Annotated in this window: 42 protein-coding genes and 3 tRNA genes (1 of these 45 running past the window's edge); 25 read left to right on the top strand and 20 right to left on the bottom strand. The window is 74.3% G+C overall.

Translation table 11 applies throughout. The annotated features are described in order from the left end of the window. Nucleotides 1–1051 carry the 5' portion of a toxic anion resistance protein gene (locus CCE02nite_RS15845; RefSeq protein WP_087471651.1) on the bottom strand. It extends 167 nt beyond the left edge of the window, so the window shows 1051 of its 1218 coding nt (coding positions 1–1051); the start codon lies at nucleotides 1049–1051; its stop codon lies off the left edge, out of view. Between the two features lie 252 nt (nucleotides 1052–1303). Between CCE02nite_RS15845 and CCE02nite_RS15840 the strand changes: the two genes are divergently transcribed. The 3 genes from CCE02nite_RS15840 (at nucleotide 1304) to CCE02nite_RS15830 (ending at nucleotide 2599) form a co-directional block, all read left to right on the top strand. Beyond that, a complete protein-coding gene (locus tag CCE02nite_RS15840) occupies nucleotides 1304–1735 on the top strand; it encodes a PPOX class F420-dependent oxidoreductase (protein WP_141390597.1) in 432 nt (143 codons plus the stop codon). A gap of 108 nt (nucleotides 1736–1843) precedes the next feature. After that, the gene (locus tag CCE02nite_RS15835; protein ID WP_141390596.1) at nucleotides 1844–2146 is read left to right on the top strand and encodes a DUF6221 family protein; all 303 of its coding nucleotides are present in this window, start codon (nucleotides 1844–1846) and stop codon (nucleotides 2144–2146) included. Nucleotides 2147–2383: 237 nt separating this feature from the next. Beyond that, nucleotides 2384–2599: a hypothetical protein gene (locus CCE02nite_RS15830; protein ID WP_141390595.1), complete on the top strand. Its 216-nt coding sequence runs from the start codon at nucleotides 2384–2386 to the stop codon at nucleotides 2597–2599. Between the two features lie 468 nt (nucleotides 2600–3067). Here the strand turns inward: CCE02nite_RS15830 and CCE02nite_RS15825 are convergent. Then, nucleotides 3068–3143 (bottom strand) — tRNA-Arg (locus CCE02nite_RS15825). 133 nt (nucleotides 3144–3276) lie between these two features. Between CCE02nite_RS15825 and CCE02nite_RS15820 the strand changes: the two genes are divergently transcribed. The 7 genes from CCE02nite_RS15820 (at nucleotide 3277) to CCE02nite_RS15790 (ending at nucleotide 13794) form a co-directional block, all read left to right on the top strand. Next, entirely contained in the window at nucleotides 3277–4959 is a 1683-nt protein-coding gene (locus CCE02nite_RS15820) for a GTPase (RefSeq protein ID WP_141390594.1), read from the top strand. After that, the gene (locus tag CCE02nite_RS15815; protein WP_174774924.1) at nucleotides 4956–6542 is read left to right on the top strand and encodes a P-loop NTPase family protein; all 1587 of its coding nucleotides are present in this window, start codon (nucleotides 4956–4958) and stop codon (nucleotides 6540–6542) included. The genes CCE02nite_RS15820 and CCE02nite_RS15815 overlap by 4 nt, the downstream gene beginning before the upstream one ends. Before the next feature lie 44 nt (nucleotides 6543–6586). Beyond that, on the top strand, nucleotides 6587–7252 hold the full coding sequence (locus CCE02nite_RS15810; protein WP_141390593.1) for a single-stranded DNA-binding protein: 666 nt from the start codon (nucleotides 6587–6589) through the stop codon (nucleotides 7250–7252). Nucleotides 7253–7387: 135 nt separating this feature from the next. Further along, the gene (ettA, locus tag CCE02nite_RS15805) at nucleotides 7388–9070 is read left to right on the top strand and encodes an energy-dependent translational throttle protein EttA (RefSeq protein WP_141390592.1); all 1683 of its coding nucleotides are present in this window, start codon (nucleotides 7388–7390) and stop codon (nucleotides 9068–9070) included. Nucleotides 9071–9316: 246 nt separating this feature from the next. Continuing rightward, the gene (locus tag CCE02nite_RS15800; RefSeq protein ID WP_141390591.1) at nucleotides 9317–11341 is read left to right on the top strand and encodes a dynamin family protein; all 2025 of its coding nucleotides are present in this window, start codon (nucleotides 9317–9319) and stop codon (nucleotides 11339–11341) included. Beyond that, on the top strand, nucleotides 11338–13125 hold the full coding sequence (locus tag CCE02nite_RS15795; protein WP_141390590.1) for a dynamin family protein: 1788 nt from the start codon (nucleotides 11338–11340) through the stop codon (nucleotides 13123–13125). The genes CCE02nite_RS15800 and CCE02nite_RS15795 overlap by 4 nt, the downstream gene beginning before the upstream one ends. A gap of 171 nt (nucleotides 13126–13296) precedes the next feature. Further along, on the top strand, nucleotides 13297–13794 hold the full coding sequence (locus CCE02nite_RS15790; RefSeq protein ID WP_141390589.1) for an acyl-CoA thioesterase: 498 nt from the start codon (nucleotides 13297–13299) through the stop codon (nucleotides 13792–13794). Nucleotides 13795–13860: 66 nt separating this feature from the next. On the opposite strand, the gene CCE02nite_RS15785 is transcribed toward CCE02nite_RS15790, so the two are convergent. From CCE02nite_RS15785 to CCE02nite_RS15765, 5 genes are all read right to left on the bottom strand, one after another. After that, nucleotides 13861–16473, bottom strand: a complete 2613-nt coding sequence (locus CCE02nite_RS15785) for a glycoside hydrolase family 9 protein (protein ID WP_141390588.1) — start codon at nucleotides 16471–16473, stop codon at nucleotides 13861–13863. Nucleotides 16474–16573: 100 nt separating this feature from the next. Next, nucleotides 16574–18112, bottom strand: coding sequence for an SDR family oxidoreductase (locus tag CCE02nite_RS15780; RefSeq protein WP_141390587.1), 1539 nt, complete (start codon nucleotides 18110–18112; stop codon nucleotides 16574–16576). Continuing rightward, on the bottom strand, nucleotides 18109–19095 hold the full coding sequence (locus CCE02nite_RS15775) for a DNA topoisomerase IB (protein ID WP_141390586.1): 987 nt from the start codon (nucleotides 19093–19095) through the stop codon (nucleotides 18109–18111). Before CCE02nite_RS15775 ends, CCE02nite_RS15780 begins: the two co-directional genes overlap by 4 nt. A gap of 112 nt (nucleotides 19096–19207) precedes the next feature. After that, nucleotides 19208–21511, bottom strand: a complete 2304-nt coding sequence (locus CCE02nite_RS15770; protein WP_141390585.1) for a glycoside hydrolase family 6 protein — start codon at nucleotides 21509–21511, stop codon at nucleotides 19208–19210. 109 nt (nucleotides 21512–21620) lie between these two features. Next, a complete protein-coding gene (locus tag CCE02nite_RS15765) occupies nucleotides 21621–22727 on the bottom strand; it encodes a LacI family DNA-binding transcriptional regulator (protein WP_170227340.1) in 1107 nt (368 codons plus the stop codon). Between the two features lie 80 nt (nucleotides 22728–22807). Between CCE02nite_RS15765 and CCE02nite_RS15760 the strand changes: the two genes are divergently transcribed. Continuing rightward, nucleotides 22808–25576 carry a substrate-binding domain-containing protein gene (locus CCE02nite_RS15760; protein WP_141390583.1) on the top strand — a complete coding sequence of 923 codons (2769 nt, stop codon included), beginning with the start codon at nucleotides 22808–22810 and terminating at the stop codon, nucleotides 25574–25576. Between the two features lie 106 nt (nucleotides 25577–25682). Next, the gene (locus CCE02nite_RS15755) at nucleotides 25683–28397 is read left to right on the top strand and encodes a glycoside hydrolase family 48 protein (protein ID WP_141390582.1); all 2715 of its coding nucleotides are present in this window, start codon (nucleotides 25683–25685) and stop codon (nucleotides 28395–28397) included. A 77-nt stretch (nucleotides 28398–28474) separates the two neighbouring features. On the opposite strand, the gene CCE02nite_RS15750 is transcribed toward CCE02nite_RS15755, so the two are convergent. The 3 genes from CCE02nite_RS15750 to ptsP all read right to left on the bottom strand — a co-directional run bounded on the left by CCE02nite_RS15750 (nucleotide 28475) and on the right by ptsP (nucleotide 31751). After that, the gene (locus CCE02nite_RS15750) at nucleotides 28475–29323 is read right to left on the bottom strand and encodes an acyl-CoA thioesterase (protein ID WP_255318907.1); all 849 of its coding nucleotides are present in this window, start codon (nucleotides 29321–29323) and stop codon (nucleotides 28475–28477) included. A gap of 136 nt (nucleotides 29324–29459) precedes the next feature. Next, entirely contained in the window at nucleotides 29460–29846 is a 387-nt protein-coding gene (locus CCE02nite_RS15745) for a globin (RefSeq protein WP_141390610.1), read from the bottom strand. 201 nt (nucleotides 29847–30047) lie between these two features. Continuing rightward, nucleotides 30048–31751, bottom strand: a complete 1704-nt coding sequence (gene ptsP, locus CCE02nite_RS15740; RefSeq protein WP_141390580.1) for a phosphoenolpyruvate--protein phosphotransferase — start codon at nucleotides 31749–31751, stop codon at nucleotides 30048–30050. A 171-nt stretch (nucleotides 31752–31922) separates the two neighbouring features. Between ptsP and CCE02nite_RS15735 the strand changes: the two genes are divergently transcribed. Next, a complete protein-coding gene (locus tag CCE02nite_RS15735) occupies nucleotides 31923–32240 on the top strand; it encodes a PTS sugar transporter subunit IIB (RefSeq protein WP_255318904.1) in 318 nt (105 codons plus the stop codon). 66 nt (nucleotides 32241–32306) lie between these two features. Here CCE02nite_RS15735 and CCE02nite_RS15730 read toward each other — a convergent pair whose 3' ends face one another. Further along, the gene (locus CCE02nite_RS15730; RefSeq protein ID WP_141390579.1) at nucleotides 32307–33434 is read right to left on the bottom strand and encodes a mechanosensitive ion channel family protein; all 1128 of its coding nucleotides are present in this window, start codon (nucleotides 33432–33434) and stop codon (nucleotides 32307–32309) included. 90 nt (nucleotides 33435–33524) lie between these two features. Here CCE02nite_RS15730 and malQ point away from each other — a divergent pair, with 90 nt between their 5' ends. Continuing rightward, nucleotides 33525–35708 (top strand): 4-alpha-glucanotransferase, encoded by a 2184-nt coding sequence (malQ, locus tag CCE02nite_RS15725; RefSeq protein ID WP_141390578.1) that lies wholly within the window; start codon nucleotides 33525–33527, stop codon nucleotides 35706–35708. A 490-nt stretch (nucleotides 35709–36198) separates the two neighbouring features. Here the strand turns inward: malQ and pepN are convergent, their stop codons facing one another. Then, nucleotides 36199–38778 carry an aminopeptidase N gene (gene pepN, locus CCE02nite_RS15720; RefSeq protein WP_141390577.1) on the bottom strand — a complete coding sequence of 860 codons (2580 nt, stop codon included), beginning with the start codon at nucleotides 38776–38778 and terminating at the stop codon, nucleotides 36199–36201. A gap of 233 nt (nucleotides 38779–39011) precedes the next feature. Between pepN and CCE02nite_RS15715 the strand changes: the two genes are divergently transcribed. Next, on the top strand, nucleotides 39012–39656 hold the full coding sequence (locus CCE02nite_RS15715; RefSeq protein ID WP_304363336.1) for a mycothiol-dependent nitroreductase Rv2466c family protein: 645 nt from the start codon (nucleotides 39012–39014) through the stop codon (nucleotides 39654–39656). A gap of 165 nt (nucleotides 39657–39821) precedes the next feature. After that, a complete protein-coding gene (locus CCE02nite_RS15710; RefSeq protein ID WP_141390576.1) occupies nucleotides 39822–41009 on the top strand; it encodes a hypothetical protein in 1188 nt (395 codons plus the stop codon). An 88-nt stretch (nucleotides 41010–41097) separates the two neighbouring features. On the opposite strand, the gene CCE02nite_RS15705 is transcribed toward CCE02nite_RS15710, so the two are convergent. Beyond that, nucleotides 41098–43161: a M13 family metallopeptidase gene (locus CCE02nite_RS15705; RefSeq protein ID WP_141390575.1), complete on the bottom strand. Its 2064-nt coding sequence runs from the start codon at nucleotides 43159–43161 to the stop codon at nucleotides 41098–41100. A 60-nt stretch (nucleotides 43162–43221) separates the two neighbouring features. Between CCE02nite_RS15705 and CCE02nite_RS15700 the strand changes: the two genes are divergently transcribed. Together CCE02nite_RS15700 and CCE02nite_RS15695 are read left to right on the top strand one after the other, a co-directional pair. Continuing rightward, nucleotides 43222–43683, top strand: coding sequence for a ribose-5-phosphate isomerase (locus CCE02nite_RS15700; protein ID WP_047234459.1), 462 nt, complete (start codon nucleotides 43222–43224; stop codon nucleotides 43681–43683). Between the two features lies 1 nt (nucleotide 43684). Next, complete coding sequence (locus CCE02nite_RS15695) at nucleotides 43685–44710, top strand: Fpg/Nei family DNA glycosylase (RefSeq protein ID WP_141390574.1); 1026 nt, start codon at nucleotides 43685–43687, stop codon at nucleotides 44708–44710. A 3-nt stretch (nucleotides 44711–44713) separates the two neighbouring features. On the opposite strand, the gene CCE02nite_RS15690 is transcribed toward CCE02nite_RS15695, so the two are convergent. Then, nucleotides 44714–46054, bottom strand: a complete 1341-nt coding sequence (locus tag CCE02nite_RS15690; RefSeq protein WP_141390573.1) for a GNAT family N-acetyltransferase — start codon at nucleotides 46052–46054, stop codon at nucleotides 44714–44716. Nucleotides 46055–46120: 66 nt separating this feature from the next. Here CCE02nite_RS15690 and CCE02nite_RS15685 point away from each other — a divergent pair, with 66 nt between their 5' ends. Then, nucleotides 46121–46537 carry an MGMT family protein gene (locus CCE02nite_RS15685; protein WP_141390572.1) on the top strand — a complete coding sequence of 139 codons (417 nt, stop codon included), beginning with the start codon at nucleotides 46121–46123 and terminating at the stop codon, nucleotides 46535–46537. Nucleotides 46538–46588: 51 nt separating this feature from the next. Here CCE02nite_RS15685 and CCE02nite_RS15680 read toward each other — a convergent pair whose 3' ends face one another. The 6 genes from CCE02nite_RS15680 to CCE02nite_RS15655 form a co-directional block, all read right to left on the bottom strand. Next, nucleotides 46589–47632 carry an LLM class F420-dependent oxidoreductase gene (locus CCE02nite_RS15680; RefSeq protein ID WP_141390571.1) on the bottom strand — a complete coding sequence of 348 codons (1044 nt, stop codon included), beginning with the start codon at nucleotides 47630–47632 and terminating at the stop codon, nucleotides 46589–46591. Between the two features lie 272 nt (nucleotides 47633–47904). Continuing rightward, on the bottom strand, nucleotides 47905–48918 hold the full coding sequence (locus tag CCE02nite_RS15675; RefSeq protein WP_141390570.1) for a DUF1648 domain-containing protein: 1014 nt from the start codon (nucleotides 48916–48918) through the stop codon (nucleotides 47905–47907). Next, nucleotides 48915–49268, bottom strand: coding sequence for a GntR family transcriptional regulator (locus tag CCE02nite_RS15670; protein ID WP_141390569.1), 354 nt, complete (start codon nucleotides 49266–49268; stop codon nucleotides 48915–48917). The genes CCE02nite_RS15675 and CCE02nite_RS15670 overlap by 4 nt, the downstream gene beginning before the upstream one ends. 92 nt (nucleotides 49269–49360) lie before the next feature. After that, nucleotides 49361–49990 carry a serine O-acetyltransferase EpsC gene (epsC, locus tag CCE02nite_RS15665; protein ID WP_255318903.1) on the bottom strand — a complete coding sequence of 210 codons (630 nt, stop codon included), beginning with the start codon at nucleotides 49988–49990 and terminating at the stop codon, nucleotides 49361–49363. A 1-nt stretch (nucleotide 49991) separates the two neighbouring features. Further along, nucleotides 49992–50927 (bottom strand): cysteine synthase A, encoded by a 936-nt coding sequence (gene cysK, locus CCE02nite_RS15660; protein ID WP_141390568.1) that lies wholly within the window; start codon nucleotides 50925–50927, stop codon nucleotides 49992–49994. A 523-nt stretch (nucleotides 50928–51450) separates the two neighbouring features. Beyond that, nucleotides 51451–51521: transfer RNA gene (locus tag CCE02nite_RS15655), tRNA-Gly, on the bottom strand. Nucleotides 51522–51710: 189 nt separating this feature from the next. Between CCE02nite_RS15655 and CCE02nite_RS15650 the strand changes: the two genes are divergently transcribed. The 6 genes from CCE02nite_RS15650 (at nucleotide 51711) to clpX (ending at nucleotide 57503) form a co-directional block, all read left to right on the top strand. Then, nucleotides 51711–51784, top strand: a tRNA-Pro gene (locus tag CCE02nite_RS15650). An 85-nt stretch (nucleotides 51785–51869) separates the two neighbouring features. Next, a complete protein-coding gene (locus CCE02nite_RS15645) occupies nucleotides 51870–52823 on the top strand; it encodes a DMT family transporter (RefSeq protein ID WP_170227339.1) in 954 nt (317 codons plus the stop codon). A gap of 110 nt (nucleotides 52824–52933) precedes the next feature. Continuing rightward, nucleotides 52934–54343: a trigger factor gene (gene tig / locus CCE02nite_RS15640; RefSeq protein WP_141390567.1), complete on the top strand. Its 1410-nt coding sequence runs from the start codon at nucleotides 52934–52936 to the stop codon at nucleotides 54341–54343. Between the two features lie 259 nt (nucleotides 54344–54602). Beyond that, nucleotides 54603–55250, top strand: a complete 648-nt coding sequence (locus tag CCE02nite_RS15635; RefSeq protein ID WP_047232614.1) for an ATP-dependent Clp protease proteolytic subunit — start codon at nucleotides 54603–54605, stop codon at nucleotides 55248–55250. 37 nt (nucleotides 55251–55287) lie between these two features. Further along, nucleotides 55288–56004 carry an ATP-dependent Clp protease proteolytic subunit gene (locus CCE02nite_RS15630; protein ID WP_047232615.1) on the top strand — a complete coding sequence of 239 codons (717 nt, stop codon included), beginning with the start codon at nucleotides 55288–55290 and terminating at the stop codon, nucleotides 56002–56004. A gap of 212 nt (nucleotides 56005–56216) precedes the next feature. Beyond that, on the top strand, nucleotides 56217–57503 hold the full coding sequence (clpX, locus tag CCE02nite_RS15625) for an ATP-dependent Clp protease ATP-binding subunit ClpX (protein ID WP_047232616.1): 1287 nt from the start codon (nucleotides 56217–56219) through the stop codon (nucleotides 57501–57503). The last annotated feature ends 168 nt before the right edge of the window (nucleotides 57504–57671 follow it).

Genomic DNA, 57671 nt, shown 5'->3' with positions numbered 1-57671 from the left:
TCGCGTAGATGTTGGCGAACGCCTGCTGGAGCTGCGGGAGCCCGACCGTCGCGCTCGCGGCCTGCTGCTGGATGCTCGCCGACTGGTCGGCCAGCATCTTCGAGGTCGAGGCGATCATGTTCGACGTCGTCGTGTTGAGCGCCGTGATCTGGTCCAGCACGAGCTTCTGGTTCGCGAGCGCCTGCGCCACGATGACGGCCGTGCGCAGCGCCGAGACGGTCGTCGTCGTCGCGCGGTCGACGCCCTTGATGAGCTCGACGTTGTTCTTCATGATGATGTCCATCGCGAGGTAGCCCTGGATGGACACCGCGAGCTGCGTGAGCAGGTCCTGGTGCTTCTGGCGGACGTAGAACAGCACGTCCTCGCGCAAGGCCTGGGCACGCTCCGGGTCGCTCGCCTCGAGCTCGGCGATCTTCGTGGAGAGCTCGGTGTCGAGGCGCTCGGCGATGAAGATGTACTGGTTGAGGCGCGCCATCGAGTCCCAGAGGTTCTGCTTCTCGAGGTTGAGCGCGGCGTTGTCCTTGCGGAGCTCGTCCTGGCCGTTGTAGAGCGACTGGACGATCGCGTTGAGCTGCTTCTGCGAGCTCTCGTAGCGGCGGAAGTAGTCCTGGAGCTTCCCGCCGAACGGGATGAGACCCAGGAACTTCTTGCCCATGCTCGCCTCGCTGGGGTCGAGGTCCTCGACCGTGCGGCGCAGCTCGAGCAGCGACTTGCTCACCTTGGAGCTCTCGGAGACGCCGCCCTCGCGCAGCTCCCGGACCGGCATCTCGAGCATGCGGTTCGAGACGTCGGAGGCCGCGCGGATGTCCTTGTCGCCCATCTTGCGGATGTCGTCGGCCTTCGCCGCGAACTCGGGCGAGCGCGTGTCCGTCGCGAGGAGCTGGTCGAGGTAGGAGGAGACCTTCGACTGGAGGCCCGGGATCGCGGCCTCGTCGACGCGCGGCGCGAGCGACGGCGCCTGCGTGGTGGCGACGGGCTTGACGGGCTCCGGGGCGCTGAGCGTGAGCGTCTCCGTCGGGGCGGGGGGCTGGAGCGGTGCTGCCTCGGTCATGTCTGTCCTTCGCTCGTGCGTGCCGTCGGACGCCGTCGGTGGCGGGTGGGGCGCCCTCGCGAGCTCCCCCTCGACCCGGGCGAACCGGGCGGAACCGGCCTGCGCCGGTCGGGCGAGTATATCTACGGCGGGTGGCTCGATCTTTACCCTTTCCGGGGATCGAGAGGGTGAGAACTCCCCATGCCTGACTCGACGTCCGGAGACGCCGTCGAGTTCCGATGAGTCGACGCCCGACCGAGGGTCGGTACCGCCATGAGCCCCGACACCGGCGCACCCCGACCTCCCTCCGGACCCGCCCACGTGCCCGAGGCGGCCCGCGCGCTCGTCGCCGGTCCGCACGTCGCGCACCTCGCGACCGTCCTGCCCGACGGCGGCCCGCACGTCGTGCCGCTCTGGGTCGGCTGGGAGGGGGACCGGCTCGCGTTCCTCACCGGTCCCGGCTCGCGCAAGGCCCGCAACCTCGCGCGCGACCCGCGCGTCGCGGTGTCCGTGACCCGGACCGGGAACCCGTACGTCATGGCGACCCTGCGCGGGCGCGTCGTCGAGGTGCTCGACGGCGACGCGGGCTGGGCCGTCGTCGACCGCCTCTCACTCCTCTACACGGGCGGCCCGTACCCACGTGGGGAGGAGCGGCACGCGTACCTGGTCGAGATCGACCACGCGACGGCGCCGTCGTTCGGCTGAGCGCGGGCGGCCGGGCCGTGCCGTGGGCGCCGTCGACTCGACACCTGCGAGGGTTGCTCGCTGCGACCGCGCACGGAGCGCGGGGACGTCGGGTGAGAAGATGGGGAGATGACGCTGACCGAGTTCCTGCTCGCCAGGATCGGCGAGGACGAAGCGGCCTCGGAGGCTCACGAGGGCGTGGGTTCGGGAGGTTCGTGGACCAGGTCACGGGTGCTGGACGAGTGCGCGGTGAAACGGCGCATCATCACCCTCGCCTACGAGGCCACCGGGTACGACATGACAGTCGACCTGGAGCGGGACACGGACGAGCGCGGCGAGAGCGGTGTCGCCTTCGTCGGGGATCGCATCCTCAGGGCGCTCGCGACCCCCTACGCCGAGCACCCGGACTACGACCCCGTCTGGGGTGAGTGATCGCGGGCGGAACCGACCCCGTCGAGCCTCTGTCGCAGCAGCACGTCGACGTTGTCGGCCCAGTCACCGCCATGGTGCGTCGCCTCACCGACCACGGTGCACGCGAGGTCGTGGGCACCGGGCTCCACACCCGACTACGCGCGACGTCCGAGCCGAACGACTCGGCGAGCTTCTGAGTCCGCTCGCCCGAACGACCGGGACACGGGTGTGAGCGTAGTGTCGAACGATGGACTCCGCATGAGTGTCATCGAGAAGTGGGTCAGCGTCGAGTGCCCCGGCTGCGGCGCACCCGCCCGCGCCCGCGTCCTCCACATCATCGCCTGGGGCGCGATCCCCGGCTCCGTCACCCCGCACCAGGTCAGCATCGTGTGCGAGCACCTGTGCGTCATCTCGGGGTTCGGTGCGAAGGAATCCGTGCGGGTGTGCCCGCACTGCAGGGTGTTCATGAGCTGACGACGGACGCGCCAGATCCGGTATGCCGACCGCTGCCACCCGGCGATCCGCGGAGACGCCGGACCGGCTGCAGCCAGCCCAGCGCCTCTACGGGCTCACGTCTGAGCCCCGGCAAGGGGCCCGAAGCCTCTTCTTGACGACGAGACCGTCACCACGACGATCCTTGCACGGCATGCAGTGCCACACCCGGCAGGGCGACGACCGTCGAGCTCCGCCCTCGGGGCCGGCGGGAGCTCGGTCTCCTCTCTCCGGACGACGGATCGCCTGTCGCGCCCATGCGGTCGCAGCGGGCTCTTCGATCGTCCCGCAGTCCCGCCTCCCACCGCGGTCGTCTGCCTGCTCGCGCGCCGCCCGCAGCTCGGTGCGAGGTGCGTCGCAGAGAGTGGGCTGATCCACCGTGCCGCCCAGCATCTTCCGCAGCAGGTCAGCCGCTCAGGCGCTGCTGCCGCGCGTTCGCGCAGACAGGCGTGGTGCCCCGAGCAGGACTCGAACCTGCAACCTACGGATTAGAAGGCCGTTGCTCTATCCATTGAGCTATCGAGGCGCGCGCCCATCGTAGTGGGCGCGGGGCGTGCTCGGGAGGCGGAGGCCGTGGTGACGGACGTGCAGGTGGGGTGGTCGCGCGTCGTGCGGCGCGTGCGTTTGGCGGGGCTCCCGGCAGCCGTCACTATGAACCAGTGAGAACCCCAGACGCCGCCACGAGCGACGCGAGCCCCACCGCGCCCGGCCGGTCGCCGGGCTCGTGGCGGCCCGCGCAGGCGACCGAGGAGCTCGGTGTCACGGTCTTCGACGTCGCTCGCGACCTGCGCCGCGACGTGGCGGACGTGCGCCTCCCGCTCGCGATCGACGGCGCGTCGGAGTCGGACGCCTCGCGGCGCCGGCTGCTCACGCAGCTCGACGAGCACCTTCTGCCGCGCCTGCGCGAGCTGTCGTCGCCGGCGATCGTCGTGATCGCGGGGTCGACGGGTGCGGGCAAGTCGACGCTGTACAACTCGTTGCTCGGCGAGGAGGTGTCGCAGGCCGGCGTGCTGCGGCCCACGACGCGCGAACCGGTCCTCGCGTTCAACCCGCTCGACGCGGACGTGATCGTCGAGGGTCCGGTGACACGCGTGGCGCGCGTCGTCGACCACGACGGCGTCCCGCGCGGCACGGGCCTGCTCGACGCCCCGGACCTCGATTCGCTGCTGTCGGAGAACCGGGACACCGCGGGCCTGCTGCTCGAGGCGGCCGACCTGTGGCTGTTCGTCACGACGGCCTCGCGGTACGGGGACGCGCTGCCGTGGCAGGCGTTGTCGCGCGCGAAGGAGCGCGGGGCGAGCGTCGCGATGGTGCTCAACCGCGTCCCGCGCGAGACGCTCACGACGATCCGCGGCGACCTGCTGCAGCGCCTGCGCGACCACGGCATGGACGGCACGCCTTTGTTCGTCGTGCCCGACGTCGGGCCGCACGAGGGGCTGCTCGACCGCTCGGTCGTGGCGCCGGTCGCGCGCTGGCTGACGATGCTCGCGGGCCCGGACCGGTCGCGCGCGGTGATCGTGCGCACGCTCAAGGGCGCGCTCGGTGCGCTGCCCGCGTGGGTCACGGGCGTCTCGGACGCGGTGGAGCAGCAGGTGGAGGCCGCGGCCGACCTGCGCTCGGCGGCGGAGAAGGCGGTCCCGACCGTGCGCGACGCCGCGCGGCAGGCCGCGCTGGACGGTGCCGTCGCGCACGGGTCGCTCGAGGCGCGGTGGGCCCAGGTGACGAGCGCGGAGCGCGTGGACCGCGTCAAGGTGCGCGGGGGCGTGGTCCGGTCCTCCAAGCGGCGCGGACGCGCGCGCGACCTCGTGCTCGCGCCGCTCCTCGACGAGACGCGCGACGCCGCCCACCGCACGCTCGCCGCGAACGGCGTCCTGGCCCACGACGCGCTGCGTGCCGCGCTCGACGGGGACCGGCCGCTGCCGGGAGCCTCCGACGTCCTGCCGACGGAGGAGGACGCCGCGGCGCGGCGCGAGGCCTCGGCCACGACCCAGGTGCTCCAGTGGTCCCGCCGCGCGGAGCAGGTCGTGACCGAGCTCGCCGCTCCGACGGCGAGCGAGCCCGCCCGCGCGGCGGTGAAGGCGTTCGGCGAGACCGGCCTGGCCGCCCTGCTGCTCGCGGGCGCCGCCGGGAGCGAGGACGCGGCGCGCCTCGTGCGCACCGTCCTCGCGGACACGGGCGACGACGCGATCGCGGCGCTGCGCGACGACCTGGCCGACCGGGCCGCCACGATGGTCGAGCGCGAGGTCGAGCCCGTCCTCACCGCGCTCGCCGATCCCGCGCTCGCCGCGGACGCGGCCGTCGGGCTGCGCCTACGACTCGCCGAGCTGAGGAGGCTCATGTGACGTCCCACGACGCCCAGCTGCGCGCCCGGGTCGACGACCTCGCGCGTGCGGTGGACCTCGCGGGGGACCGCCTCGACCCCGCGGTCGCGGCCCAGGTGCGCGACGCGATCGGGGGCGTGCGCGAGCGCCTCGCGCTCGGCGTCGACCACACGGTCGTCGCGCTCGCGGGCGGCACCGGGTCGGGCAAGTCGAGCCTGTTCAACCGCGTGTCACGGCTCGACTTCGCGGACGTCGGCGTGAAGCGCCCGACGACCGCGCGCGTCACGGCGTGCTCGTGGAGCGGCGCGGCGACGGCCCTGCTCGACTGGCTCGCCGTGGACCCGGAGCGCCGGATCACGCGCGACGGCGAGCTCGACGCCGAGGACGAGGCGGCGCTCGGCGGCCTCGTCCTGCTCGACCTGCCCGACCACGACTCGATCGAGCCCGCGCACCGCGACGTCGTCGACCGGGTGCTCCCGCTCGTCGACCTGCTCGTGTGGGTCGTGGACCCGCAGAAGTACGCCGACGACGCGCTGCACTCCGGGTACCTCCAGAAGTCCACGGGGCTCGAGGGGTCGATGGTCGTCGCGCTCAACCAGATCGACACCGTCCCCGAGGCGCGCCGCGCGGCGCTCGTCGAGGACATGGGGCGGCTGCTCGAGGAGGACGGGCTCGACGGCGTCTACGTCACGACCGTCTCCGCGCGTACGGGCGAGGGGCTCGACGAGCTGCGCTCGCTGCTCGAGCAGGCCGTCGCGCGGCGCAGCGTCGCCGCGAGCCGCGTCGCGGGCGAGCTCGACCGGGCCGGCGCGCTCCTGCTGGAGCAGCTCCCGGGGGACGTCCCGTGGACCATGAGCACGGCCGTCGAGGAGGAGGTCGACGCGCTCGCCGACGCGACGGGCCTCGCCGCCGTCGCCGGCCAGGTCGGCGCGGCGGTGCGCAACGGCTACGGCCGTCCCGAGTTCTCGCCCCCGCAGCCCGACGCCGTCGCGCTCTCGCGCTCGCGCTGGCTCGCGCGCGCCGGACGGTCGCTGCGACCGGGGTGGCAGAGGGCGCTCGACGACGCCGTCGCGCCGTCGGGGAAGGTCGCGGAGGCGACGCGGTCGGCGCTCGCGAAGATCCCCCTCGACACGCGCGGGCCGTCGTCCTCGCGCCCGACGCGGCGCGCGGCATGGGTCGCGCTCGCGGTCGGGGTCGTCGCGGGCGTGCTCGCCGTGCTGGGTTCGTTGCGCGTGCTCGACCTCGGGCGGACGCTCGTCACCGTGTGTGCGATCGTCGCGGCGGTCGCGGTGCTGGGTGCGGTGGTCGCGTTCCTCGTCGCGCTCCAGGTGCGCCGCACCCTCGCGAGACGCCGCGAGCAGCAGGTGCTGGCGTCCGGCCGCGGAGCGATCGAGCGGGTCGTGCAGGACGCGATGGGCAAGCCGACCCAGGCGCTCCTCGACACCCACCGCCAGGTCCGCGAGCTGGCGCAGTCCGCCCGGGACAAGGCGCCGGCGGCACCGCTCACCGGGGCGCTACGGCTACCCACAGACCCGGAGACCACGGGCCCGTCCACAGGCGAGGGCACGACGACGGACGGCGCCACCGCTCCGACAGCACCCTGAGCCGGTGGCCGGGACCAGCCCGGCCGCCGACCTCAGGAGGAACCATGCCCGGTGACGTCACGGTCACGCTGTCCGGCTTCGTCGCGACCACGCCCACGCTGTTCCGCTCGCAGTCGGGCAACGACTTCACGAGCTTCCGCATCGCCCAGACGCGCCGCTACCTCGACCGCGAGCGCGGCGAGTGGGTCGACGGCCGCACGCTGTGGTTCACCGTCAAGGCGTGGAAGCACGTCGCGCGCAACGTCGCGCTGTCCCTGCACAAGGGCGACCCCGTGGTGGTCACGGGACGCCTCTCGCTCGACGAGTGGGACGGTCCCGACGGCCCGCGCACCAGTCTCGTCGTGGAGGCCACGGCGCTCGGCCCCGACCTGACCCTCGGCGAGGCCCGGTTCGCGCGCACGGTCCACCGGCGCGAGGACGACGGCGCGCGCCGGGGCGGGGCGACCGGCGTCGCCGCGTCCGGGACCGCCGGTGGCGAGGGCGGGGCGGACCGGTCGTCCGCCGGACCGGGCGCCACGGCGCACGACGGCACCGCGTTCGAGGGCGGGCCGCTCGACGGGCGCGCGCTCGACGACCCGTGGACCCTCGCGGACGTCGGCGCGGCGCTCGCGGGTGAGCCCCACGGTGCGTCCGAGGACGGTCCCGCGGCCGACTCCGAGACGAGGGAGGACGCCGGGGCCGCCGAGACCGGCGCGCCGGCGTCGGCCTGAGCGGCTCCGTGCGGGCGGCGCCGCGGCCCGCGGGGGTCGCGGCGCCGTCGGGCGCGCCCCGGCGGCCCGACCGCGTAGGCTGAGTGGTCGACGAATCCCGTACCTCTCCCGACCGAAACGGTGGAACGACAGGCTGTGGCTGAGTTCATCTACTCCATGTACAAGGCGCGCAAGGCGCACGGAGACAAGGTCATCCTCGACGACGTCTCCCTGAACTTCCTGCCCGGCGCCAAGATCGGCGTCGTGGGCCCCAACGGCGCCGGGAAGTCCACGATCCTCAAGATCATGGCCGGCCTGGACACGCCGTCGAACGGCGAGGCGCGGCTCTCCCCGGGCTACAGCGTCGGCATCCTGCTCCAGGAGCCGCCGCTCAACGAGGAGAAGACGGTCCTGGGCAACGTCCAGGAGGCCGTCGCGGACATCCTCGCCAAGAAGCAGCGCTTCGACGAGATCTCGGCGCTCATGGCGGAGCCCGACGCCGACTTCGACGCGCTCCTCGCCGAGATGGGCACGCTCCAGGAGGCCATCGACGCCGCGGACGCGTGGGACCTCGACTCCCAGCTCGAGCAGGCGATGGACGCGCTGCGCTGCCCGCCGCCGGACGCCGACGTGTCGGTGCTCTCCGGTGGTGAGCGTCGCCGCGTCGCGCTGTGCAAGCTCCTGCTCGAGAAGCCGGACCTGCTGCTGCTCGACGAGCCCACGAACCACCTGGACGCCGAGTCGGTGCTGTGGCTCGAGCAGCACCTCGCGACGTACCCCGGCGCGATCCTCGCCGTCACCCACGACCGGTACTTCCTCGACCACGTCGCGGAGTGGATCTGCGAGGTCGACCGCGGCCGCCTGTACCCCTACGAGGGCAACTACTCGACGTACCTCGAGAAGAAGGGCGAGCGCCTCCAGGTCCAGGGCAAGAAGGACGCGAAGCTCGCCAAGCGCCTCAAGGAGGAGCTCGAGTGGGTCCGGTCCAACGCCAAGGGCCGCCAGACCAAGTCGAAGGCCCGCCTCGCCCGGTACGAGGAGATGGCGGCCGAGGCGGAGCGCACGAGGAAGCTCGACTTCGAGGAGATCCAGATCCCGCCGGGCCCGCGCCTGGGCAACCTGGTCCTCGAGGCGACGAACCTGCAGAAGGGCTTCGACGGCCGTCAGCTCATCGACGGCCTGAGCTTCACGCTGCCGCGCAACGGCATCGTCGGCGTCATCGGCCCGAACGGCGTCGGCAAGACGACGCTGTTCAAGACGATCGTCGGGCTCGAGCCGCTCGACGGCGGCGACCTCAAGGTCGGGGAGACCGTCTCGATCTCCTACGTCGACCAGTCGCGTGGCGGCATCGACCCCAAGAAGACGCTGTGGGAGGTCGTGTCGGACGGGCTCGACTTCATCAAGGTCGGCAACGTCGAGATCCCGTCGCGCGCGTACGTCGCGTCGTTCGGGTTCAAGGGCCCGGACCAGCAGAAGCCCGCGGGCGTCCTGTCGGGTGGCGAGCGCAACCGCCTCAACCTCGCGCTCACGCTCAAGCAGGGCGGCAACCTGCTGCTGCTCGACGAGCCGACGAACGACCTCGACGTCGAGACCCTGGGCTCCCTCGAGAACGCGCTGCTCGAGTTCCCCGGCTGCGCCGTCGTGGTGTCCCACGACCGGTGGTTCCTCGACCGCGTCGCGACGCACATCCTCGCGTACGAGGGCACCGAGGAGGACCCGGCGAACTGGTACTGGTTCGAGGGCAACTTCGCCTCGTACGAGGAGAACAAGGTCGAGCGCCTCGGCGCCGACGCGGCGCGTCCGCACCGCGTGACCTACCGCAAGCTCACGCGCGACTGAGCGAGGCCGGTCGAGCACGCGACGCCGGGCGGGACGCGTTCCCGCCCGGCGTCCGTGCGCACGGGGCGGCTCGGAGACGGGAAGACGTGGTGACCCGACGCGACGCCGAGCCCGACGCCGTGAGCTGCTCTCACGCGGCGAGCGTCGGGCACCTCAGCAGGCCGTTGCCCGGACCCGTGCGGGCGGTCCGGAGCCCCGACCGTGTCACACCGGGCCTGACCAGCGGCGTTGCGGCAGACTGGCGGCATGACGGCCAGCGGTGACCCCGGAGACGACGCGTTCCGCGACGTCACCGAGCCGACGGCCGACGACCCGCACCCCGGCGGGATCGCCGCGGGCGCCGCGGCGACGGCCGGGCTCGTCGAGTCCCTGGAGATCCTGCGGGGACGGCTCGCGGCCGCGCGGCTGCCGCTGGACCTGCCGGGCGCGGCCGCCGCGCGCGAGGACCTCGACCTGGCGGTGCACCAGCTCGACGACTACCTGCTGCCGCGCCTGCGGTCGCACTCCGCGCCGCTGCTCGTCGTCGTCGGCGGGTCGACCGGTGCCGGCAAGTCGACGCTCGTGAACTCCCTGCTCGGCGAGCACGTGTCCGCGCCTGGGGTCCTCCGCCCCACGACGCGCGCCCCTGTGCTGGTCCACCACCCGCTCGACGAGCGGTGGTTCTCGACCGACCGCGTCCTGCCGGGCCTTGCACGCGTGAGCGAGCACGGCCCGCGCGGGGACGCGTCCCCGGGCGGGACCGCGACCGCGTCGCCGCCCGACCCGACGCGCACGCTGCGGCTCGTGGCGAGCGACGCGCTGCCGCAAGGGCTCGCGCTCGTGGACGCGCCCGACGTCGACTCCGTGGAGACCGCGAACCGCGAGCTCGCCGCCCAGCTCCTCGCGGCCGCGGACCTGTGGCTCTTCGTCACGACGGCCGCGCGCTACGCCGACGCGGTCCCGTGGGACCTGCTGCACCGCGCGGCCGAGCGTCGCGCGCAGGTCGCGATCGTGCTCGACCGGGTCGACCCGGGCGCCGAGGCCGTGGCCGACGACCTGCGCCGCATGATGGACGAGAACGGCCTGGACGCCGCGCCGCTGTTCGCCGTGGGGGAGTCCGAGCTCGTGGACGGCTTCCTCCCGGAGCCCTCGGTCGCCGAGGTCGCGTCGTGGCTGTCCGCGCTCGGTGCCGACGGGGACGCCCGCGACCGGGTCGCGACCGCGACGCGCGACGGGGTCGTGGACGACCTCGTGCGCCGGGCCGTGCTCGTGGCGGGCGCGGCCGACGCCCAGGCGACGTCCGACGCGCGGCTGCGGGCCGTCGTCGGGCGCGCGTACGACGAGGCGGCGACGACCGTGGACGCCGCGACGAGCGACGGGGCGCTCCTGCGCGGTGAGGTGCTCGCGCGCTGGCAGGACTACGTGGGGACGAGCGAGCTGTTCCGGTCGGTGGAACAGGGCGTCGGGCGCGTGCGCGACGCCGTCGCCGCGTTCTTCCGCGGGCGACCCGCGCAGGCGCCGCAGGTGGAGCAGGCGATCGCGCACGGGCTGGAGGCCGTCGTGCTCGACGCCACCGACGCGGCCGCGGAGCGCGCGTACGGCGGGTGGCGCGCCGACCCCGCCGGCACGGCCCTGCTGGACGGGCTCGACCTGTCGCGGTCGTCCGCGGGCGTGCGGGCGCGGGTCGCCGAGGAGATCCGGGGTTGGCAGTCGGACGTCCTCGACCTGGTGCGCGAGCAGGGCGCGGGCAAGCGCGGGGCGGCACGCGCGCTGTCGTTCGGGATCAACGGCCTGGGGCTGAGCCTCATGGTCGTGGTGTTCGCGTCGACGGGCGGCCTCACGGGCGCCGAGGTCGGCATCGCCGGAGGGACGGCGATCCTCGCGCAGAAGCTGCTCGAGGCCGTGTTCGGCGACGACGCGGTACGACGCCTCACGCGGACCGCGCGCGAGCGCCTCGCCGAGCGGGTGCGGGCCGTGCTCGACGACGAGGCAAGGCGCTACACGGCCCAGCTCGACGCGCTCGGTACCGCCGACGCGGACGAGACGGCGCGCTCGGTGCGCGAGGCCGCGCGGGCGGTCGAGGCGGCGGCGCGCGTCGAGCGCTCCGCGCGGGGCACGGGCCCCGACGCGGGACGCACCGCGGTCGGACGGCACGCCGCGCGGCTCCTGCGCGGTGCGGGGTGGCGTGCGACGCCGGAGGACGCGCCGCTCGCCGCCCCCGGCGAAGACGGGTCGGAGCCTGCGCCGCGCCCCGGGTTCTGGCGGCGGCTCCTGGGCGGTGAGCGCGCATGACGATCGACCTCGCCGCGCGCACGACCGCCCTCGAGACCGCCGTCCGCGCGGGCGACGGGCGCGTGGACGCCGACCTGCTCGCCGACGCGCGCACCGTCGTCGCGCGTGCGCGCGAGCGGGCGGGCCTCTCCGCCGACCACACCGTCGTCGCGCTCGCCGGCGCGACGGGCTCGGGCAAGTCGTCGGTCTTCAACGCGCTGGCCGGGGACGACCTGGCCCGAGTCGGGATCCAGCGGCCGACGACGTCGCACCCGCTGGCGGCCGTGTGGGGCACCGGCGGGGCGGCGCACCCGGCGAGCGCCACTCCGCCCGGTACCACGCACGGGGCGGCGGGGGCCGGGGCCCTCCTCGACTGGCTGGAGGTGCGACGCCGGCACGAGATGGGCACGCCGCTCACGTCGGGCGACCCCGACGACGCGCGGGCGGGCGGCGGGCTCCGCGGGCTCCTCAAGGGCCGGCGCGCCGCAGAGGTCACGAGCGGCCTCGTGCTGCTCGACCTGCCCGACCACGACTCTGTCGTCGTCGAGCACCGCGTGCGCGCGGAGCGCCTCGTCGAGCGGGCGGACCTGCTCGTGTGGGTCGTCGATCCGCAGAAGTACGCGGACGCCGCGCTGCACGAGCGCTACCTGCGCCCGCTCGCGGGGCACGGCTCGGTCGTCGTGCTGGTGCTCAACCAGGTGGACCGGCTCTCGCCCGCCGACGCGGACGCGTGCCTCGCAGACCTGCGCCGGCTCGCCGCCGAGGACGGGCTCGGTGACGCGCGCGTCCTCGGGGTCTCGGCGCGCACGGGCCAGGGCCTGGACGAGCTGCGCGGCCTGCTCGCGGACGCCGCGGCGCGACGGCGTGCGGCGAACGACCGGCTCGCCGCCGACGTGCGCGCCGTGGCCCGTCGCGTCGCCGTCGCGTGCGGCGAACCCGTCCCGGAGCGGGCCGCACGCCGGGCGCGCGACGGCCTCGTGGACGCGCTCGAGGCCGCCGCGGGCGTGCCGACGGTCGTCGCGGCCGTGCGGGGCTCGGCGGTCCGCGACGCGCGTGCCGCGACCGGATGGCCCGTCACACGCTGGGTCGGGCGGTTCCGCCCCGACCCGCTGCGGCGCATCGGGCTGCGGGCCGGTCCCGCGCCGGGGTCTGCCCGCGCGAGGGCCGCGAAGGAGCTCGGGGCAGGCGAGGCCGGGGTGCGCCCCGAGCTCGCCCGGACGTCGCTCCCCGCGGTCGGCGCGGCACTGCGCGCCGGTGCGCAGACGGCCGTGCGCGACTACGCCTCCGAGGCCACCGCGGGACTTCCCGACGACTGGGCGCTCGCCGTGCGCCGTCGGGCCTCCGAAGGAGCCGCGGACCTCCCCGACGCGCTCGACCAGGCGGTGGCCGGGACGGAGCTCGAGGCGTCGCGCCGTCCCGGGTGGTGGCGCGTCGTGGGCGCGTTGCAGTGGGTCGTGCTCGCGGCGCTCGTGGTCGGTCTGCTGTGGCTCGCCGCGCTGTGGGGCTTCACGTACCTGCGCCTGCCCGAGCCGCCGACGCCCGTGCTCACGCTCGGCGGGCCGGGAGCCCCCGAGCTCCCGTGGCCGACCCTGCTCGCGCTCGGAGGCATCGTCGTCGGGGTCCTCGTCGCCCTGCTCTCGCGCGCCGCCGCGTCCGTCGGCGGGCGTCGCCGTGCGGCCCGGGCCCGACGCCGCCTGCGCGACGCCGTCGGGCAGGTCGCGGACCGCCTCGTACGGCTCCCGGTGGGCGAGGAGCTGTCCGCGCTCGCGAGCTGTCGCGCCGCGGCCCTCGTCGCGGCCTCCTGACGACCCGCTGCCGCCGAACACGACATGAGGGTCGTTCACAGGCCCATGACGACCCCCATGTCGTGTTCGACGGCGGGTGGTGTCGTTCTCGCCGGCGGCCGGCGGCCGGCGGCGGCGAGGGGGTGGGGGAGGGGAGAATGGGTGTGCCACCGTCGAGCGAGAGGACCCTCCATGACCCGCCTGCACGTCCCCGTCTCCCTGCGGTGGTCGGACCTCGACGCGTACGCCCACGTGAACAACGTCGAGATGTTCCGGCTGCTGGAGGACGCGCGCATCACGGCGTTCTGGACCCACCCCGAGGCCGGTGAGGACGCCTGGCCCACGGCGGTCCTGGAGACCGGTCCGGCCGCGACGAGCCACACGCTCGTCGCGCGGCAGGAGATCGAGTACCTGCGCCCGCTCGGCTTCACGCGGACGCCCGTGCGGGTGGAGCTGTGGATCGGGCACCTGGGCGGCGCGAGCCTGGAGGTCTGCTACGAGGTGCACGACGGCGCAGCCCGCTTCGAGCGCACCGGCCCCACCTCGGGCGGCGCCCCCTACGCGAAGGCGGTCACCACCATCGTCGTGGTCGACGCGTCGACCGGCGCGCCCCGCCGCATCACGGAGACCGAGCGTGCGGCGTGGGAGCCGTTCGTCGAGGAGCCGCTGACCTTCCGCCGCCGGAGATGACGGTCGCCCGCGCCGGGGAGCAGCGTCCCGGCGCGGGCGACGATCATCCGCGGCTGCCCCGCGGGCTCACCCCACGGCGCACGGCGCCCCGCCCGACGCGCCGACCAGCGTGAAGCCCGTCGGCGGCGTGTTCACCCCGCCGTGCGCGACGTTCGCGCCGACCTCGACGGACGCCCCCGGGGCGAGGGTGCCGTTCCAGGCGGCGGACCGCACGGTGACGTCGGCGCCGGACTGCGTCCATGTCGCGCTCCAGCCGTTCGTCACCGTCTGCCCGGACGGGAGGGCGAACGCGAGCGTCCAGCCGTCCAGGGGCGTGGTCCCCGTGTTCGTGAGCCGGAGGGTCACCGTCCCGCCGGAGCCCCAGTCGCTCGACGACCACCGGACGGCGCACGCGCCGGGCGCGGGACCCGTCGACGTCGCCGGGGTCGTGAAGATCGCCGCCGGACCGGGTGCCGACGCGTTCCCGGCGCGGTCGGTCGCGACGAGGGCGACGCGGTAGGTCGTCTCGGGCGCGAGGCCGGTCAGGGCCTGGCCGGTGCCCGGCGTGGTCGCGACCCGGACGCCGTCGAGCAGCACGTCGTACCCGGCGACGCCGCTGCCCGCGTCCGAGGAGGGTGCCCACGTGACCGACGCCCCGGTCGCGGTGACGCCCGAGACCGTCGGCGTCCCGGGCGTCGACGGCGGCGTGGTGTCCGGCTCGACCGGCCCGGTCGTGGGCTCGGTGCCCCACAGCAGCTCGTCGCCCTCGGAGAGGGTGATGCGCGCGTTCTTGGTGAGGCTGTCGCCGGTCCCGACCTGCGCGAAGGACCAGTCGTCCGAGGCGTCCCAGACGTTCGCGGTCACACGGAACTGCACCTCGCGGCGGTGCTGGGACTGGCCGCCGGGGTAGACGACCGAGCCCGAGCAGTCGATCTCGACGAAGTACTGGTCGCCGCCCGCGTGACCGACGCTCGCGGTCGCGCCGGGGCACTCGGAGTAGTTCGTCGTGGCGCGCAGGGTCGCCGGGTCGGCGCCGTCGTCGAGCGTGAACCAGTACCGCAGGCGGACGTCGTCGAGCACGCGCGCCGGGAAGGCGGACCGGTTGCGCAGCACGGCCTTGATCTCCGTGAACGCGGTGCCGGGCTGGTTGAGGCGCGACTCGACGAAGAACTCGTCCTGGTCCGGGGTCTCGGGCCGCGGGAAGTCGGCGAGCGGGGCACCCCCGTGCTCGCCGACGAGGAACGCGAGCGCCGACGTGAAGCCGGCGTTGTAGTCGGTCGCGACCTCGTTCGCGACGTAGTCCGAACGGCTGTCCGTGTAGGTGTCGTCCGGAGCACCCGGGCCGCCGACGAGCGCCCCGTACAGGACGTGCCGCGTCGCCGCGGGCTCGGTGAGCGAGTCGAGCCACGAGCCGTGCGCGGTGCGGTGGTGCGGGTTCTGCGGCGAGCCCTCGCCGTACCCGACGACGTACGACGCGCCGCGCGGGTTGTCGCCGAGCGCGTAGCCGATCTGGCGCTCACCGAAGTCCTGGTAGGTCTGCGCGCGGGTCGTGTCGCCGCGATCCCGCAGCCACTCGCCGTAGGTCAGCGCGACGAACGCCGTGTTCGCGGCGTAGCGCAGCGAGCCCCACGAGTCGAGGAACGCCTGCCCGCCGGGGGAGTACCGCACGCGCGAGCCCTGGTGCCCGGTGGTCCAGAAGTCGAGCCACCGGTTCGCGTCGTCGACGTACTTCTGCTTGCCCGTCGCCTGGGCCAGCAGCGCGTACGCGCCGTACGTCTTGTCGTCCCACGCGATCGTCCAGCGGTACGACGGCGTGCTCGTCTGGTTCTCGCGCGAGAGACCGGCGTACTCCTGCTCGGCCTTCGCGAGGTACGCGGCGTCCCCCGTCGCCTCGTACAGCCAGTACGCGCCCCACACGAGCTCGTCCTGGTAGCCGGACCACGAGTTGTAGAACGCGCCCACGGGCACGCAGTCGGAGTACTTGCCGCGGTAGGTGTCGGCGAAGTCGTAGAGCTGCTCCGCGTGCTCGACGAGCTCGGCCGCGTAGGCGGGGTCGGAGTCCGCGAAGACGATCGACGACGCCGCCATGGCCGCCGCGGTCTCGCCCGCGACGTCGCTCCCGGGGCACGACCGGTCGACCTTGTACGCCGGCCGGGCCATCGGCATCGCCTCGGCCGGTCCCCACCACTTGTGGTCCGCGTCGCCGTCGCCGACCTGCGCGTAGAGCACGTCCGGCTCGGGGTGGGCCTTGATGAAGTAGTCGTTGACCCAGCGCAGCGAGTCGAGCAGCTCGTCCCGCTGGCCAGATGCCGCGTACCCGTCGGGGCTCGCGATGGCGCCCCAGGCGAGCATCGTCGTCGTGAAGGCCATGGGCAGCCCGAACTTCACGTGGTCGCCCGCGTCGTACCAGCCGCCCGTGAGGTCGAGCCCCACGTCGGCGCCGTCGTCGAGCGCCGAGTCGCCGCGCCAGCTCACCCGGAAGTCGTCGGGGAGGTCGCCCGAGCGCTGGGCGTCGTAGAAGAACAGGGACTTCTGGAGCGCCTCGGCGTAGTTCGGCTCCGCGGCCGACGTGGCGGTCGCTGCGGGGGCGGGCGCTGCGCTCGCCGCCGGGCTCGGCGCGGCCGAGGCCGGGGTCGTGGCCGCGAGGCTCGCGACGAGCAGGGCGCCCGTGGCGAGGACCGCGGTGGGTCGTGGGTGCATGGTTGCCTCTCGGTCCGTCTGCGTCCGCGTCGACGCAGGTCGGGGCCACTGTCCGGAGGCGGCGGAGCCGGGGTCAAGGGTGGGGGCGACCCCGAAACGTTTAGCCGCCGTGGGCGGCGCGCTCCGCGGCGGCGGCGACGTTGCGCTGCATCCCGCCGAACACGACGCCGTGGAAGGGCTTGACCGCCCACCAGTAGAGCTGGCCCGCGAGGCCGTGGGGGTAGAACAGCGCGCGCTGCGCGAAGTAGGTCCGGCCGGGCCCGCGCGCGTCGTCGGGCGAGGGCCCGGGTGCGTCGGGGTCGGTCGCGTCCGGGAGCTCCGCGGCCGCCTCGTCGACGCGCAGCTCGAGCCACGCGAGCCCCGGCAGGCGCATCTCGGCCCGCAGCAGCAGGCGACGGCCCGGCTCGATCGCCTCGACGCGCCACCAGTCGAGCTCGTCGTCCACGCGCAGGTGCCGCTCGTCGCGCCGACCGCGCCGCAGCCCGGGCCCGCCGACTGCGCGGTCCAGGAGCCCGCGCACGCGCCACGCGAGGGACCACGAGTACCAGCCGCCCTGCCCGCCGATCTCCTCGACGACGCGCCAGAGCACGTCGCGCGGCGCATCGACGACCGTCCGCCGCTCGTCGACGTACAGCGAGCCGCCGGCCCAGTCGGGGTCGCTCGGCAGGGGGTCCGACGGCGCTCCCGGGACCGAGGCGGAGGACCAGCGCGTCACGACCTCGCCGTCGTGGATGCGCTCCAGGGCCAGCTCGACGGCACGGTCGAACCCGAGGAGGCCCTCGGGCGGGTCGGGCACGTACTGCCGGATGTCGTGCTCCCGGCACACGACCTCGTGCTGGAGCGACTCGACCAGCGGCCTCGCGATGCCCGACGGCACGGGGGTGACGAGCCCGACCCAGTGGCTCGACAGCTTCGGCGTGAGCACCGGGACGCTGACGATCGCGCGCCGGGGGAGCCCGGCCACCTTCGCGTAGCGCTGCATCATGTCGCGGTACGTGAGGACGTCGGGCCCGCCGACGTCGAACGCGCGCGAGACGTCGGGCGGCATCGTCGCGGACCCGACGAGGTAGCGCAGCACGTCCCGCACCGCGATGGGCTGGATGCGATTGTCGACCCACTTCGGCGTCGTCATGGCCGGGAGCCGCTCGGTGAGGTAACGCATCATCTCGAACGACGCGGACCCGGAGCCGAGGATCACCGCCGCCTGGAGCACCGTCGTCGGGACGCCCGACGCGAGGAGGATCTCGCCGACCTCCTTGCGCGACGCGAGGTGGCGCGAGAGCTCGCCCTCGGGGACGTCCGGGAACATCCCGCCGAGGTACACGATCCGCCCGACGCCCGCCTCGCGCGCGGCGCGCGCGAACGTCAGCGCGGTGCGACGGTCGCGCGCCTCGAACGTGCTCCCGGTGCCGAGCGAGTGCACGAGGTAGTACGCGACGTCGGCGCCCTCGAGCGCGGCCCGGATCTGGTCGAGGTCCGCAGCGTCGGCGGCCACCGTCTCGACGTCGTGCACCCACTCGCGTCCCCCGAGCCGCTCGGGGTGGCGTGCGAGCGCGCGCACCTCGAACCCCGCGCGCAGGAGCTCGGGCACGAGCCGCCCGCCCACGTAGCCGGTGACGCCGGTGACCGCGGCCCTCACGAGAGGAGCTCCAGGAGCTCGCGCTCGGCGCGCGTCTGCGACCGCGTGGACCCGATGGTCTCACCGCGCTCCCACAGGTCGAACAGGCGCGGGTCGATGTACGACGACCGTGCGACGGCGGGGGTGTTCCCGAGCTCCTCCGCGACGTCCTTGACGATCCCCGTGACGACCTTGCGCCGCGCCCGTTCGGAGGCGGGCGCGGCCCCTGCGTCCGCGAGCGCGCGCGCCGCGAGCACCGTCGCGTGCCAGGTGCGGAAGTCCTTGGGCGTCGCGTCGTCGCCGAGCCGTTCCTTGATGCCCGCCTGGACGTCGGCGCTCGTGACGTCGTGCCACACGGCGCGCCCGTCGGGGCCGTCCTCGCGCCACGCGAGCAGCTCGACGCCGCCGCGGCGCCGCTTGAGCGTCGTGACGAGCTCGGCGACCACCGGGTCGTCCACGACGACGTCGCGCACCTGCCCCGACTTCGCGGGGTAGTGGAAGTGGACGCTCCCGTCGCGCCGCACCCGTGCGTGCTCCTTGCGGATCGTCGCCAGGCCATAGCTGTTGTTCTGCTTCGCGTAGATCTCGCCGCCGGCGCGGAAGTACGCGAGGTCGAGCAGCCGGAAGGCGAGGGCCAGCACCGTGTCACGACCCATGCCGGGCCGCGCGAGCTCGCGCTCGACGCGGCGCCGGGCCGCGGGCAGGCGCCGGCCCACGTCGAGCACGTGGTCGTGCTTGCGTCGCGCGCGCCTTACCTGCCACTGCTCGTGGTACAGGTACTGGCCGCGACCGGCGACGTCGCGCCCGAACGCCTGGATGTGCCCGTTCGGGTACCGGCAGATCCAGACGTCGGACCAGGCGGGCGGGACCGCGAGGCGCGTGCACCGCACGAGCTCGTCCTCGTCGCCGAGCGGGAGCCCCTCGACGTCGAGGAACACCCACGAGTCGCCCTTCGGGCGCCGCGAGTACCCGGGGGAGGTCACGGACACCCGACGCAGTCGCACCCGGTCATCGTGCGGGACGTGTGGCCCGCTCGCGCGCCGGGGACCGCCGCAGCACGCCTTCCCTCGGCGCGCCGACGGCCGGGGCGCACGCGCCCCGGCCGTCGGCGTCGGGTCAGGCGACCGCGCAGGTCGCGCCGTTCAGGGTGAAGGACGTCGGCTCGGTGTTGGTCCCGGTGTGGGAGCCGTTGAAGCCGACCTCGACGCTCGCGCCCGCGCCGAGCGTGGTGTTCCACGCGGCGGGGGTCACGGTGACGGTCGAGCCGGACTGCGCGTACTGCGCGGACCAGCCCTGCGTGATCGTCTGGCCGTTCGCGAAGGTGAACGTCAGGGTCCAGTTCTGCAGGGCGGCGGCGGAGTCGTTCGTGATCCGCAGCGACCCCGTGAACCCGGTGTTCCACGAGCTCGCGGTGTACGCGACCGTGCACGCGCCCACCGGGGTGGGCGTGTCGTCCTCGGTCGTGCCGGTCACCGTGCCGGACGTCGCGGACACGTTGCCTGCCGCGTCGACCGCACGGACCGCGTAGACGTGCGCGGTGCCGGCGGCGAGGCCGGTGTCCGTGTACGACGTCGTCGTGACCTGGGCGACCTGCGTCCCGTCGCGGAACACGCGGTAGCCGGTCACGCCCGTGTCGTCGGTGGACGCGCTCCATGCGAGCGCGACCGTGGAGGTCGTCACGCCCGAGACCCGCAGCCCGGTCGGGGCGGACGGCGCCTGGTCGTCGCCGCCCGAGCCGCCGTCCTCGTCCGTGGTCACGGTGAGCGGCGCGGACGCGGCCGAGACGTTGCCCGCGGCATCGCGCGCCCGGACGGTCACGGTGTAGGACGCGCCCGCCTCGAGGCCGGTGACCGTGAACGAGGTCGTGGCGGTCGTGCCCACGGCCGTGCCGTCGACGAGCACGGTGTAGCCCGTGACGCCCCGGTCGTCGGTGGACGCGGTCCAGCTCACGTCCGCCGACGTCGTGGTGGTCGCCCCGGCCGTCAGGCCCGTCGGGACCGACGGCGCGGTCGTGTCGGCGGGGCCGCCGCTGCCGTCGCCCTCGATCGCCGGGTAGGCGTTCTCGACGAGCATCCGGAACTGCGACTCGAACCACTGGCCCGCGAGCGGGGCGTCGGGCAGGGCGCCCGTGAGCTGGTTGGCGAGCTTGGGCGAGACGAACGTCGGGTCGCACATGCGGTCGAACCGCTTGCCCTGGTCGTTCGGGATGTCGGACGACGCGCCGTCGGACTCGCCCGGAGGCTTGACCCACACGTAGGCGTGCAGGTGCGACTCCGGGAAGCCCGCGGGCGAGACCTGCGGGCGCTCGCCGATCCCGGCGCCGGCGGGGTTGCACCAGGCGCCGCGGTGGATGCGCTTGTCGACGCGCGACTCGTCCACGTAGGTGTTGAGGTTCGTGGACGTGCTCACCGCCGTCGGGCGGTCCTCGCCGCCCCAGCCGTTGCGCGAGGTGTCGATGAGCATGCCGATCGACGACGGGAAGCCCTCGGCGACCAGCAGGTCGTAGAGGTGCGCCGTCCAGTCGGCCTCGTCGAAGTCGGCGTTCCACTCGTAGAAGGACGCCGAGCGCACGGGCGTGCTGCCGAGCTGGACGTCCTCGAGGAACGGCTCGTGCAGCGGGGTCGAGTTGGCGGTGTTCGTGACGAAGCCGGCGACGGACGCGTAGCCCGCCTCCGTCGACTGCACGACCTCCTTGAAGAGCTTTGCCGCCGGGCCCGCGTTGCTCGGCCAGCCGAGCCAGCCGGCGTGCGCCGCGTCGATGTAGGAGTACACGTTGCCGACGTCGTGGAGCGCGTCCAGCGCGTACTTCACGCCCTCGCGGTAGTACGGCGCGGACGCCTGGCAGTCGGGCGTGCTGATGTTCGTGATGAGGTTCGGCAGCGAGTCCGGCTCGATCGTCGCGACGATGCGCAGGTCCTCGTAGGCGGGGTCGTCGAGGATGTCGGCGATGACGTCGATGTACTCGGTCTTGTACCGCGCCATGTCCGTGGCGTTCGGCTTGAGCTCGCCGTTGGACGCGAGCGCGTAGCAGTCGCGACCGGGCAGGTCGTAGATCACGAGGTTGAACACCATCGGCACGCCGGGCTGCTTCTGCTCGATCGCGGCGTCGAGGTGGTGCCGCAGGCCCGGGCCGTCGGCGTTGCCCTCGATCGCGCTGATGCGGTCCATCCAGACCGAGGTGGGCTCGTCGGCGATCGCCCGCATGCGGGAACCGAGGTCGCCACCGGCGCGATCGGCGGCGGCCTCGACGTTGGCGGACCAGAACTCGTTGACGTACTGCGTGGCACCGGCGAACGGGTTGCTCACGCGTGGCTCGGCGGCGTTCGCCGGCGCGGCGGTCGCGACCAGCGGGGCGGCGAGCAGCGCGAGCGACGCGGCGACGGCCGCGCCCCTGCGCGGTCGGCTGGATCGGGATGGCACGTGGTCCTCCAAGGGTCCGGGGGCGCGGACGGGTCCGCGCACCGGGCGGCTCTGCCCGGCGGTGACAACGTGACGAACCGGGACCGCCGTCGGCTACCGGCTGAAACGTTTAGGCCCCCCGCGGTGGCGCCGTCGTCCCACGCAGGAGGAGGCGCGCGGCGGGACGCTCGCGGTCGACGGGCGGACGGGCCGCGGCCGGGTCGGCGTCGGGCCGCGCGACCGGGCGCCCGAGACCCAGCCGTGCGACGACGACGTCCGCGACGTGCGCGCCGAGCCGCTGGAAGGGCCGGTGCACGGCGGTCAGCGCGGGAGCGACCAGCCGGCACGTCGCGGAGTCCTCGCCGGACAGCACCGACAGGTCCCACGGGACCTCGAGCCCCTGGCTCCGTCCGGCCTCGAGCACCGCGAGCGCGGCGACGTCCGTGTCGGTGAGCACGGCGGTGGGGCGCGAGTCGTGCGCGACGAGCCGCGCCGCACGCGAGCGCGTCTCCTCCCACGTGCGGCACTCGACGACGTCGACCCGGGCCTCCGGGCCGCCTGCGTCGCGGGTCGCCGCGACCAGGGTGCGCGCCACCTCGTCCTGCGCGTCCGAGACGAGGACCGCGATCCGCCGGTGGCCGAGCTCGACGAGGTAGCGGGCCGCGCGGGAGTCCGCGTCGCCGGTGAACCAGGTCCGCGCGCCCGGGGCGGCGGGCTCGGGCGGGCCGGGCGCGACCTCGACGAACGGGATCGCGGCCTCGCGCGCGACCCGGGTCCGGGGATCGCGCGCGTGGGCGTCGACCACGACGTACGCGGCGTGCCGCCGCTCGGACCAGCCGGCCTCGAGCTCCCGGGCGCCCTCCTCCCGGTCGTCGGTGACCTCGAGACTGAGGGCGAGGTCGTGCTCCGCGAGGACGGCGCGCATGCCGGCCGCGAGTGCCAGGGCGCGAGCGGGCCCGGCAGCTCCCTCCGCCGCGTGCACGACCTGGAGCGCCACGCTGCGGGCACTGGCGCGCAGCGAGCGTGCGGCCGCGCTCGGGCGCCAGCCGAGGTCGGCAGCGGTGCGCAGGACGTGCCGGCGCGTGCGCTCGGACACGCCGGGACGGCCGTTGAGGGCGTAGGAGACGACGGCGATCGACACTCCCGCCGCGCGCGCGACGTCGGTGATCGTGATGCGTCGTTCGGCCGGGCTGGCGGCGCGTGGCGAGGGTGCTCCGCCGGGGGAGTTAGTGGTCACGCTCCCACACTGTGCCCGGTTTGGGTGCATGATGCCTATCAGGACTCGGTGACGATGACGTGACGGGGACGGTGACAAGGATGTCGACGGACGCGACGAGGCGCCCGAGACAGGCGGGGGAGCACCTGACGTTCGGTGTGCTGTGCCCCGTGGTCGGAGGCTTCTACTTCGGGCGGTCCCTGGCGGGGATCGCCCGGGTCCTGCGGGCGCACGGGCACCGGGTGGTCGCCCTCCAGACGTACCCGCCCGACCTCGACCGGGACGAGTTCCCCGGCCCGCCGGGTCGGCGGCCGCTGCTCGGGCGCTCCTCGTTCGACGGGTTCGTCGTCATGACGACGGCGCTCGCGGACGCCGAGCTGCGCGAGCTCGACGCCTCGGGCATCCCCCTGGTGCTCCTCGGGGTGCGGGCCGACGGGCTGCGCGCCCCCGCGGTCTCGCCCGACAACGCGGGCGGCGTGCGCGCCGCCGTGGACCATCTCGTCGAGCACGGCCACCGGCGCATCGGCTTCGTCGGCAACACCGACCAGCGCGACACGCTCGAGCGCTACGACGCCTACCGCGCGGCGCTGGCCGCGCACGACCTCGCGTGGTCGCCGTCGTGGGTCTACCGCACGCGCGACAACCAGGAGGCGAGCGCCGAGGTGGTCGCGCGGCGGCTCGCCTCCCGAGGACTGCCGACGACGGCGACGCTCGCCGCCACCGACCGCAACGCGATCGGCTTCATGCGCGGCCTGCAGGCCAGCGGGATCGAGCTGCCCGCGGAGCAGGCGGTGGTGGGGTTCGACCACGCCGACTCGGGCGCGCGCTCGCGGCCCCGCCTGTCGACGGTCGACCCCCTGCACGACCAGGTCGGCGAACGGGTGGCGGAGCTGCTCGTCGCGCGGGCACGCGGTCAGAGCGTGGGCCGGGAGAACCGGCTGGGGCGTGCGGCCCTCATCCGGCGCGAGTCGTGCGGGTGCCTGGAGGGGACGCAGGGCGAGCTCATCGGCGCCCCGGCCGTCCGTGCCGATGCCGTGCCGAGGCCCGTCGACCCGGCCCGGCCCCTGGACGAGGTCGCCCGGGTCGTCTTCGCCCCCGTCCTCGACCGGTCGGACGCGCGGGGCGTCCTGCGTCGGCGCGCGCCGGACGGCGGCCAGCGCCCCGCCCCGGTCGACGCGTGGCTCCTCGTGCTCCGGCACCTGCTCCGGGGGGCCGCGGAGACCGGCACCGTCCCCCCGGCCGCGGCGCTGCGCTCGCTCGCGGACCGGACCGCGGGTCTGCGCCCGTCGCAGGAGGCGCTCGAGCAGATCGTGCCGGCGCTCGAGGCCGAGGTCGCCGCGCTCGTGCGCGACGTACGGCGGCGACGCCCGGGCGCGCGCGCGTCCCAGCTCGGCCGGACCGTCCTGTCGCGCGGCGCTCACCGGGACCCCCCGGCGAGCTCGGCCGCCGTGCGCGCCGAGGCCGTCCGGGCGACCGCGGCCGAGGTGGTCGTCGCCGTCGCGCGCGGGTGCGCGCACGGGACCGTCGCGCGCACGGGACGGCTCGAGCAGGACCTGGTGGACCTCTACGAGGTCGACCTCGGCCTCCTGCGCGGCGACGAAGCAGGGCTGCGCCGCCTCGACTGGCTCCCCCGCGGGGTGGGCGGGACGGCGGCCCTCGCGCTGTGGGAGGACGCCGACGACGGCTCCGGCCGCCGCGTGCTGCGGGTCGTCGGCGTGCGCGGCGGGGGAACGGCGGTCGAGCGGCTCGTGGGGACGGTCCTGCCGACCGCGCAGTTCCCACCGCGCGAGCTCCTCGACCCGCGGTCGCTCACGGTCGTCGCGCCCGTCGCGTTCGGCCGCTCCGACTGGGGCTTCCTCGTCGTGGGCGGCCTCGTGGACACGCGGACGACGAGCACCCGCGAGCGGTACAACCACTGGGCGGCGATGCTCGCCGTCGCGCTCGACCGGGAGACCCTGGTCAGCTCGCTGAGGGAGCAGCAGCACGCGCTCGCCGACGCCGCCGACCGTGTGCGCGAGCTCGCGCTCGAGGTCGAGGCGGGGGCCGAGCGCGCCGCGCTCGTGTCCATCGCGTCCCATGACGGCACGTGGGACTGGGACGTCGAGACGGGCGTCGTGCGCTGGTCGCCGGCGTGGGCCCGCATCGTGGGCTGCGACGTGGCCGACCTCCGGGACGACCCCGAGGAGTGGCTCGGCCGCGTGCACCCGGACGACGTGCAGGCCGTGCACGCCGCCGTCGCCGCGCAGCTCGCGGGGACGACCGAGCCGCTCGACGTCGAGCACCGGCTGCGGTGCGCGGACGGCGAGCACGTGCGGGTCCGCTGCCGTGCGGTGACCGTGCCCGACGCCGGCGGTCGCCCGGCCCGCATGGTCGGCGCCCTCGCCGTCCTGTCCGACGTCGAGCGGTTCCGCAGCGAGCTGCGCGCGCGGGCGCTCGTCGACCCCGACTCGGGCGTCTTGCACCGCACCCTGTTCGTGGACCGGCTCGAGCAGGCGATCGGGCGCGGCGGGCGGGTCGAGGGGTACGGCGCGCACGTCCTGGCCGTCGGGCTGGAGGTGCCGCCGACCGTCCCCACGATCCACCGCCTCCGTGGCGCGCTGGGTCCGGCCGGCTCGCTGTGCGTGCTGGCGCCGACCGACCTCGTGGTGCTCCTCGACGGCGTCTCCGACGATGCGGCCCGCCACGCCGCGGTCCGCGCGGCGGGGGCGTGCGGGTCGGCCGTCGTCGAGCACCTCGGCGACGTCACCGACGCACCGGACGCGCTCGAGGTGCTGCGCCGTGCCGGGGCCGCGCTCGCGCGGCGCCGGGCCCGCGCGCACGGCGCCGTCGTGCCGTGGTCGGCGCCGTCCGAAACGTTTCGTGCGTTGTGACGGCCGGTCGCAGCCGCCGAGAGTCGATCGACCCGTGGGGGTGGGGGAGCCGACGACGGCGCCCCCGCGACCGCCGCCGCGGGGCTCGACGACGAGAGGGAGCACGATGCCACGCACGTCCCGGCGCGCAGCGCCACCACCCACCGCCGCCCCGCACGCGCGAGCCCGGCGCACGACGGCAGCGGCGCTCGCCGCCGGCGTCGCGCTCACGGCGCTCGCCACCGTCCCCCCGGCGAGCGCCGACCCTGCCCCGCCCCGGTCCACGACGGCGGAGGCGGCCGCGGCGCTCGTCGACGGCGAGTACACGCAGCGCTTCCTGGAGCTGTACGCGAAGATCCACGACCCCGCGAACGGGTACTTCTCGCCCCAGGGCATCCCGTACCACGCGGTCGAGACGCTCATGGTCGAGGCGCCGGACTACGGGCACGAGACGACGTCGGAGGCGTACTCCTTCTGGCTGTGGCTCGAGACGTCGTACGGCCAGGTGACCGGCGACTGGGAGCCGTTCAACCACGCGTGGGACACGCTCGAGGCGTACATGATCCCCACCACGGAGAACCAGCCCACCAACGGGGCGTACAACCCGGCCAAGCCCGCGACGTACGCGCCGGAGTTCAACCACCCGAGCCAGTACCCGTCGCAGCTCGACACGTCGGTCTCCGTCGGTTCCGACCCGATCGCGGCCGAGCTGCGGTCGGCCTACGGCACACCCGAGGTCTACGGCATGCACTGGCTCGCCGACGTCGACAACGTGTACGGCTTCGGCGCCGCACCGGGCTCCTCGACGCTGCTCGGGCCCGACCACGAGGGCACGTCGTACATCAACACGTTCCAGCGTGGCCCGCAGGAGTCCGTCTGGGAGACGGTGCCCCAGCCGTCGATCGACGACTTCAGCTACGGCGGCGAGAACGGCTACCTCGACCTCTTCACGGGCGACGCGTCGTACGCGAAGCAGTGGAAGTACACCAACGCGCCAGACGCCGACGCGCGCGCGGTCGAGGCGGCCTACTGGGCGAACAAGTTCGCGACCGAGCAGGGCCAGCCCGAGGCCGTCGCCGACACGGTCGGCAAGGCCTCGAAGATGGGCGACTACCTGCGCTACGCGCTGTTCGACAAGTACTTCAAGACGCCCGGCTGCGAGTCCACGTCGTGCGCCGCGGGGTCGGGCCGGAGCAGCGCGCACTACCTCCTGTCCTGGTACTACGCGTGGGGCGGCGCGCTCGACACGTCCGGCCCGTGGGCCTGGCGCATCGGGTCGAGCCACGCGCACTTCGGGTACCAGAACCCGATGGCGGCCTGGGCGCTCGCGAACGACCCCGCCCTCCGGCCGGCGTCGCCCACCGCGAGCGACGACTGGGGCACGAGCCTCGACCGCCAGATCGAGCTCTTCCAGTGGCTCCAGTCGCCCGAGGGCGGGATCGCGGGCGGCAGCACGAACTCGTGGGACGGCCACTACGCCGACCGGCCCGACGACGTCGCGACGTTCTACGGCATGGCGTACACCGAGGCGCCCGTCTACCACGACCCGCCGTCCAACTCGTGGATGGGCATGCAGGGCTGGGGGGTCGAGCGGATCGCGCAGCTCTACGAGGAGACGGGCGACGAGCGCGCCGGGGCGATCCTCGACAAGTGGGTGCCGTGGGTCATCGACCACGTCACGGTGACGGACGACTCCTGGCAGATCCCGTCCAACCTCGCGTGGTCCGGCCAGCCGGACGACTGGGACCCCCAGGACCCGGGCGACAACGCGGGACTGAGCGTCGAGGTGACGGGCTACGGCCAGGACGTCGGCGTCGCCGGTGCCCTCGCCCGCTCGCTCATGTACTACGCGGCCGGCGGCGAGGGACCTCAGCACGACGCGGCGCAGCAGGTCGCGAAGGACCTGCTCGACGCGATCTGGGAGCAGAACAGCGACCCGATCGGCGTCGCGACGACCGAGACGCGTGGGGACTACGCCCGCTTCGACGACGTCCTGACCTCGACCACGGGCAACGGGACGTACGTGCCGGCCGGGTGGACGGGCACCATGCCGAACGGCGACGTCGTCGAGCCGGGGGTCTCGTTCCTCGACATCCGCTCGTTCTACCTCGACGACCCGGACTGGGCGAAGGTCCAGGCGCACCTCGACGGCGGACCGGCGCCCGAGTTCACCTACCACCGGTTCTGGGCCCAGACGGCGGTCGCGACGGCGCTCGCCGACTACGACCGGCTGTTCGGCGAGGACGTCCCGACCGAGCCGGACACCGAGTCGCCGACGACGCCCGCCGGCCTCGCGGTGACCGGCACCACGTCGTCCACGGCGTCGCTGTCCTGGACGGCGTCGACCGACGACGTCCGCGTGGCGGCCTACGACGTGCTGCGGGACGGCGTGGTCGTCGGGTCCACGGCGCGCACGACGTACACCGACGAGGACCTCGACCCCGAGACCACGTACCGGTACACGGTGCGGGCGCGCGACGCGGCGGGGAACCTCTCGCCCGTCTCCCTCGCCGCCGAGGCGACCACGCTCGCGGACGACGCGGGCCCGGAGCCGGGGGCCTGCACCGCGGCCTACCGGACCACCGGGTCGTGGCAGGGCGGGTACCAGGGCGAGGTCACGGTCACGGCCGGCGCGTCCGGCGTCTCGGGCTGGACCGTGTCGCTCGACCTCGCGCCCGGCGGCCTGTCGCAGGCCTGGAACGCGACGACGAGCGTGAGCGGGAGCGTCCTGACCGCGACGAACGTCGGCTGGAACGGCACGCTCGCCGCCGGTGGGACGACGTCTTTCGGCTTCATCGGCACGGGAGCGCCGCCGTCGTCACCGACGGTCGCGTGCGGCTGACACCCGGCCGGCACCCGGCCGGAACCCGGCTGGAACCCGGCCGGAACCCGCGGTGAGGGCGGTCCGCCTCCCGGCGCTCACAGCGCCGGGAGGCGGACCATGCCCTCCTGCGCGATGGACGCGACGAGCGTCCCGTCCTGCGCGAACACGCGCGCCGCGCCGAGCCCGCGGCCGCCCTGGGCGCTCGACGCCGACTGCACGTAGAGCAGCCACTCGTCGACGCGCGCGTCGCGGTGCCACCACATCGCGTGGTCGAGGCTCGCGATCGACAGGTCGGGCGTCACCCAGCTCGTGCCCGACTGGCGCAGGATCGGCTCGAGCATCACCTGGTCGCACGCGTACGCCATGAGCGCGCGGTGCAGCAGCTGGTCGTCCCCGACGCCGCCGCGAGCCCGCATCCACACCATCTGGTGGTCCTTGGGCTCGTGGTCGGGGCCGAGGTAGAGCGACCCGCCCACGTGCCGCAGCTCGAACGCCGAGTGGTGCGACCAGAAGCGCGCGATCGGGTGGTCGATGCCGCCGAGCACGTCGAGCGCGGACGGCACCTCCTCCGGGGCGGGGGCGGCGGGCATCGGCGACGAGTGCTCGATGCCGCCCTGGTCCTCCTGGAACGAGGCGATCATCGACAGGATCGGCTTGCCGTGCTGGATCGCGTGCGTCCGGCGTGCGCTGAACGAGCGCCCGTCGCGCAGCCGCTCGACCGCGAAGTCGATCGGCACGTCGAGACCGCCGGGCCGCAGGAAGTAGCCGTGCAGCGAGTGGGGGAGCCGACCGTCGGGGACGGTGCGCCCCGCGGCCAGGACGGCCTGCGCGAGCACCTGGCCGCCGTAGACCCGGCCCGTCGGCTGGTGCACGCTCTCGCCGCGGAAGTGCTCGGGGTCGGCGGCCGACCCGTCGCCGTCACCGACTCGCTCGAGGCGCAGCACGTCGAGGAGGTGGTTCAGCGGGTTGGGGACCTGCTCGCGCGGGGCGGCGTCCGACGTCGGGCCGGGGGAGGAGGTCGACGGCGGCGTGGGCTCGGGGGTCACGGGTGGGGGCTCCTTCGCTCGGGTGGCGGGTCGGTCAGTCCTCGAAGGTGTTGAGGAGCGAGTGCGCCGCGCGCTCCAGATAGTCCCACAGCGTCGCCTCCTGGATCGGCGGCAGGTCGAGGGTGTCGACGGCGGCACGCATGTGGGCGAGCCAGCGGTCGCGCGCCTCGGGGTTGACCTTGAACGGGGCGTGCCGCATCCGCAGGCGCGGGTGCCCGCGCTGCTCGCTGTACGTCGTCGGGCCGCCCCAGTACTGCTCGAGGAACGCGGTGAGGCGCCAGCGCGCCGGGCCGAGGTCCTGCTCGGGGTACATCGGGCGCATGACCGGGTCGTCGGCGACGCCCGCGTAGAACGCGTCGACGAGGCGGACGAACGTCTCGTGGCCGCCGACCTCGTCGTAGAACGTGCGGCTCGGACGCACCGGCGCGGAGTCGGTCTCGGCTCCGGTCGCCGGGCCGTTCGACAGACCGGCGACGGGCAGCGTCGGGCGGGGGGTGGGCTCGGTCGTCACCGGCCCATCATCGCACCGGGCGCGGTTCCGTCCGGCCCCGGCGCGGGGGACCGGGGCGCACGTCACACGGGGCGTGCCGCGCTCGCCGTGACGGGTGCCGCGCCGTCCGCGTCAGAGGCCGAGCTCGGCGAGCACCGGCAGGTTCTCGCGGACGAGGGCGCGGGCCTCGGCCGCGCTCTCGGCCTCGACCGCGAGCCGCGCGAGCCGTCGGCACTCGTCGAGGTCCACCTCGCGCAGGAGCGCGGCGACGTCGGGGATCGCCCGTGCCGTCATGGACAGCGACGACACCCCGAGGCCCACGAGCACGACGGCCAGCACGGGCTGCGAGGCCGCCTCTCCGCACACCCCCACGGGCCGGCCCTGCTGCGCGCCGCCGGCGCACGTCGCCTCGACGAGCCGCAGCACCGCCGGCTGCCACGGGTCGCTCAGCTCGGCGAGCGAGCCCAGGAGACGGTCGGCGGCCATCGTGTACTGCGTGAGGTCGTTCGTGCCGATCGAGGCGAAGGCGGCGCGCGCGAGGATCGGGCCCGCGAGCAGCGCCGCGCTCGGGACCTCGACCATGACGCCCGCGACGTCGAGTCCGTGGGCGCGGCAGCGCTCGACGAACCACTCGGTCTCGCCCACCGTCGAGACCATCGGCGCCATGACCCACACCTCGGCCTCCTCGGCCGCGGCCGCCTGCGCGATCGCGTCGAGCTGCTGCTCGAGCAGCTCCGGCCACCGCGCGGCGGTGCGCAGCCCGCGCACGCCGAGCGCGGGGTTCTCCTCGTCGTCGACGGTGAGGAAGTGCAGCGGCTTGTCGGCCCCCGAGTCGAGCGTGCGGATGACGACCTTGCGACCGCCGAACTCGCGGAACACCGTGCGGTAGGCCGTCACCTGTTCCTCGACGGTCGGTGGCTGCTCGCGGTCGAGGAAGCAGAACTCGGAGCGGAACAGCCCCACGCCCTCCGCGCCCGCCGCGGCCGCGGGAGCGGCGCCCGCGGGGTCGCCGACGTTCGCGAGGAGCTGCACGCGGTGCCCGTCGCGCGTGCGGCCGGTGCCGTCGAACGTACGCACCTGCTGCGACCGCGCCCGCGCCGCGGCGACCTGCTCCGCGGACGGGTGCACGACCACGGTGCCGGCGGCGCCGTCGACGAGGACGACGTCCTCCGGCGCGAGCGCGGCGCTCGCCCCGGTCGCCGCGACGACCGCGGGGATGCCCTTGGCGTTCGCGACGATCGCGGTGTGCGACGTCGGCCCGGCGCCGTCCGTGACGATCGCCAGCACGCGCGCGGGATCGAGCGCGGCCGTGGCCGACGGTGCGAGGTCGTACGCGACGAGGACGAACGGCTCGGTGTGCTCGGGCACCCCGGGCGCGGGACGGCCGGTGAGGGCCGCGACGAGCCGGTCGCGGACGTCCGCGACGTCGCGGGCGCGCTCGGCGAAGTACCCGCCGAGCTCGGTGAACTGCCGCACGACCTCCTCCGCGGCCTCCCACACCGCCCGCTCGGGCACGAGGTGCTCGTCGAGCACGCGGCGTCGCGCGTCGGCTGCCAGCGTGGGATCGGCCGCCATGGCTGCCGTCGCCTCGAGGACGTCGCGCGCGTCGCCGTCGGCGGCGTCCGCGGCGCGCTGGAGGTCGCCCGCGACCTGCTCGGCCGCGGCGTCGACGCGCCGCGCCTGCGCCTCGTGGTCCTCGCGCGGGCCCATCCGCAGCCCGGGTGCCGGCTCGTCGATGGCCTCCGGCATGAGCACCACCGGCCCGACGACCGTGCCGGGGCACACGCCGATGCCCGTGATGACCTGCCGTGCCTCGTCCTGAACTCCGCCCGTCACGACCTCGCTCCTGTCCGTCTCGGGCGTGCGACCCGGGTGCCCGGGCCGGTGCGCACGCGTGCCCGCCACCGTCCCGACCGTCGCACGCGCGCGGCACACGCCTGTTGCGCCGCGGTTGCGGGCTCGCGTCGATCCGGTGACAACCTCGCGAGGAGACTAGGCTGATCCCAGGTGCACGGCACCCCGACACCCCGGATCCCCCGCGCGGATCCCACCCGCGACTCGCCTCAGGAGACACTTTCGATGAGCACCCCCTCGGACCAGAAGGCACAGCAGATCCTCGAAGCCCTCGGGGGCCAGGGCAACGTGGTCGACCTGGAGCCGTGCATCACGCGACTGCGCGTCGAGGTGACCGACCCGCAGCTCGTCGACGAGGCGCGCCTCAAGGCCACCGGCGCGTTCGGTGTCGTGCGCTCGGGCCGCGTCGTCCAGGTCATCGTCGGCCCCGAGGCCGACAACCTCGCCGCGGAGCTCGACGGCCTGCGCTGACCCCTGCGGCCCTCCGGGGCGGAGGGCCGGCGCCGTCGGTCCACGTGCCCGACGGCGCCACCCGGCTCAGGCTGCCGGACCGGCCGTGCCGCCGGTGCGGTCCTGCACGACGGTCGCCGCCGCGGCGCCGCGGCGGTCGCGCGCCGCGTGCTCGTCCGGCGCCGACGCGACCGGACCGTCGTCGCGCCGGTCGTCCGGTACGGACGGGGAGTGGTCGAGGACGACCACCTGCTGCGCCCCCGCGAGGGGGATCCGCGCGTCGGACAGCCCCTGGCGGACGCGGGCGCGCAGCGCGCGCGCCACCTCCCACTGCATCGCGGCCTGCGTCTTGACCTGCACCTTGAGCTGCAACGCCTCGGCCGTCATCGCCTCGATGCCCGTGACCTCCGGGGGCTCCAGGAAGTACGTGCCGAGCACGGGGTCGGCGCCGACGTCCTCGGCCGCGGCGAGCAACGCCGCGCGCACCGCCTCGACGTCCGCCCAGTACGCGACGCGCACGTCGACCACGGCGCGGCCCCACTCCTGCGTCTTGTTCCCCGTGCGCAGGATCTCCCCGTTGCGCACGTACCACAGCGTCCCGTTGCCGTCGCGGACCTTGGTGACGCGCAGCGCGACCTCCTCGACGGTGCCGGTCACCTCGCCGAAGTCGACGGTGTCGCCGACGCCGTACTGGTCCTCGAGCAGCATGAACGTCCCGGACAGGAAGTCCTTGACGAGGCTCTGGGCGCCGAAGCCCAGCGCGACGCCGACGATGCCGGCGGACGCGAGGAACGGGGCGATGTTGACGCCCAGCTCGGCGAGCACCATGAGCACGATCGTCGCGCCGATGACGATGTTCGCGGTCGAGCGCAGCACCGAACCCACCGTGCGGGCGCGCTGCGCCCGCCGCGCGGACGCGAGCGGGTTCGCGCGCAGCAGGACGCTGCCCGCAGCGCTCTCGCCGATCCCCTTGAGGCGCTTGCCCCGCAGCGTCGGGGTCCCCTCGGCGATGTGCTCGGTGATCTTCCTGATCACGCGGCGCACGAGGGCGAGCACGACCGAGCCGATGGCGACGATGAGCAGGATGCGCAGGGGGAGCCCCACGAACCAGTCGAGCCACGACTGGGTGCTCGACGGGTCGAAGGGCTCCAGGGGGGGCTCGTCGTTCGAGGCCGCAGGGAGCGGCACCAGAGCGAGGAAGGCAGGCCGAGACATGAGCGCAGGGTACCCGGGGCGGGTGGGCGGTCCCTGGGCGCGCCGGGCGAACGCGCTGCTCGCGGGCCTGCGTTCTGGCAGGATGCAGGCGTGAGCGAACCCCCGCAGACGGACCTGCCCGAGCCGTTGGTGCAGCTGGCCGACGCCCACGGTGTCGCGTCCGACTTCTGGGACTTCGACGGGACGCGCCGCCAGGTCCGCGCCTCGACGCTCGTCGCCGTGCTCGAGGCCCTGGGCGTGCCCGCCTCGTCGCCCGAGAAGGTGGCGGTCAGCCTCGAGCACTCGCGCGACGACGCCTGGCGTCAGATGCTGCCGCCGACCGTCGTCGTGCGGCAGGGCGACGCCGTGCCGCTCCCCGTGCACGTCCTCGACGGGTCCGCCGTCGAGGTGTGGGTCGAGCTCGAGGCCGAGCCGTCACGCCACGGTGGCCAGCCGACCGGGCAGCACGCGGCACGGGCCACGCGCGAGCGCCGCGACCTCGGCCAGCTCGACGTGTTCGTCGAGCCGCGCACGGTCGACGGCCGGCGCGTGGGGCGCGCGACGTTCGAGGTGCCCGCCGACCTGCCCCTCGGGTGGCACGACCTGCACGCCGAGAGCGACGGGACGCAGGCCCGTGCGACGCTCGTCGTGACGCCGCAACGGCTCGAGCTGCCCACCGCGGTCGTCGAGCGGCGCGCGTGGGGCTTCATGGCCCAGCTCTACTCGGTGCGCTCGCGGGCCTCGTGGGGCGTCGGCGACCTGGCCGACCTCGCCGACCTCGCCTGGCTGTCCGCGCGCGAGGCCGGGGCCGACTTCGTGCTCGTCAACCCGCTGCACGCCGCCGAGCCGCGAACGCCCATGACGCCGTCGCCCTACCTGCCGACGAGCCGGCGCTTCGTCAACCCGCTCTACGTCCGGGTCGAGGACATCCGCGAGACGGGCTACCTGTCGGCCGCGGACCGCTCCCTCGTCGAGTGGGCGTTCGACCCGGTGCGCGACCTCGACACCGACCCCGGACCGATCGACCGCGACGCGGCCTGGGACGCCAAGAAGGCCGCGCTCGAGGTCGTCTTCGCCGCGCCGCGCTCGACCGCGCGTCAGGCGTCGCTCGACGCGTTCCGTGCCGAGCAGGGCCGGGGCCTCGAGGACTTCGCGACGTGGTGCGCGCTCGCCGACCACTACGGCGACCGCGACTGGCCGCCCGGTGCGTTCGACCCGCACGGGCCGACCGTCGCCGCGCTGCGCGACCAGCTCGCCGACCGGGTCGAGTTCTACTGCTGGCTCCAGTGGGTCGCCGACGAGCAGCTCCGCGCCGCCCAGCGCACCGCGCGCGAGGCGGGCATGTCGGTCGGGATCATGCACGACCTCGCCGTCGGCGTGCATCCCGAGGGAGCCGACGTGTGGGCGCACCGTGGCGTGCTCGCCACCGGGGTCTCCGTCGGCGCGCCGCCGGACATGTACAACCAGCAGGGGCAGAACTGGTCCCAGCCGCCGTGGCACCCGCGCGCGCTCGCCCGCGCCGGGTACGCGCCCTACCGCGACATGCTGCGGACCGTCCTGCGCCATGCGGGCGCGATCCGCATCGACCACGTCATCGGGCTCTTCCGCCTGTGGTGGATCCCGGGCGGCGCGCGCGCCGACGCCGGCGCGTACGTCCGCTACGACCACGAGGCCCTCATCGGCATCCTGTGCCTCGAGGCCCACCGCGCCGGGGCGATCGTCATCGGCGAGGACCTCGGCGTGTTCGAGCCCTGGGTGCGCGACTACCTCGCCGACCGCGGCGTGCTGGGCACGTCCGTGCTCTGGTTCGAGAAGACGGGCGACGGTGCGCCGCTGCCCCCGGAGGACTACCGCCGGCTCGCGCTCGCCACCGTCACGACCCACGACCTGCCGCCGACGGCGGGATACCTCGCCGGCGAGCACGTCGAGCTCCGGGACCGCCTGCGCGTCCTCACCGAGGACGTCGCCGACGTGCGGCGCGCGGCCCGCGCCGAGCGCGACGCCATGGTCGCGTTCCTGCGCGAGCGCGGGCTCGTCGGTGACGACGCGTCCGAGCGCGAGCTCGTCGAGGCTCTGCACCGCCTGATCCGCGCCACGCCTGCCGTCCTGCTCGGCGTCTCGCTCGCCGACGCCGTGGGGGAGCGCCGTTCGCAGAACCAGCCCGGCACCGACCAGGAGTACCCCAACTGGAAGGTTCCGCTCGGTGACTCGTCGGGCAACGTCGTCCTGCTCGAGGACCTCTTCGACTCCGCCCGCCTGCGCTCCCTCGCGAAGGCCATGAACGACGCCCTCTGACCCGCCGAGGGAGAACCCTGGTCGGGCGAGGTAGAACCCTGGTCGCGCGAGGTAGAGCCGTGGTTGGCCGAGGTAGAGCCGTGGTCACCGTGCCCGACGGCGTGTGGCCGCCCTGGGTGGTCGGGGTGGGTGGTGGTGCCGCGACTTCCATCCGCCGCTCGTTCCTCGCGGCTCCCGTGTTCTCGGTCGGGATCGTCCTGCGTTCGCCAGCTCACTCCGGACGATCCCTCGTTCCAGGCCCGCCACGACGCGGCACCACCACCCACCCCGCCCGACGTCGTCTCGCCGTGGTCTTCGCCCGGCCGGGAGACGACCCGCGTGGCGGGGTCGTACCTCGGCGGGCGGCGGGCCGTGGGCAGCGCCGCACCGCGGACCGGCCTCGCGGGCTTGACGCCGACTTCGGGTCGCGGACACCGACCGTGCGTCGAGACAGAGTGCGAAGCGCCGGGCCGTTCCGTCGTGACGGGCGACCCGGCGCTTCGGGGAGAGGTCAGGCGTCGGCGGCCTGGGCGGTGAGGGCGCGCTCGACGCCGGCGAGGTTCTCGACGACGAGGCGACGGAGCGCGGGGGCGGCGTCGGCGTTCGCGTCGAGCCACTCCTGGGTCGCGTCGCGCAGCACGGTGCTCGCGAGCGGTGCCGGGTAGAGCCCGGTCACCAGCGCCTCGGCGATGTGGTACGACCGCTGGTCCCACAGCGGCAGCAGCGCGTCGAAGTACGTGCCCACGAGGGGCGCGAGCGACTCGGGGTCGTTGACGTGCTGGAAGCCGAGCGTCGTGGCGCGGACGATCGCGTTGGGCGCGTCGTCCGAGCCGACGAGGCGGTCGAACGCCGCGCGCTTCGCCTCGGCGGTGGGCACCGTCGCACGGGCGCGGGCGGCGGACTGCTGGCCGGTCGCCGTCGAGTCGGCGGCGAGGGTCGCCTCGATCTCGTCGTCGTCCGCGAGATCGAGCAGGACCAGGCCCTCGAGGATCTCCCAGCGCAGGTCGGTGTCGATCTCGAGCCCGTCGAGGGCGGCCGAGCCGTCGAGCAGCGACCGTAGCGCCTCGCCGTGCGCGGGGGTGGAGGCGAGGTGCGCGAAGAACTTCACGAGCTGGAACTGCAGGTCGGAGCCGGAGGCGGCGTCCTGCGCGAGCGACCAGAGCACGTCTCCGACGTGCGCGAGGGTCTCGTCCCGGCGCTCCGGCGCGACGTACGTCTTCGCGGCGAGCGCGAGCTGGTTGAGCGTCGTGCGGATCGTCGTCGACTCGGTCTCGCGCGCGATGTTGCCGAGCACGAGCTGCACGTAGTCGCCGGCCGGCGTCTCGCCGTCGCGCGTCGCGTCCCACGCGGAACCCCAGACGAGCGAGCGGGCCAGCGGGTCCGCCAGGTCCGCGAGGTGCTCGGTGGCGACCTGGAGCGACGCGTCGTCGAGGCGGATCTTCGCGTAGGCGAGGTCGTCGTCGTTGAGCAGGACGAGCTGCGGGCGGTCGAGCCCGAGGAGCTCGGGGATCTCGGTGCGGGCGCCGTCGACGTCGACCTCGACACGGTGGACCCGCGTGAGGACGCCGTCCACGAGGTCGTAGAGGCCGATGCCGAGGCGGTGCGGGCGCAGCGTCGGGTAGTCGGGGGCGGCGGACTGCACCACCGTGAACGTCGTGAAGCGGCCGTGCGCGTCGAGCTCGAACTCGGGGCGCAGCGTGTTCACGCCCGCCGTCTCGAGCCACAGCGCGGACCACTGCGTGAGGTCGCGCCCGCTCGTGGCCTCGAGCTCGACGAGCAGGTCCCGCAGCTCGGTGTTGCCCCAGGCGTGCTTGCGGAAGTAGGCGGCGACGCCCGCGAGGAACTGCTCCTTGCCGACCCACGCGACGAGCTGCTTGAGCACCGACGCGCCCTTGGCGTAGGTGATGCCGTCGAAGTTGACGAAGACGTCCTCGAGGTCGTTGATCGTCGCGACGATCGGGTGCGTCGAGGGGAGCTGGTCCTGGCGGTACGCCCACGACTTCTCCATCGCGGCGAACGTCGTCCAGGCCTCGCGCCACTCCGTCGCCTCGGCGGTCGCGAGCGTCGACGCGTACTCGGCGAACGACTCGTTGAGCCACAGGTCGTTCCACCACTTCATGGTGACGAGGTCGCCGAACCACATGTGCGCGAGCTCGTGGAGGATCGTCACGACGCGGCGCTCCTTGACGGCGTCCGTGACCTTGGAGCGGAACACGTAGGTCTCGGTGAACGTGACGCAGCCGGCGTTCTCCATCGCGCCCATGTTGTACTCGGGCACGAAGAGCTGGTCGTACTTGTCGAACGGGTACGGGTGCTCGAACGCGGACTCGAAGAACATGAAACCCTCGCGGGTCTTGTCGAAGACGTAGTCGGCGTCCATGTGGTCCGCGAGCGACGCGCGGCAGAACACCCCGAGGGGGATCGTGCGGCCGTCGGACGACGTGAGCTCGCTGCGCTCGACGACGTACGGGCCCGCGACGAGCGCGGTGATGTACGACGAGATGCGCGGCGTCGGCTCGAACGCCCACCGCGCGACCTCGACGTCGCCCGCGCCGGTGCCCGTCGGGTCGGCCTTCGTGCCGAGCGCCTCGGGTGCCGGCGTCGGCTGGTTGCTCACGACCTCCCACGCCGCGGGGGCGGTGACCGTGAACGCGAACGTCGCCTTGAGGTCGGGCTGCTCGAAGACGGCGAACACACGCCGCGAGTCGGGGACCTCGAACTGGGTGTAGAGGTAGACCTCGCCGTCGACCGGGTCGACGAACCGGTGCAGGCCCTCGCCGGTGTTCGTGTACGCGCAGTCGGCGACGACGCGCAGCTCGTTGTCGGCCGCCAGACCCTCGAGCGCGATGCGCGAGTCCGCGAAGACCTCCGCCGGGTCGAGGGAGCGCCCGTTGAGCACGACCTCGCGCACGGTCGGGGCGACGAGGTCGACGAAGGTGCTCGCCCCCTCGGTCGCGGTGAACCGCACCACGGTCGTCGACGCGAACGTCGTCGCCCCCGTCGTGAGGTCGAGGTCGACCTCGTAGGACTGGACGTCGACGATCGCCGCGCGCTCGCTCGCCTCGGCGCGGGTGAGGTTCTCTCCGGGCACTGCATCTCCTCGGTCTCGGGTCGGGCCGGGCGGCCTCGACGGCGGCCTGTGGGCCACGGACGATCATCCCACGGGCGCCCGCGCCCGCTCCCGGGAACACCCTCCGGGAATACGCTGCGGCCGCCCGGTGTCGAGACTGGGTGGGCGACGGCGTCGCCGTCCGCGCACGCCGCCCCGACACTCCGGCGACCCGGGTCCACCGGGCGCCGCCCACGACGAAGGAGACCCGTCCCGTGACCCTCACCGCGACGTCCGACACCACCGCGACCGAGGACGCCGTGCGCGTCGCCGACTTCTGGTTCGACCCCGTGTGCCCGTGGGCGTGGATGACGAGCCGATGGATGGGTGAGGTCGAGCAGGTGCGCGACGTCACCGTCCGCTGGCACGTCATGAGCCTCGCCGTGCTGAACGAGGGCCGGGACCTGCCGGAGGAGTACCGCGAGCTCATGGAGAAGGCGTGGGGCCCGGTGCGCGTGGTCACCGCCGCCCGCGTCGAGCACGGCGACGAGGTCGTCAAGCCGCTCTACGACGCGATCGGGACGCGACTGCACCCGGGCGGCCGCACGGACTACGACGCGGTGCTGCTCGAGGCGCTCGCGGAGGTGGGCCTGCCCGCGTCGCTCGCGGGGGCCGCGGGTTCCGACGCCTACGACGAGCAGCTCCGCGCGTCGCACGCCGAGGGGATCGGGCGCGTCGGCGAGGACGTCGGCACGCCGGTCGTCGCGTTCGGCGACACCGCGTTCTTCGGCCCCGTCGTGACGCCCGCCCCGAAGGGCGAAGCCGCAGGTCGGCTGTGGGACGGGTGCGTGCTCGTCGCGAGCACGCCCGGCTTCTTCGAGCTCAAGCGCACGCGGACCCAGGGGCCCGTCTTCGACTGACCCGGTCGGGCATCGCGACCCCGCCGACGGGACCGTCCGGCCGTCGGCGGGGTTCGACCCGCACGGGTGCCTCGTGCCATGCTTCGTCAGGTCGCGGGCGGTGTCAGGAGCGCCCGCCGCCCGGTCGTGCCGGGTGAGTCCGACGAGGAGCCCGCGAGGAGCCGCATGTCCCCGAACGCACCCGTGCCACCACCGCCGCCGCCCCCTGGCGGCGTGCCGGGGCGCGCGGTCGGGAGGGACGACGCCCAGCCGACCCAGGCGTTCGCCGGCCCGGTGCCGGGCGCCGCGGCGGCCGTGCCGCCGTCGTTCGCGCCCACGAGCGGGCCGACGGCCCAGGCGCCCCGCGCCACGCCGGCGGACGGTCAGCCGACCGTCGTCGCGTCGTCGTTCCAGCCGACGACCGTCCAGCACGTCATGCCGATCACGGAGCTCCCGACCGCGGCCCAGCCGGCGGTGCCCGCACCGGTGCCCCCGCAACGGGTGCGCTACGCGACGGAGCAGAACGGGTTCGGCGTCGCCGCTCCCGTCGGGACCGCCGCGAGCCGACCGGTCTACGCGCCCGCGGACGCCGCGCGGACCGGCTACGCGCCGACGAGCGCGTACGCGGCTCCCGGCGCCCCCGCGTACGAGCCCGGGGTGCCGGCGGGCTACGCCTCGGCCGCGCCCCAGCAGCCCCAGCCCGCCTACCACCCGCCGGCCTCGGCGGCGGCGGCGTCCGCCGCGTCGTCCCGCGAGGCGGCCGGCGCGGGCGCCTCGGGCCCGACGCCTCGACCGCCCGCCGGGCGCGGCGGGGGCAACGGCGGCGGTGGCCGCCGGTCGGACCGGCTGAGCCCCGGGTGGATCGCGTTCATCGTGGTCGACGCGCTGCTCGTCATCGGCGCCATCGTGTTCGCGATCTCCCTCCTCGGGGGCGGGGACGACGACCCCGCGGGTGAGACGACGACGCCCCCGGCGGCGAGCGCCACCGAGAGCACGCAGGAGACGCCGCCGGCCGAGCCCACCGTGTCCGAGACGTTCGCGTCGGAGTCCCTCAACATCACGTGCGAGGTCACCGACCTCAGCGCGACGTGCGTGATCGCCCAGCTCGGTACCCAGCCGGCGCCCGTGGCGGGCTGCGACGGCACGGTCGGATACAAGGTGGTCCTCGGCGCCGACGGCAGCGTCGAGCAGCCCTGCGTCCCGGCGGCCGAGCAGCCGCAGCCCGCCCCGGACGGCACCGCGGTGCTCGACTACGGCACGTCCAAGACGGTCGGCCCGTTCACGTGCGACAGCGCGGAGACGGGCATGACCTGCCGGGACGACGCGACGGGCAAGGGCTTCACGATCGCGCGTGCCGGCATCCGGACGCTCTGAGCAGCTCTGATCACCGCGCCGGGGCCGACCCGGTACGGACGAGGGGCCCGCGGCGGGCGAACCGCCACGGGCCCCTCGTCGTCGCCCGTCACCAGATGCGCACGCGCTCCTCGGGGGCGAGGTACAGCGCGTCGCCCGGCTGCACGTCGTAGGCGGCGTAGAACTCGTCGACGTTGCGGACCACGCCGTTGCAGCGGAACTCGTTGGGGGAGTGCGGGTCGGTCGCGATACGGCGCACGACCTCCTCGTCCCGGCCCTTCGACTGCCAGACCTGCGCCCAGCCGAGGAACACGCGCTCGATCCCCGTGAGCCCGTCGACGACGGGTGCCTCGTCGAGCGGTCGGCCGAGCGCGATCCGGTAGGCCTTGAGCGCGATCGACAGGCCGCCGAGGTCCCCGATGTTCTCGCCGATCGTCAGCGCACCGTTGACGTGCGGTCCCTCCTCGCCGAGCTGGGCGGGGCGGAACGCGTCGTACTGCGCGATGAGCGCCTTCGTGCGCTTCTCGAACTCCTCGCGGTCCGTCGTCGTCCACCAGTCCTCGAGCCGGCCCGCGCCGTCGTACTTGGAGCCCTGGTCGTCGAAGCCGTGCCCGATCTCGTGCCCGATCACGGCACCGATGCCGCCGTAGTTCACCGCGTCCTCGGCCTCGGGGTCGAAGAACGGGGGCTGGAGGATCGCGGCGGGGAAGACGATCTCGTTCATCCCCGGGTTGTAGTACGCGTTGACGGTCTGCGGCGTCATGAACCACTCGTCGCGGTCCAGCGGCTTGCCGATCTTGCCGAGCTCGCGGTCCTGCTCGAACGCGTGGGCGCGGCGCACGTTGCCGACGAGGTCGTCCGCCTCGACGACGAGCGCGGAGTAGTCGCGCCACTTCACCGGGTAGCCGATCTTGGGGGTGAAGGCCTCGAGCTTGGCGAGCGCCTTCTCCTTGGTCTCCTCCGTCATCCACTCGAGCGTCGTGATCGACTCGCGGTACGCGGCGACGAGGTAGGCGACCAGCTCCTCCATGCGCGCCTTGTGCGCGGGCGGGAAGTGCCGGGCGACGTACTGCGCGCCCACGGCCTCGCCGAGCGCGCCCTCGACGACGGAGACGCCGCGCTTCCAGCGCTCGCGCACCTCCTGCGCGCCCGACAGCGTGCGGCCGTAGAAGTCGAAGTTGGCCTCGACGACCTCGTCGTCGAGGTACGGCGCGCGGGCGGTGACCAGGTGGTACACCATCCAGAGCTTCCAGTCCTCGAGCGGCTCGCTCGCCCACAGCGCGGCGAAGCCGGCCGCGAAGTCCGGCTCGCGCACGACGACGTCGTCCAGCGAGCCCTGCGGGGCGCCGAGCGCGAGCACCCACGCGCGCCAGTCGAACCCGGGCGCCTCGTCGGCGAGGGCGGCGAGCGTGCGGGGGTTGTAGGTGAGGTCGGCGTCGCGGTCGCGCACGACGTCCCAGTGCTTCGCCGCCAGCTTGGTCTCCAGCGCCAGGATCCGGACGGCCGCGTCCTCGGGCGCCGCGCCCCACGTCTCGGCCGTGACGCCGGCGAGGGCGAGCATGCGCGCGACGTGCGGCACGTACTTCTCGCGCACCGGCGCGTACTGGTCCTCCCGGTAGTACGCCTCGTCGGGCAGCCCGAGCCCGGACTGGAAGAGGTAGGCGACGTACCGCTCGGGGTCCTTCGCGTCGTTGTCCACCCAGAAGCCGACGGCGCCCGCGCCCCCGGTGCGCTGGAGCGCGCCGAGCGTGCCCGTGAGCTCGGCCTGCGTCGTCGCGGCCGCGATCAGCGCGAGGTCGGTCTGGAGCGGTGTCGTGCCGAGCGCCTCGATCCGGTCGGTGTCCATGAAGCTCGCGTAGAGCGCCCCGACCTTCGCGGCGTCCGCGCCGACGTCCCCGGCGCCGGACGCCACCTGCTCGCCGAGGTCGGTGATGATCTCGCGCACGTGGACCTCGGCGGCGTCGTGCAGCGCGCGGAACGCGCCGTCCATGGCACGGTCGGCCGGGATCTCGTGCGTCGCGAGCCAGCGCCCGTTGACGTGGCGGTACAGGTCGTCCTGCGGCCGGACGACGGGGTCCAGCGCGTCCAGGTCGATGCCGGAGCGCTCGGTGCCGACGGTGCCGGTCGTGCCGGACGAGGACGCGGGCGTGGACGTCGGGGAGGTCTGTGTCATGCGTCTCAGGCTACGGCCTCCCCCCGACGTCCCGGTGCCTCGCTGAGGCATGATGGGCCCATGCGCGTTCACCTCGCCGCGGACCACGCCGGCTACGAGCTCAAGACCCATCTCGTCGAGCACCTCGAGGCCGCGGGGCACGACGTCGTCGACCACGGGGCCCACACCTACGACGCGCAGGACGACTACCCGTCGTTCTGCTTCGCGGCGGGCGAGGCGGTCGCCGCCGAGCCGGGCTCGCTCGGCGTCGTGATCGGCGGATCGGGCAACGGGGAGCAGATCGCGGCCAACAAGGTCGTCGGCGTGCGCGCCGCGCTCGCGTGGAACCTCGAGACCGCACGCCTCGGCCGCCAGCACAACGACGCGAACGTCGTCGCGGTGGGCGCGCGCCAGCACTCGGTCGACGAGGCCGTCGAGCTCGTCGACGCGTTCCTCGCCGAGCCGTTCAGCGGCGACCCGCGCCACCAGCGCCGGATCGACCAGCTCGCGGCGTACGAGGCGACGCGCGGCACCTCCGCCTGACGTGCCCGAGGGGCACACCGTCCACCGGCTCGCGCGCGCGTTCGGCGAGCTCTTCACGGGCGAGACGCTGGCGGTGAGCAGCCCGCAGGGCCGGTTCGCCGCGGGCGCGGCCGTGCTCGACGGGCACGTGCTCGTCGCGAGCGAGGCGTGGGGCAAGCAGCTCTTCCTCGGGTTCGCCGACCCGACGCTCCTCGGTCAGGGGACCGCCGGGCGGCCCGACGACGTGCGCTGGCTCCGCGTCCACCTCGGCCTCTACGGCGCCTGGACGTTCACGGGCGACGGCAGCACCGCCGTCGTGCACGCGATCGGCGCCCCGCGGCGGCGCATCGGGGAGCGCGAGACGGTCCCGGCGGGTCCGGGTGCGCCCGAGCCCGACGACGCGTGGTCGCCCCCGCCGCCCCGCGGCGCGGTGCGCGTGCGGCTCGTGGGGACGCACGCCGTCGCCGACCTCACCGGGCCCACGGCGTGCGAGGTCGTCACGGGGGAGGAGAAGCGGGCGGTCGAGGACCGGCTCGGGCCCGACCCGATCCGCGACGCCGCTCCCGGCGAGGGCGACCCGCGCGAGGAGTTCGTCGCCGCCGTGCGGCGCTCGCGCAGCGCCGTCGGGCTGCTCCTCATGAACCAGGACGTCGTCGCCGGCGTCGGCAACATCTACCGCGCGGAGTCCCTGTTCCGCGCGCGGCTCGACCCGATGCGCCCCGGCCGGGACGTGCCCGCCGAGGACCTGCGCGCCCTGTGGGACGACCTCGTCGTCCTCCTGCGCGACGGCACCCGGACGGGAGCGATCGTCACGACCCGACCCGAGGACCGGGACGGCGCAGCCCCCACGGCCGACGTCCTCGACGCGCTGCCCGGGCGCCGCCGCGTGCGGCAGAACACCGACGACGCGCCTGACGCGGTCCCGGCGGACGAGGCGTTCTACGTCTACCACCGGGACGGGCTGCCGTGCCGCGTGTGCGGCACGCCCGTGCTGCTCAAGGAGCTCGCCGGGCGCAACCTCTACTGGTGCGGCGTCTGCCAGGCGTGAGCCTCAGAAGACCCAGCTGCACACCGGGGCGATCGGCCAGCCGAACGCCGCGCCCGCGCGGGCGAGGGTGCCGGGGGAGTGCTCGGTGACGAGGCCTGCGGCGCCGAGGGCCGCGAGCGACGCCCCGCCGAGGTAGACGGCGCCGAGCTCGCGCACGTCCAGCGAGAGGTCCGCCGCGTCCTCGGTGCGCTCGGCCGTCGCGTCCCCGAAGGCCCCGGCACGCAGCCGCCAGCGGCCCGCGTTGTGCGGCAGGCGCTCGTCCGTCACGTGCAGGACCACGTCCACGTCCGCCGCGTAGCGTCGCGCGGCGAGCGCGGCCGGCACGTCCACGACGCGCACCCAGAGGTTGTCCGCGAGGCGCGGCGACGCGGAGCGCGGGTCCACGAGGAGGCTCGTCACGACGTCGTCCACCGGCAGCATGAAGGGCGTCACCTCGTGCGTCAGGTCGAGGTCGGTGAGCACGCCCCACAGCGCGCGTGCCGCCGCGGCGTCCAGCGCCACGACCTCGCCGGTGCTCACCGGACCGCGCGGCCCGGTGACCTCCCAGGTCAGCTTGCGGTGGAACCGTGCGTACCCGCGCGGCTCGCCGTCGAGCTCGACGATCGCGATGCGCGTCGGCTCGCGGTCCTTGCGCCACACCTTCGCGTCGTCCCAGAACGTGGCCTGGAGCTCGGGCGTCTCGCGTGTCGCCCACCCGGGCCGGTTGATCCCGGCACCCTGACCGCTCGCGTCGGCGCCCGCCCGCTCGTGGAGCGCGGCGACGAGCGCGCCGTGGCGCTCGCGGTCGGCCCGCTCGATGCGGACGGTGTGGCGCTCGGCGCCGGGGACGTCGCGCAGCGCGGCGCCGCGCGGCACGGTGAGCCGCAGGTCGTCCGCAGCCTTGCCGTAGCCGAAGCGCCCGTAGATGGCCGCCTCCGCGGCGAAGAGCGCCGACACGGGCTCGCCGCGCTCGCGGCACCGCGCGAGGTGCGTGTCGATCATGGCGGAGAGGATCCCGCGGCGGCGGTGACCCGGGTGGACGCCCACCCACGTGAGGCCGGCGACCGGCGCGGTCGCCCCGGGGACGGGGAACCGCGCGAAGGGGTACGAGGCATGCATCCCGACGAGCTCGCGACGCACGGGACGCGCGCCGTCGACGGGCGGCGCGTCGTCGTCCTCGTGCTCGACCGTCACGCCGAGCGTGCGCTCCCACGTGAGCGGGAACGGGAGGTCGACGAGCTCGTCGACCTCGACCGGGGACGGGAACGTCGTGGTGTCCAGCTCCAGCACGTCGCGGAGGTCGGACGCCGAGAGAGGGACGAGCTCGTAGCCGTCGGGGAGGCGTGCGGGGCGGTGGTCGCTCATGGCCCCGATCCTCCCGGCTCGCCACCCGTCGTGCCAGGACAAATGCGGCGACTAGGGTCGGGACCCATGGCACGACGCACGGGAGGATCGACCGCGGACCGGACCCCGGCACGCGACCTCGGCACGGACCGCACGGCGCTCGCCGCCGAGTACGCGGGCGCCGTGCTCGCGCTCGTCCGGCGCATCCCGCCGGCACGCGCCATGACCTACGGGCTCGTCGCGGAGATCGTCGCCGAGACGCTGCACCGCGGCGGACCGCGCCAGGTCGGCCAGGTGCTCGCGGGGTCCTCCGGCGTCGACGACGACGGTGCGCCGGTCCCGTGGTGGCGTGTCGTCAACGCGGCCGGCTCGCCGCCCGCGCACCACCTCGACGCGGCGCTCACCGAGCTGCGCGCCGAGGGGTGCCCGCTGTCGCGCGACGGCCGTCGCGTCGACCTGCGCCGCGCGGTCTGGTTCCCCGAGGACGACACCCCCGACCGTTGAGTGCAGGGCATCCGTCGTCCGGGCGACCGCGGGACGACAGGTGACCGGCGCTCAGCGAGGAGGTCGTGGTGCGAGGAGCGGGGCGAGCGTCTGCACGGCCGTCGCGTCGCCCTGGACGAGGAGCGTCGTCACGGCGGTGTCGCGCCACGCGGAGAGGTCCCGCGCGATCTTCTCCGGCGGCCCGACGAGCGCGACGTCCTCGACCATCGCCGTCGGGACGGCGGCGGCCGCGAGGTCCTTGCGCCCGGCGAGGTAGTGCGCCTGGATCTCGTCGCACGCCTCGGCGTACCCGAGGCGGTCGAGCGCGTCGCGGTGGAAGTTCGCGCCCTTGGCGCCCATGCCCCCCACGTACAGCGCGAGGAACGGGCGCATCTGGTCCGCGGCCTGCTCGACGTGCTCGCGCACGACGACGGGCACCGTCGCGCTCACCTCGAACGCGGACTCGGGCGAGCGTTCGGGGGCACGTCGCGCGAAGCCGTCGGCGAGGAGCTCGCGGAACGTCGCGTCCATGCGGGGCGAGTAGAAGAGCGGGAGCCACCCGTCGGCGATCTCGGCCGCGAGCGCGATGTTCTTGGGCCCCTCCGCGGCGAGGTGGATCGGCAGGTCCGCGCGCAGCGGGTGCACGGTCGAGCGCAGCGGCTTGCCCAGGCCGGTGCCGTCGGGCAGGGGGAGCGGGTAGTGCGGCCCTGCCGACGTGACGGGCGCCTCGCGACGCAGGACGTCGCGCACGACCTGGACGTACTCGCGCGTGCGGGCGAGCGGGCGGGCGTACGGCTGGCCGTACCAGCCCTCGACGACCTGCGGCCCCGAGACGCCGAGCCCCAGGACGAACCGGCCGCCCGAGAGGTGGTCCATCGTCAGCGCGGCCATCGCGGTGGCGGTGGGGGTGCGGGCGGAGAGCTGCGCGACGGCGGTCCCGAGCCGGATGCGGGACGTGCGCGAGCCCCACCAGGCGAGCGGCGTGAAGGCGTCGGACCCGTAGGCCTCCGCGGTCCACACGGAGTCGACGCCGAGGCGGTCCGCCGCGACGATCGCGTCCTGGATGCCGTCCGGGGGACCGGCCGACCAGTAGCCGGTGTGGATGCCGAGACGCATGCGGGCTCCTCCTCGTCGAGGGTCGTCGTACGGGGTGCGCCCGCGCACCGGGCGCCCGGCGGCGTGCCGGGGCGTCGTGCGCGGGGTCGGGGTGCGGGCGGTACCCGGTCGCGCGCCGGGCAGGGGGTATCCGGTACGCGGAGTCTCGGGTACCGCCCGGTCCCACACTAGCCGATCCGGCGCCGGTCGCGGGTGGTCCCGGGCGCCGCCGCGCACGACGCCGCGCCAGACCGCGGCGCCGACGCCGCGGCGCGACCCCTCCGCGCCGAGGGTCAGCGGCGTGCTCGGTCGGCGAGGGTGTTGAGGAGCGCCGCCGCGGTCCCGGCGTCGTCGACCGTGACCACGAGCGCGCGGCCGCCCGTGCGCTCGACGCGCAGCGACTCGCCGGCACGCACGACGATGCCCACGGCGCCGTCCCGACCGGCGCGCCAGCCCCAGCCGCCGAAGTCGCGCAGCGGCGAGACGTCGACGACGTCGGCCCGCACGACCTCGTCGGCGGGGACGCGCGTGCGGGGGAAGCCCAGGGTCGACCGGACCGACAGCCCGCCCTCGTCGACGCGCACGACCCACGACATCATCGCCGCGAGCAGCAGCCCCAGGACCACGGGTACGAGGAGGAGCGCCCACTCGCGCAGGACGACCGCCAGGACCGTGGTGAGGACGATCGCGCCCATCGCGACGAGCACCGTCGGCCCGCCGCTCACGCGCCCGACCCACGCGGCGCGCTCGCCCGGGCGCAGGGCGACCCGGGGTGCGTCGTCGGGGACCCCGGCGGCGGTCGGGTCCGGGCGGTCGCCCGGGATCAGCACCCCGACCGCGACGCCCACGAGGAGACCGGTGCCCAGCGCGACAGCCGTGACGGCGCTCACGCCGCCGAAGTCGTGGGCGTCGGCGAGGCCGCGCTGGATCCAGAGCGACCCGAGGGTGAGAGCCGCGAGCATGACCGGGAGCCCGACGGCGACCCCCGCGGCGACCCGCCGGTTCGCGGCCGACCGCCCCAGGAACGCCGTCATCGCCGCGAACCCCGCCGAGGCGACCAGGCCCAGGGCCGTGCTGCCCGCGACCGCCGCACCGAGCGATGCGAAGCCGTCGGCGCCGCCCGTGCCCCAGTGGATCGCCACCGGGTCGGGGAGGTCTGCAGACCAGCTCCACGCGACGAGCGCCGCGACCACGGTGACGACCGCTCCTGCGGCGCCGACGAGGAGCGCGAGCGCGCGGTGGTCGCCCGGGCGCGGGTGGTCGTCCTCGGTCGGTCGTCCGGGTGCGCGTGGGGTGGCTGGGGTCATCGGAGGGCCTCCTTCAAGAGTGTCAGGACGGTCTCGGGCGGCAGCGCGAGGGCGCGGGCCTCGGCCACGACACGGTCGACGGCGGCCCGCAGCGACGTGAGGTCGGCGGCGGCGGGTGCCGTGACGACGGCGCCGCGCCCGCGGCGGAGATCGACGAGGCCCTCGTCGCGCAGCTCCTGGTAGGCGCGCAGCACGGTGTGCACGTTGACGTCGAGCGCCTCGGCGAGCTCACGGGCCGCGGGGAGCCGCTCGCCCGGCGCGAGTCGTCCCTGGACGACGCCGAGGCGCACCTGGGCGACGAGCTGTGCGAACAGCGGCTCGTCGGCCTGCGGGTCGATGCGGAACATCACGAACCCACTCTAGTTGTTCTAGGGAAACTAGAACAAAGGCGCTCGACGACGGGGCCGCCGTCGTGCCCGACGGCGGCCCCGCGTCCGTGCGCTCAGATGACGTACTCGATGAGGAGCGACGGGTCCTCGACGGCGTCCCGCGCCGCGGGCGCGGCGGCGGGCATGCGGATCTTCGCCGGGACCCCGACCGCGACCGCCCCGGCGGGCACGTCCTTGACGACGACGGCGTTGGCCCCCACCTGCACGTCGTCGCCGACCCAGACCGGCCCGAGGATCTTCGCTCCCGCCCCGACGACCACGCGGTCCCCGAGCGTCGGGTGCCGCTTGCCGCGCTTCATCGACCGCCCGCCGAGGGTGGACGTGTGGAAGAGCACGACGTCGTCGCCGACGACCGCCGTCTCGCCCACGACGACCCCCATGCCGTGGTCGATGAACAGGCGTCGGCCGATGCGCGCGCCGGGGTGGATCTCCACACCGGTCAGCGCCCGCGCCACCTGCGAGACGAGGCGTGCCGGAAGACGCAGCAGGGGCTCGCGCCACATGCGGTGCGCGAGCCGGTAGGCCCACACGGCGTGCACGCCCGGGTACGCCAGCGCGACCTCGAGGCGGCTGCGGGCGGCGGGGTCCCGCCGTCGGGCCGCCTCGAGGTCCTCGCCGAGCACGCGCACGAACCGGCGCAGCCGGTAGCCGGCCGTCCGGTGGTGAGGACGCGGGTCGGTCACGTCAGTCCAGCAGGTCGGCGTAGAGCACGGAGGACAGGTAGCGCTCACCGAACGAGGGGATGATCGTCACGATGAGCTTGCCCGCGTTCTCGGGGCGCGCGGCGAGCTGGAGCGCGGCGGCGATCGCGGCGCCGGACGAGATGCCGACCAGCAGCCCCTCCTCCTTCGCGGCACGGCGCGCGAGCTCGACCGCGGTCTCGGCGTTGACGTCGATGACCTCGTCGTAGACCGAGGTGTCGAGGATCTCGGGCACGAAGTTCGCGCCGATGCCCTGGATCTTGTGCGGGCCGGGCTGGCCGCCGTTGAGGATGGCCGACTCCTCGGGCTCGACCGCGACGATCTGCACGCCGGGCTTGCGCTCCTTGAGCACCTGGCCGACGCCCGTGATCGTGCCCCCGGTGCCGATCCCGGCGACGACGATGTCGACGGCGCCGTCCGTGTCGGCCCAGATCTCCTCCGCCGTCGTGCGGCGGTGGATCTCGGGGTTGGCCTCGTTGGCGAACTGGCGCGCGAGGATCGCGCCCTCGCGCTCGGCGACGATCTCGTCCGCGCGGTTGACCGCGCCCTTCATCCCCTCGGACCCCGGCGTGAGGATGAGCTCGGCACCGAACGCGCGGAGCAGCGCACGGCGCTCCTTCGACATCGTCTCCGGCATCGTCAGGACGACGTCGTACCCGCGCGCGGCACCGACCATCGCGAGCGCGATGCCGGTGTTGCCGGAGGTGGCCTCGACGATCGTCCCGCCCGGCTTCAGCTCGCCCGACGCCTCCGCGGCGTCGATGATCGCCACGCCGATGCGGTCCTTGACCGAGTTCGCGGGGTTGTAGAACTCGAGCTTGCCCACGACGGTGGCGCCGAGGCCCTCCGTGAGCTTGTTGAGACGGACCAGGGGGGTGTTGCCGACGAGCTGCGTGACGTCGTCGTAGATGCGTGCCATGTCTTCCTCTTCTGTCGACGGCTCGGGGTGAGCCGGGGTGGGGGTACCGATCAGGGGACGAGGGCCGTCGCGGTCCGCGATCACGGTGCCCAGCGTCTCTCGGGGACGGTGCGGGCGCGCGGGCACGACGGCGGGGGCGGGCTCGTGCGGACGGGGCGGCCTGGTGCGGCGCGGAGCTGCGCGCGGGGTCGGCGGCGGGTCGTCAGCGACAGCCGAGACAGCGACAACAGGAGACGCGCGACACGGCGCGGTGCAGCGGTGCGGGACGCGCGATCGTCGCGGTCATTCCTCGCTCCTCCTGGTCGGTCGCGCCGCGGTCGCCCGGAGGTCCGGGCCTGCGGGCGGCGCGTGTGACCCCGAGGCTATCGGTCCGCGTCCGGACCCTGCAACGCCGTCCACGAGACGGTCGCCCGCTCGGGCGCGTCGGTGTGCCGGCGGGACGACGAGGGGCGCCCCGCCGGCTGGCGGGGCGCCCCTCGTGACGTTCTGGTTCCGCGGTCGGGACGGAGCCCGAGAGCGTCGGAGCGGGCGACGGGAATCGAACCCGCGTAGCCAGTTTGGAAGACTGGGGCTCTACCATTGAGCTACGCCCGCACGGGCCGTGGGACCGGGATCCGGGCCCCCGACCGAAGGGCCGAGGGCCAGCACGGCGCCGACCTGCGGCCGCAACCTTAGCAAACCCCGGTGGCTCTGCCCGCCGTCTGCCCGGTGGTCTCCGGCGCGCCGACGAGGGTGCCCTCACCCGCCAGTACACTTGCCCTGGCCCGCCGCCGCGGCGGGCGACGGGGTGTGGCGCAGGTTGGTAGCGCGTCCGCTTTGGGAGCGGAAGGTCGCAGGTTCAAATCCTGTCACCCCGACCTTCGCGCGGCGCCCCTCCGGGGGCGTCGCGGGGCGTCGTCGACGTCCGGGCCGTCGCGTCGGTCCCGTCCTCGAGAGGTGCCCGTGACCACGTCGACCACCGCGTCCGGACCGGCGACGCGCGTCACCCTCGCGGCGGTCGTCGCCGCGGGCAGCGGCGCCGTGCTCTCGCTCCAGGGCCGCCTCAACGGCGACCTCGCCGCCGCCGGGACCGGACCCGTGGTCGCGGCCTGGCTCTCCTACGTCGGGACCTTCCTCGCGACGGTGCTCGTGGTGGTCGCCCGCCGTCGGGTCCGCCCCACCCTCCACGTCCTGCGCACCTCCGCGTCCTGGTGGTGGTTCGCGGTCGGGCTGTGCAGCGTCCCGATCGTCGTCGCCATGGCCGCCGGGGTCCCGCTCGTCGGCGTCGCGGTCGCCTCCGTGTGCTCGGTCGCCGGCCAGACGGTCGCGGGCCTCGCGCTCGACGCGCGCGGCGTCGGGCTCCCGGCCCCGCTGCGGCTCACCGCTCGCCGGGCGGCCGCGGGGCTCGCGGCGCTCGTGGGCCTGGGCGTCGCGGTGCTCGGCGGCGCGACGACCGACGCGGGGTGGGGCGCCGTCCTCGCGGGGGTCGCGCTGTTCGTCGGCGGCGCCGTCCTGTGCGGGCAGCAGGCCGGGAACGGCCGGGTCACGCAGCTCACGGGCGACCCGGTCGTCGCGACCCTCACCTCCGTCACGGGCGGGCTCCTCGGCATCTCCCTCGTCTGCGCGCTGGCCGCGCTCCTCGGCGGGCTCGACGGCGTCACGCTGCCCGGGCAGTGGTGGCTCTACCTGGGCGGCCCGCTGGGGACCCTCATCACCGTGGCGGCCGCGTACGCGGTGCGCCACCTCGGCACGTTCGTCCTCACGCTGACGGTCGTCGGCGGCCAGATGGTCATGGCCGTGCTGCTCGACCTGCTCGGTGTGGTCGGGCTGCGATGGCAGACGGTGGTCGCGACCGCGGTCGTCGGGCTCGCCGTCGTCCTGGTGGTCCAGCGCCCCGGTCCGCGCACGTCGACCTGACCCGCGACGCTTGACCGCTCGCGTACGATGGGACGGTTGCCCGTACGCCCGCGTGCGGAGCCGTCCCCGGCCGCACGCCGGCCCGCCCCGATCAGTTGGAGATCATCGAAGTGAAGAGCGCCGTCGAGACCCTGGACCCCACCAAGGTCAAGCTGACCGTCGAGGTGGAGTACGACGAGCTCAAGCCGAGCATCGAGCACGCCTACCAGCACATCGCGGAGCAGGTGAACATCCCCGGCTTCCGCAAGGGCAAGGTCCCGCCGCGCGTGATCGACCAGCGCGTCGGCTGGGGCGCCGTCATCGAGCACGCCGTCAACGACGGCCTGTCCGGCTTCTACCGCCAGGCCGCGAGCGAGGAGAGCCTGCGCCCGCTCGGCCAGCCCGAGGTCGAGGTCACCGAGATCCCGGCCAAGGCCGGCGAGGGCCAGCTGGTCTTCACCGCCGAGGTCGAGGTCCGCCCCGAGATCACGCTGCCCGCCCTCGACTCGCTCGCCATCACGGTCGAGCCCGCCGAGGTCACCGACGAGGACGTCACCGAGCGCCTCGACGCGCTGCGCGAGCGCTTCGGCACGCTCGTCGGCGTCGACCGTCCCGCGGCCGAGGGCGATTTCGTCGTGCTCGACCTCACGGCCGAGATCGACGGCGAGGAGGTCGACTCCGTCTCCGGCGTCAGCTACCAGATCGGCTCGGGCAACATGCTCGAGGGCCTGGACGAGGCGCTGACCGGCCTCTCGGCCGACGAGACGACCACGTTCAACGCCCCGCTGGCCGGCGGCGAGCACGAGGGCAAGGAGGCGTCCGTCACCGTCACGGCGACCTCCGTCAAGCAGCGCGACCTGCCCGAGGCGGACGACGACTTCGCCCAGCTCGCGTCCGAGTTCGACACTCTCGAGGAGCTCAACGCCGACCTGCGCGAGCAGGTCGCGAGCATCAAGACCTCGAACCAGGCCGTCGCCGCGCGCGACGAGCTCCTCAAGGCGCTCAACGACGCGGTCGAGATCCCCGTGCCGGCGGGCGTCGTCGAGGCCGAGGTGCACCGCCACCTCGAGTCCGAGGGCCGCCTGGAGGACGAGACGCACCGCGCCGAGGTCACCGTCGAGGCGACCGACGCCATCCGCAACCAGATCCTGCTCGACACCCTCGCCGAGCAGCTCGAGATCAAGGTCGCGCAGAACGAGCTCCTCGAGTACCTCGTGAGCGCCTCGCGCCAGTACGGGATGGACCCGAACCAGTTCATCCAGTCGCTCGACCAGGGCGGGCAGATCCCCGCGATGGTCGGCGAGGTCGCGCGCTCCAAGTCGCTCGCCGTCGCGCTGCGCCAGATCGAGGTCAAGGACTCCGCCGGCAACGTCGTCGACCTGACCGAGTTCATCGGCTCGGACGACGAGGACGCCGCCGCGGACGAGTCGGTCGAGGACGTCGCGGCCGAGCCCGTCGAGGAGGCGCTCGTCGACGACTCCACCGAGGCCGCCGCCGCGGCGCCGGTCGAGGACGACGAGAAGGACTCGACGAAGGCCTGACACGGCACCGGCCGGTCGGCCGGAGCAGGTCCCACGACGGCCCGCACCCTCCGCGCGAGGGGGCGGGCCGTCGTCGTGCCCGTGCCGTGACGGCGTGCACCGGCCGCCTGGTGCGCCGTCAGCGAAAACGCGCGCTGTCGGGACGAACGCCGGGCACGGACCGCGTTAGGGTCACTTGCAGCACGGCTGGACCGGGGCATCCTCCCGGGACCGGCCAGGGCAGCGCAGGCGGGGGCGACCCGCGGGAGCGACGAAGGAGATGGATGTGAACGAGCTGTACCTGCCGTCCGACGCGACGGCCCCGGTCAACCGCGCCGAGGGTCCGGGCTTCGGACTCAACGACTCCATCTACAACCGGCTCCTCAAGGAGCGCATCATCTGGCTCGGCTCGGAGGTGCGCGACGAGAACGCGAACGCCATCTGCGCCCAGATGATGCTGCTCGCCGCAGAGGACCCGGAGAAGGACATCTGGCTCTACATCAACTCGCCCGGCGGGTCGATCACGGCCGGGATGGCGATCTACGACACCATGCAGTACATCCAGCCGGACGTCGCGACGATCGCCATGGGAATGGCGGCGTCGATGGGGCAGTTCCTGCTCTCGTCCGGCACCAAGGGCAAGCGGTACGCGACGCCGCACGCGCGCGTCATGATGCACCAGCCCTCGGGCGGCATCGGTGGGACCGCGACCGACGTGCGCATCAACGCGCAGCTCATCATGCACATGAAGCAGGTGCTCTCCGAGCTCACGGCCGAGCAGACCGGCAAGCCGCTCGAGCAGATCCTCAAGGACAACGACCGCGACAGCTGGTTCACGGCCGAGGAGGCGCTGGAGTACGGCTTCATCGACCACGTCGTCACCAACGCGTCGTCCGTGACCGGCGGCGGCGGCACCACGGGTTCCTGACCCCGCACCGGACACCAGACTTCACCGAGGAGAACCCGTGAGCTTCAGCGCCGAGTCCCAGTACCTGTCCACCGCGCAGCGCCTCGCCGGCGCGGGCGCGCGTCCCGGCGGCATCGCGCTGCCGGGCGGCGCGCCGTCGGCCCGCTACGTGCTCCCGCAGTTCGAGGAGCGCACCGCGTACGGCTTCAAGCGGCAGGACCCCTACACCAAGCTGTTCGAAGACCGCATCATCTTCCTGGGCGTCCAGGTCGACGACGCGTCCGCCGACGACGTCATGGCCCAGCTCCTCGTGCTCGAGAGCCAGGACCCGGACCGCGACGTCATCCTCTACATCAACTCGCCGGGCGGGTCGTTCACCGCGATGACCGCGCTCTACGACACGATGCAGTACATCAAGCCGCAGATCCAGACGGTCTGCCTGGGCCAGGCGGCGTCGGCGGCCGCGGTCCTGCTCGCCGCAGGCCAGCCGGGCAAGCGCCTCGCGCTCCCGAACGCACGCGTGCTCATCCACCAGCCCGCGATGGAGGGTGGCGGCTACGCGCAGGCGTCCGACATCGAGATCCACGCGAACGAGCTCATCCGCATGCGGGAGTGGCTCGAGGACACGCTCGCGCTGCACTCGGGCAAGTCGGTCGAGCAGGTCCGCCAGGACATCGAGCGCGACAAGATCCTCACCGCCGAGCAGGCGAAGGAGTACGGCCTCGTCGACCAGGTCCTCGAGAGCCGCAAGGCCGTCGCGGTCAACAAGCCCTGACGTGACCGCCCGTCCAGCATGACCTCACGCCGCGCCGTCGTCCCCCGCCGGGGGACGACGGCGCGACACGTTGCGCCCCGTACGGGGAGCCCACCTGACAACGGGGGCCCCGTGGTGTGGAATGGGGAGCAGGACTCGCTCGGCCGTGCCCGGGCCCCGCGCCGTCGAACCCGACGGCAGGAGGCCTCGGCACCGGGACAAGGAGACGCGTAGTGGCTCGTATCTCAGACGGCGCCGACCTGCTGAAGTGCTCGTTCTGTGGCAAGTCGCAGAAGCAGGTCAAGAAGCTCATCGCGGGCCCCGGGGTGTACATCTGCGACGAGTGCATCGACCTGTGCAACGAGATCATCGAGGAGGAGCTCGCCGAGGCGACGGAGCTCGGTCTCACGGAGCTGCCCAAGCCCAAGGAGATCTTCGAGTTCCTCGAGCAGTACGTCATCGGCCAGGACGCCGCGAAGCGGGCCCTGGCCGTCGCCGTCTACAACCACTACAAGCGCGTCCAGGCGGGCGAGCAGTCCAAGCCGTCGAGCCCCGACGACCCGGACTACGTGGAGCTGGCGAAGTCGAACATCTTGCTGATCGGTCCGACGGGGACGGGCAAGACGTATCTGGCGCAGACGTTGGCGCGGATGTTGAACGTGCCGTTCGCGATCGCGGACGCGACGGCGCTCACCGAGGCGGGGTATGTCGGTGAGGACGTGGAGAACATTCTGTTGAAGCTGGTGCAGGCGGCGGACTTCGATGTGAAGAAGGCGGAGACGGGCATCATCTATATCGACGAGATCGACAAGGTGGCTCGTAAGGCGGAGAACCCGTCGATCACGCGTGATGTGTCGGGTGAGGGTGTGCAGCAGGCGTTGTTGAAGATCATCGAGGGCACGAGCGCGTCGGTGCCGCCGCAGGGTGGTCGTAAGCATCCGCATCAGGAGTTCATCCAGGTGGACACGTCGAACGTGTTGTTCATCGTGGCGGGGGCTTTTGCGGGGTTGGACGACATCGTGGCGGCGCGGGCGCGCAAGCGGGGTGTGGGTTTTGGTGCGCCGATCGAGACGGGTGCGGGGGAGGATCTGTTCGCGCAGGTGCGTCCGGAGGATCTGCACCGGTTCGGGTTGATCCCGGAGTTCATCGGTCGGTTGCCGGTGATCGCGTCGGTGTCGGCGTTGGACTCTGAGGCGTTGGTGCGGATCTTGACGCAGCCCAGGAATGCGTTGGTGAAGCAGTATCAGCGGATGTTCGCGATCGACGGGGTGGAGCTGGAGTTCACCGAGGGTGCGGTGGAGGCGGTCGCGGAGCAGGCGTTGTTGCGCGGGACGGGGGCGCGGGGGTTGCGCGCGATCATGGAGGAGGTGTTGCAGCAGGTGATGTTCGACGTTCCTTCGCGTGATGACGTGGAGCGTGTGGTGATCACGCGTGAGGTCGTGCTGGACAACGTGAACCCCACGATCGTGCCGCGCACGTCCACGGCGCGCAGCCGTACCCCGCGGGAGAAGTCCGCCTGACCCGCAACCCACGGAGAGAGAACCCGGTCGGCCGAGGTCGACCCGTGGTCGTGTCTCAGGCTCGTGTGGTCGGGTCCGCGGCGGGGGTGGCCTCGGTGCTCGGGGCTGCGGCGCCGTCACCCTGGTCCTTCGGCCGTGGGTTCTCGGAGCGCCGCTCTGACGCCCTTT

Origin of the sequence: Cellulosimicrobium cellulans, from assembly GCF_006539945.1 — a bacterium.
Classification (GTDB): domain Bacteria; phylum Actinomycetota; class Actinomycetes; order Actinomycetales; family Cellulomonadaceae; genus Cellulosimicrobium; species Cellulosimicrobium cellulans.
This window is presented reverse-complemented; position numbering and strand designations above follow the sequence as displayed.

Excerpts from the sequence above, each read along its gene's own strand:
- CCE02nite_RS15705 (WP_141390575.1), bottom strand. The coding sequence starts at position 43,161 with ATGACACAGACCTCCCCGACGTCCACGCCCGCGTCCTCGTCCGGCACG.
- CCE02nite_RS15690 (WP_141390573.1), bottom strand. The coding sequence starts at position 46,054 with ATGAGCGACCACCGCCCCGCACGCCTCCCCGACGGCTACGAGCTCGTC.
- CCE02nite_RS15840 (WP_141390597.1), top strand. The coding sequence starts at position 1,304 with ATGAGCCCCGACACCGGCGCACCCCGACCTCCCTCCGGACCCGCCCAC.
- CCE02nite_RS15835 (WP_141390596.1), top strand. The coding sequence starts at position 1,844 with ATGACGCTGACCGAGTTCCTGCTCGCCAGGATCGGCGAGGACGAAGCG.
- CCE02nite_RS15785 (WP_141390588.1), bottom strand. The coding sequence starts at position 16,473 with ATGCACCCACGACCCACCGCGGTCCTCGCCACGGGCGCCCTGCTCGTC.
- CCE02nite_RS15730 (WP_141390579.1), bottom strand. The coding sequence starts at position 33,434 with ATGTCTCGGCCTGCCTTCCTCGCTCTGGTGCCGCTCCCTGCGGCCTCG.
- CCE02nite_RS15635 (WP_047232614.1), top strand. The coding sequence starts at position 54,603 with ATGGATGTGAACGAGCTGTACCTGCCGTCCGACGCGACGGCCCCGGTC.
- CCE02nite_RS15810 (WP_141390593.1), top strand. The coding sequence starts at position 6,587 with ATGCCCGGTGACGTCACGGTCACGCTGTCCGGCTTCGTCGCGACCACG.
- CCE02nite_RS15685 (WP_141390572.1), top strand. The coding sequence starts at position 46,121 with ATGGCACGACGCACGGGAGGATCGACCGCGGACCGGACCCCGGCACGC.
- CCE02nite_RS15755 (WP_141390582.1), top strand. The coding sequence starts at position 25,683 with ATGCCACGCACGTCCCGGCGCGCAGCGCCACCACCCACCGCCGCCCCG.
- CCE02nite_RS15700 (WP_047234459.1), top strand. The coding sequence starts at position 43,222 with ATGCGCGTTCACCTCGCCGCGGACCACGCCGGCTACGAGCTCAAGACC.
- CCE02nite_RS15830 (WP_141390595.1), top strand. The coding sequence starts at position 2,384 with ATGAGTGTCATCGAGAAGTGGGTCAGCGTCGAGTGCCCCGGCTGCGGC.
- cysK (WP_141390568.1), bottom strand. The coding sequence starts at position 50,927 with ATGGCACGCATCTACGACGACGTCACGCAGCTCGTCGGCAACACCCCC.
- CCE02nite_RS15680 (WP_141390571.1), bottom strand. The coding sequence starts at position 47,632 with ATGCGTCTCGGCATCCACACCGGCTACTGGTCGGCCGGTCCCCCGGAC.
- CCE02nite_RS15710 (WP_141390576.1), top strand. The coding sequence starts at position 39,822 with ATGTCCCCGAACGCACCCGTGCCACCACCGCCGCCGCCCCCTGGCGGC.
- CCE02nite_RS15795 (WP_141390590.1), top strand. The coding sequence starts at position 11,338 with ATGACGATCGACCTCGCCGCGCGCACGACCGCCCTCGAGACCGCCGTC.
- CCE02nite_RS15790 (WP_141390589.1), top strand. The coding sequence starts at position 13,297 with ATGACCCGCCTGCACGTCCCCGTCTCCCTGCGGTGGTCGGACCTCGAC.
- CCE02nite_RS15760 (WP_141390583.1), top strand. The coding sequence starts at position 22,808 with ATGTCGACGGACGCGACGAGGCGCCCGAGACAGGCGGGGGAGCACCTG.
- CCE02nite_RS15800 (WP_141390591.1), top strand. The coding sequence starts at position 9,317 with ATGACGGCCAGCGGTGACCCCGGAGACGACGCGTTCCGCGACGTCACC.
- CCE02nite_RS15675 (WP_141390570.1), bottom strand. The coding sequence starts at position 48,918 with ATGACCCCAGCCACCCCACGCGCACCCGGACGACCGACCGAGGACGAC.